Annotated in this window: 42 protein-coding genes, 4 tRNA genes and 1 rRNA gene (1 of these 47 only partly in view); 14 read left to right on the top strand and 33 right to left on the bottom strand. The window is 65.3% G+C overall.

The window, feature by feature from the left end; translation table 11 throughout:
* The 3 genes from IWX78_RS09375 to IWX78_RS09365 form a co-directional block, all read right to left on the bottom strand.
* A 16S ribosomal RNA gene (locus IWX78_RS09375) occupies positions 1-75 on the bottom strand; the annotation flags it as partial.
* A 590-nt stretch (positions 76-665) separates the two neighbouring features.
* Positions 666-1,565 (bottom strand): hypothetical protein, encoded by a 900-nt coding sequence (locus IWX78_RS09370; RefSeq protein WP_196833284.1) that lies wholly within the window; start codon positions 1,563-1,565, stop codon positions 666-668.
* Positions 1,566-1,685: 120 nt separating this feature from the next.
* Positions 1,686-1,775: transfer RNA gene (locus tag IWX78_RS09365), tRNA-Ser, on the bottom strand.
* A gap of 101 nt (positions 1,776-1,876) precedes the next feature.
* Between IWX78_RS09365 and radA the strand changes: the two genes are divergently transcribed.
* Complete coding sequence (gene radA, locus IWX78_RS09360; protein WP_196833237.1) at positions 1,877-3,235, top strand: DNA repair protein RadA; 1,359 nt, start codon at positions 1,877-1,879, stop codon at positions 3,233-3,235.
* An 8-nt stretch (positions 3,236-3,243) separates the two neighbouring features.
* Here radA and IWX78_RS09355 read toward each other — a convergent pair whose 3' ends face one another.
* From IWX78_RS09355 to IWX78_RS09340, 4 genes are all read right to left on the bottom strand, one after another.
* The gene (locus tag IWX78_RS09355) at positions 3,244-3,642 is read right to left on the bottom strand and encodes an SseB family protein (RefSeq protein ID WP_196833236.1); all 399 of its coding nucleotides are present in this window, start codon (positions 3,640-3,642) and stop codon (positions 3,244-3,246) included.
* Between the two features lie 29 nt (positions 3,643-3,671).
* The gene (locus IWX78_RS09350; protein WP_196833235.1) at positions 3,672-4,292 is read right to left on the bottom strand and encodes a hypothetical protein; all 621 of its coding nucleotides are present in this window, start codon (positions 4,290-4,292) and stop codon (positions 3,672-3,674) included.
* Between the two features lie 87 nt (positions 4,293-4,379).
* Complete coding sequence (locus IWX78_RS09345) at positions 4,380-9,233, bottom strand: ExeM/NucH family extracellular endonuclease (RefSeq protein ID WP_196833234.1); 4,854 nt, start codon at positions 9,231-9,233, stop codon at positions 4,380-4,382.
* A 363-nt stretch (positions 9,234-9,596) separates the two neighbouring features.
* Positions 9,597-10,112, bottom strand: a complete 516-nt coding sequence (locus tag IWX78_RS09340; RefSeq protein WP_196833283.1) for an amino-acid N-acetyltransferase — start codon at positions 10,110-10,112, stop codon at positions 9,597-9,599.
* A 36-nt stretch (positions 10,113-10,148) separates the two neighbouring features.
* On the opposite strand from IWX78_RS09340, the gene IWX78_RS09335 reads away from it, so the two are divergent.
* On the top strand, positions 10,149-11,078 hold the full coding sequence (locus IWX78_RS09335; protein WP_196833233.1) for a Ppx/GppA phosphatase family protein: 930 nt from the start codon (positions 10,149-10,151) through the stop codon (positions 11,076-11,078).
* 72 nt (positions 11,079-11,150) lie between these two features.
* On the opposite strand, the gene IWX78_RS09330 is transcribed toward IWX78_RS09335, so the two are convergent.
* Together IWX78_RS09330 and IWX78_RS09325 are read right to left on the bottom strand one after the other, a co-directional pair.
* Complete coding sequence (locus IWX78_RS09330; RefSeq protein ID WP_196833232.1) at positions 11,151-13,679, bottom strand: ATP-dependent Clp protease ATP-binding subunit; 2,529 nt, start codon at positions 13,677-13,679, stop codon at positions 11,151-11,153.
* Positions 13,680-13,835: 156 nt separating this feature from the next.
* A complete protein-coding gene (locus IWX78_RS09325) occupies positions 13,836-14,564 on the bottom strand; it encodes a ZIP family metal transporter (protein ID WP_196833231.1) in 729 nt (242 codons plus the stop codon).
* Positions 14,565-14,675: 111 nt separating this feature from the next.
* Between IWX78_RS09325 and IWX78_RS09320 the strand changes: the two genes are divergently transcribed.
* Together IWX78_RS09320 and IWX78_RS09315 are read left to right on the top strand one after the other, a co-directional pair.
* Entirely contained in the window at positions 14,676-15,293 is a 618-nt protein-coding gene (locus IWX78_RS09320) for a hypothetical protein (RefSeq protein ID WP_196833230.1), read from the top strand.
* Positions 15,293-15,517, top strand: coding sequence for a helix-turn-helix domain-containing protein (locus tag IWX78_RS09315; RefSeq protein WP_196833229.1), 225 nt, complete (start codon positions 15,293-15,295; stop codon positions 15,515-15,517). The genes IWX78_RS09320 and IWX78_RS09315 overlap by 1 nt, the downstream gene beginning before the upstream one ends.
* A gap of 3 nt (positions 15,518-15,520) precedes the next feature.
* Here the strand turns inward: IWX78_RS09315 and cls are convergent, their stop codons facing one another.
* The 17 genes from cls to tilS all read right to left on the bottom strand — a co-directional run bounded on the left by cls (position 15,521) and on the right by tilS (position 30,330).
* Complete coding sequence (gene cls, locus IWX78_RS09310; RefSeq protein WP_196833282.1) at positions 15,521-16,981, bottom strand: cardiolipin synthase; 1,461 nt, start codon at positions 16,979-16,981, stop codon at positions 15,521-15,523.
* A 73-nt stretch (positions 16,982-17,054) separates the two neighbouring features.
* Positions 17,055-17,258, bottom strand: coding sequence for a hypothetical protein (locus tag IWX78_RS09305; protein WP_196833228.1), 204 nt, complete (start codon positions 17,256-17,258; stop codon positions 17,055-17,057).
* 33 nt (positions 17,259-17,291) lie between these two features.
* The gene (locus IWX78_RS09300) at positions 17,292-17,438 is read right to left on the bottom strand and encodes a hypothetical protein (protein WP_196833227.1); all 147 of its coding nucleotides are present in this window, start codon (positions 17,436-17,438) and stop codon (positions 17,292-17,294) included.
* Between the two features lie 13 nt (positions 17,439-17,451).
* Positions 17,452-18,975: a lysine--tRNA ligase gene (gene lysS, locus IWX78_RS09295; protein ID WP_196833226.1), complete on the bottom strand. Its 1,524-nt coding sequence runs from the start codon at positions 18,973-18,975 to the stop codon at positions 17,452-17,454.
* A gap of 67 nt (positions 18,976-19,042) precedes the next feature.
* Positions 19,043-19,903 (bottom strand): pantoate--beta-alanine ligase, encoded by an 861-nt coding sequence (gene panC, locus IWX78_RS09290; protein ID WP_196833225.1) that lies wholly within the window; start codon positions 19,901-19,903, stop codon positions 19,043-19,045.
* Positions 19,900-20,655 carry a Rossmann-like and DUF2520 domain-containing protein gene (locus tag IWX78_RS09285; protein ID WP_196833224.1) on the bottom strand — a complete coding sequence of 252 codons (756 nt, stop codon included), beginning with the start codon at positions 20,653-20,655 and terminating at the stop codon, positions 19,900-19,902. Before IWX78_RS09285 ends, panC begins: the two co-directional genes overlap by 4 nt.
* On the bottom strand, positions 20,652-22,370 hold the full coding sequence (locus tag IWX78_RS09280; protein ID WP_196833223.1) for a PH domain-containing protein: 1,719 nt from the start codon (positions 22,368-22,370) through the stop codon (positions 20,652-20,654). The genes IWX78_RS09285 and IWX78_RS09280 overlap by 4 nt, the downstream gene beginning before the upstream one ends.
* Complete coding sequence (locus IWX78_RS09275; protein WP_334684656.1) at positions 22,367-22,954, bottom strand: PH domain-containing protein; 588 nt, start codon at positions 22,952-22,954, stop codon at positions 22,367-22,369. The genes IWX78_RS09280 and IWX78_RS09275 overlap by 4 nt, the downstream gene beginning before the upstream one ends.
* Complete coding sequence (locus IWX78_RS09270; RefSeq protein WP_196833222.1) at positions 22,917-23,390, bottom strand: DUF3180 domain-containing protein; 474 nt, start codon at positions 23,388-23,390, stop codon at positions 22,917-22,919. The genes IWX78_RS09275 and IWX78_RS09270 overlap by 38 nt, the downstream gene beginning before the upstream one ends.
* On the bottom strand, positions 23,387-23,923 hold the full coding sequence (gene folK, locus IWX78_RS09265) for a 2-amino-4-hydroxy-6-hydroxymethyldihydropteridine diphosphokinase (protein ID WP_334684655.1): 537 nt from the start codon (positions 23,921-23,923) through the stop codon (positions 23,387-23,389). Before folK ends, IWX78_RS09270 begins: the two co-directional genes overlap by 4 nt.
* Entirely contained in the window at positions 23,920-24,327 is a 408-nt protein-coding gene (folB, locus tag IWX78_RS09260; protein ID WP_334684654.1) for a dihydroneopterin aldolase, read from the bottom strand. Before folB ends, folK begins: the two co-directional genes overlap by 4 nt.
* A gap of 51 nt (positions 24,328-24,378) precedes the next feature.
* Positions 24,379-25,005: a biotin transporter BioY gene (locus tag IWX78_RS09255; protein ID WP_196833220.1), complete on the bottom strand. Its 627-nt coding sequence runs from the start codon at positions 25,003-25,005 to the stop codon at positions 24,379-24,381.
* Between the two features lie 128 nt (positions 25,006-25,133).
* Positions 25,134-25,961, bottom strand: coding sequence for a dihydropteroate synthase (folP, locus tag IWX78_RS09250; RefSeq protein ID WP_334684653.1), 828 nt, complete (start codon positions 25,959-25,961; stop codon positions 25,134-25,136).
* On the bottom strand, positions 25,954-26,535 hold the full coding sequence (folE, locus tag IWX78_RS09245; protein WP_196833219.1) for a GTP cyclohydrolase I: 582 nt from the start codon (positions 26,533-26,535) through the stop codon (positions 25,954-25,956). The genes folP and folE overlap by 8 nt, the downstream gene beginning before the upstream one ends.
* A 29-nt stretch (positions 26,536-26,564) precedes the next feature.
* A complete protein-coding gene (ftsH, locus tag IWX78_RS09240) occupies positions 26,565-28,565 on the bottom strand; it encodes an ATP-dependent zinc metalloprotease FtsH (RefSeq protein ID WP_196833218.1) in 2,001 nt (666 codons plus the stop codon).
* Between the two features lie 130 nt (positions 28,566-28,695).
* A complete protein-coding gene (gene hpt / locus IWX78_RS09235) occupies positions 28,696-29,247 on the bottom strand; it encodes a hypoxanthine phosphoribosyltransferase (RefSeq protein ID WP_196833217.1) in 552 nt (183 codons plus the stop codon).
* A gap of 9 nt (positions 29,248-29,256) precedes the next feature.
* A complete protein-coding gene (tilS, locus tag IWX78_RS09230; protein ID WP_196833216.1) occupies positions 29,257-30,330 on the bottom strand; it encodes a tRNA lysidine(34) synthetase TilS in 1,074 nt (357 codons plus the stop codon).
* 43 nt (positions 30,331-30,373) lie between these two features.
* On the opposite strand from tilS, the gene IWX78_RS09225 reads away from it, so the two are divergent.
* From IWX78_RS09225 to IWX78_RS09195, 7 genes are all read left to right on the top strand, one after another.
* On the top strand, positions 30,374-30,868 hold the full coding sequence (locus IWX78_RS09225) for an inorganic diphosphatase (protein WP_196833215.1): 495 nt from the start codon (positions 30,374-30,376) through the stop codon (positions 30,866-30,868).
* A 163-nt stretch (positions 30,869-31,031) separates the two neighbouring features.
* Positions 31,032-31,104: transfer RNA gene (locus IWX78_RS09220), tRNA-Glu, on the top strand.
* Between the two features lie 35 nt (positions 31,105-31,139).
* Positions 31,140-31,213, top strand: a tRNA-Asp gene (locus tag IWX78_RS09215).
* 61 nt (positions 31,214-31,274) lie between these two features.
* Positions 31,275-31,347 (top strand) — tRNA-Phe (locus IWX78_RS09210).
* A 166-nt stretch (positions 31,348-31,513) separates the two neighbouring features.
* Positions 31,514-33,901, top strand: a complete 2,388-nt coding sequence (locus tag IWX78_RS09205; RefSeq protein WP_196833278.1) for an ATP-binding cassette domain-containing protein — start codon at positions 31,514-31,516, stop codon at positions 33,899-33,901.
* Between the two features lie 132 nt (positions 33,902-34,033).
* A complete protein-coding gene (locus IWX78_RS09200; RefSeq protein WP_196833214.1) occupies positions 34,034-34,990 on the top strand; it encodes a hypothetical protein in 957 nt (318 codons plus the stop codon).
* 41 nt (positions 34,991-35,031) lie between these two features.
* Positions 35,032-36,378, top strand: coding sequence for a phenylacetate--CoA ligase family protein (locus tag IWX78_RS09195; RefSeq protein WP_196833213.1), 1,347 nt, complete (start codon positions 35,032-35,034; stop codon positions 36,376-36,378).
* A 74-nt stretch (positions 36,379-36,452) separates the two neighbouring features.
* On the opposite strand, the gene IWX78_RS09190 is transcribed toward IWX78_RS09195, so the two are convergent.
* Complete coding sequence (locus tag IWX78_RS09190) at positions 36,453-37,352, bottom strand: hypothetical protein (protein WP_334684652.1); 900 nt, start codon at positions 37,350-37,352, stop codon at positions 36,453-36,455.
* Positions 37,353-37,384: 32 nt separating this feature from the next.
* Entirely contained in the window at positions 37,385-38,506 is a 1,122-nt protein-coding gene (locus IWX78_RS09185) for a Gfo/Idh/MocA family protein (protein ID WP_334684651.1), read from the bottom strand.
* Between the two features lie 181 nt (positions 38,507-38,687).
* Between IWX78_RS09185 and IWX78_RS09180 the strand changes: the two genes are divergently transcribed.
* From IWX78_RS09180 to IWX78_RS09170, 3 genes are read left to right on the top strand one after another with little or no spacing between them, the layout of a single operon-like run.
* Positions 38,688-39,602 carry a glycosyltransferase family 2 protein gene (locus IWX78_RS09180; RefSeq protein WP_196833211.1) on the top strand — a complete coding sequence of 305 codons (915 nt, stop codon included), beginning with the start codon at positions 38,688-38,690 and terminating at the stop codon, positions 39,600-39,602.
* Position 39,603: 1 nt separating this feature from the next.
* Positions 39,604-40,053 carry a UDP-N-acetylglucosamine--LPS N-acetylglucosamine transferase gene (locus IWX78_RS09175; RefSeq protein ID WP_196833210.1) on the top strand — a complete coding sequence of 150 codons (450 nt, stop codon included), beginning with the start codon at positions 39,604-39,606 and terminating at the stop codon, positions 40,051-40,053.
* Entirely contained in the window at positions 39,996-40,625 is a 630-nt protein-coding gene (locus IWX78_RS09170) for a glycosyltransferase (RefSeq protein WP_196833209.1), read from the top strand. The genes IWX78_RS09175 and IWX78_RS09170 overlap by 58 nt, the downstream gene beginning before the upstream one ends.
* A 9-nt stretch (positions 40,626-40,634) precedes the next feature.
* On the opposite strand, the gene IWX78_RS09165 is transcribed toward IWX78_RS09170, so the two are convergent.
* The 5 genes in view from IWX78_RS09165 to IWX78_RS09145 are tightly spaced (at most 3 nt apart) and all read right to left on the bottom strand, a layout consistent with a single transcriptional unit that may run on beyond the window.
* Complete coding sequence (locus IWX78_RS09165; protein WP_196833208.1) at positions 40,635-42,143, bottom strand: lipopolysaccharide biosynthesis protein; 1,509 nt, start codon at positions 42,141-42,143, stop codon at positions 40,635-40,637.
* Positions 42,133-43,461 (bottom strand): O-antigen ligase family protein, encoded by a 1,329-nt coding sequence (locus tag IWX78_RS09160; protein WP_196833207.1) that lies wholly within the window; start codon positions 43,459-43,461, stop codon positions 42,133-42,135. Before IWX78_RS09160 ends, IWX78_RS09165 begins: the two co-directional genes overlap by 11 nt.
* Before the next feature lie 3 nt (positions 43,462-43,464).
* Entirely contained in the window at positions 43,465-44,193 is a 729-nt protein-coding gene (locus IWX78_RS09155) for a CDP-alcohol phosphatidyltransferase family protein (protein ID WP_196833206.1), read from the bottom strand.
* A complete protein-coding gene (locus tag IWX78_RS09150; RefSeq protein ID WP_196833205.1) occupies positions 44,193-47,903 on the bottom strand; it encodes a fibrinogen-like YCDxxxxGGGW domain-containing protein in 3,711 nt (1,236 codons plus the stop codon). Before IWX78_RS09150 ends, IWX78_RS09155 begins: the two co-directional genes overlap by 1 nt.
* Positions 47,900-48,013, bottom strand: partial view of a hypothetical protein gene (locus tag IWX78_RS09145; protein WP_196833204.1) — the end only. The gene runs 549 nt beyond the window's last position; the window shows 114 of its 663 coding nt (coding positions 550-663); its start codon lies off the right edge, out of view; its stop codon occupies positions 47,900-47,902. The genes IWX78_RS09150 and IWX78_RS09145 overlap by 4 nt, the downstream gene beginning before the upstream one ends.

Raw genomic sequence — 48,013 nt, 5'->3', positions numbered from 1 at the left:
GGATCATCGTTCGACTTGCATGTGTTAAGCACGCCGCCAGCGTTCGTCCTGAGCCAGGATCAAACTCTCCGTAAATGTTTAATTGCACGACCACCAAAGCGGCCGGCACATTGTTTGCGATAACGAACCGGAATAGGTCCAGAAACCGCGAGTTTGAAACTGACAGAACAAATCATTACTGACTTGCTTTGTTGTTTAAATGTTTTCCAAAGGAATCCGCGACCTGACCAAAAAGATCAAGCCGACGGGTATTTGGCATTTGACATTGTGCACGCTGTTGAGTTCTCAAGGATCGGATGCTCCTGCTTTTCACCCTCCCGGGCTGCTCCGCAGGGCAACTTCTCTAACTTACCACTCTCGAAGTTCTTGTCAAATCGAGCGATTTTCGGCTCCGACGCGAAGTCGGCGCACCAAAACGAGCGACTGAATTTCTTCAGCTTCTTCGAGTGGAGGTTTTATATCCTAAGGCAGTGAACGCCGACACTCAAGAGCGCCTGTTCTTTTACCTGGGATTGGTCCCGCATGAGGCCGGCGAGCTGTTCCGCTCTGCCGCACCTTTGGGGTGACGAGTGATTACTTTACGCACATCCCGGATGCCCCGCAAATTGCGGTCGCACGCCGGGCGTGTCGGGCCGGGAGTCCGCGGAATTCCGCGAGAAACCGGCTCAGGCGACGTCGTTGTCGTCTGCCGACTCGCCACGCAGCATCCGCACCCACGCGGCCAGGTAGAGCGCGCCCGCATCGTCGTGGATGAGTTCGGCGTGGTGGCGCACCGGGTACGCCGTTTCGGGCACACCGTCCGCCGGACGAACGTCGACGTGGACGACGTCGTAGCCGTGCTCGTGCAGCCAGTCGGCCATGGCGTAATCGGTTCGCGAATCACCGAGCGTGCGCCAGGCGCGTGGCAGCGGTCGCCCGTCGGCAGCGAGTAGCGCAAGCAGCTTGCTCGCTCCGAGGTCTTTACCGAGTCGGACCGACTCGATGTCGGTGGAGATGATCGTCGGATCGATGCGGTACGGGGCGTTGCCGGCCGCATCCGTCTTCACGGTCATTCCCCACTCGTACCCCAGGCCCTGGACTTCGAGTTCACGGGCCGCGTCGGCATCGAAGGCATCCCGACGGGAGGAGAACTGTTCTGCGGAGACATCGAGCCGCTGCTCCACCGAAACCATCGCCCGCTTCGTCTCGTCGAAGAACACGATGTCGTCATAGGAGCGCGCGACGAGATCGCGGATGGCGTCGCCGTATGCCTGCGGCACCGCCAGATCGGTATCGACCTCGACGTCACCGAGTCCGTCCGGGGTGATCCGCACGACGACGGAACCCTTTTCGCAGATCGCCCAGACCCGGGCATCGGCAGACAGTCCGGCCGTGAGCAGCTGCGGAACCACCTCATCACGGATGAAGGCATCTGAACGCCCGGTGTTGAATGCAATCGGAATGCCGCCGTTGGCGAGTTCGACGAGATCTCGCGGGATGCTCGGAATGGCCACGCTCCTCGAGACCGGGCTCGCGATCGGGCCGTCGACGTCGAGAAGGAGACCGAGTACAGGGGCAGCGTTCATCACGGCGCCAGTATAGGCGGAGGCGACGACGAAATAGGGTGGCTCCCCGTGCGTCCCGCTCCCCCGTGGTGCTGGAGCAGCAGAAAGCCCCCTGTTCGAGACGAAGCAGGGGGCTTTCTATGGCGGTGGCGGTGGGATTTGAACCCACGGAACGTTCTCACGCTCACACGCTTTCGAGGCGTGCTCCTTCGGCCGCTCGGACACGCCACCGCCGTCGAGTGTAGTTGAATCACCGGGTACGCGCGAATCCGTCTTCTCCCCAGCCCTTACGGTGCCGCCGCCCTGTCAGCGGTCGCGGTTAAGCTCAGTTCATGGCAAAGCCGACCTCAACCTTCAAATGCACCGAATGCGGCTGGCAGACCTTGAAATGGGCCGGTCGGTGCGGCGAATGCCAGCAGTGGGGCACCGTCGTCGACGTGGCCACCGAGACCGGCATCGTCCAGAGGCTTACCGCATCTTCGGTCCCCACCGACCGGTCGGCCCGGCCGATCACCGACATCGCTGAATCGGACGTCGCGCACTGGCCCACCGGGATCGACGAATTCGACCGCGTGCTCGGCGGCGGAATCGTGCCGGGCGCCGCCATCCTGCTCTCGGGCGAACCCGGCGTCGGCAAATCCACCCTGCTGCTCGAGGTCGCCGCAAAGGCGGCGCGCGCGAAGTCGAGGGTCCTGTACGTCACCGCCGAAGAATCCGTGAACCAGGTGAAGCTCCGCGCCCGCCGGACGGGCGCACTGAGCGACAACCTCTTCCTCGCAGCCGAGACCGACCTCGGGGTCGTGCTCGGTCAGATCGACGCGGTCAAACCCGAGCTGCTGATCGTCGATTCTGTGCAGACGGTGTCGAGCGCGATGTCCGACGGAATCGCCGGCCAGCCGAGCCAGGTCCGCGAGGTGGCGCAGACCCTCATCCGTATCGCGAAGGAACGGGCGCTTCCCGTGCTCCTCGTCGGACACGTGACGAAAGACGGCACCATCGCCGGTCCGCGACTGCTCGAACACCTCGTCGACGTGGTCTGCCAGTTCGAGGGCGACCGTCACACCGCACTGCGCTTCGTCCGGGCGCTCAAGAATCGGTTCGGTCCGACCGATGAGGTCGGCTGCTTCGAGATGACCGGTGATGGGATCGCCGAAGTCTCCGACCCCAGCTCCCTCTTCCTCAGCCGCGGCGCCGCGGTGTCCGGAACATGCGTGACGGTGTCGATGGAAGGAAAACGCGCCCTTCCTGTCGAGGTCCAGGCGCTCGTCCTCGACACCTCGGTGCCCAACCCACGCCGGGTCACGAACGGCGTCGACTCGTCGCGGGTCGCGATGCTTCTCGCGGTTCTGGCCCAGCGCGCGGGGATCAAGCTCCACGACAAGGACGTCTACGTCTCGACTGTTGGCGGGGTGCGCCTCACCGAACCGGGAGCAGACCTTGCCATCGCCATCGCCATCGCGTCGGCCGCAGCGGACTATCCCGTGCCGCACGATTTTGCGGCGTTCGGTGAGATCTCCCTCGCCGGTGAGGTCCGCCCGGTGACCGCAGCGCGTCAGCGCCGCGCCGAGGCGACTCGTCTCGGGTACCGCACGATCGTCGATGCGTCTGCCGGCGGCATCCGCGAGGCGCTCGACACCGCGAAGAAGGCGGCCGGGTCGTCGTTCGACAAGGAGCTCGACGCGGTCTTCTGACCCGATGGTCAAAGCGCGAGGACGCGGAGGAGTTCGTCGGGGGTCGACTGCATCGGGTGCGGACCGGCGATGTCGAAGAAGACGGTCTCGATCTCGGACCCGTGGGTCCGAAGGAACGTGTGCAGCCAGACGCCGTCCTGCAAACCGACAACCGGCGGCAGCGCCTCCGGCTTGTTCGCGGCGTCGGAGAACAGGAGCAGAGCAAGCCGCCCCGTTTCGGGCTGCTTGTAGGTCCAGATCTCACCGGCATCGGTCGGTTTGTCCGTCGCACCGGCCGAGAGCAACGGCACGACCACGCGGTCGTTGCGAAGCGCGAAGGCGACGGCGGCCATGTCCTGGTGCTCGAGCGCCTCAGCCAGAAGCGGGGAGCGGAACGACGGTTGCTTCTTTTTCGACATGGCTACCATATTCGCAGAACGCGACGGTTGCCCGGGACTCAGCCGACGAGGATGAACTGTTTCGACACCTCACTGGCGATCCCGTCGACGGATGTCGCGAGGTGGTACGACGCACCGGCCGCGGGTACGGCGGGGCGCTCGCCTTCGCACGTCGACGGCGTGGACCGCGTGCGGTCCCAGGAGATCGGGGCCGTGGATTCGACCGATTGTCCTGCCTCGAGTTCCACGATTGCATCGGCCGGTTCGAGCTGGCAGTCGGTCGACGTCCAGTACGTGTCGCTGCCGCTCGTGATCGTGAAGACCTGGGCGGCAGTGCCGACGTTGATGCTGCAGGCGGCGTCGCCGGTGTTGGTGATGCGGAGCGAGAGCAGCGGTGTCTCACCGGCGGCATAGTTGCTCTTGTCGGTGAGCGCTTCGACCGAGACACCATCCGCGCTGCAGTCCCCGACCTCTCCGGCATCGGCTGACGGGCCCGGGGTGGCTGATGCCGATTGCTTTGCCGTCGGTGTCGGTTCGGGTTCGGCTCCGGATGTCGACCCCGGCTTCCAGATCACCAGGGCGACGATCGCGACGACCGCGAGAAAACCGGCAAGCACCCACAGGCGGCGGCGGACGTAGACGCTGCTCGGTTCGCGACCGTGGTGCTCGTTCGTCGACATGGCTTCAGGATAACCAGCGCTCGGCCGCCGACAGACGAAGACGCGCGGAGGGTCGCGATTGCTTCCCTCCGCGCGTCTTCGCTGTTCTCAGGCCCGGCGTCGGCGACTCGCGACAACCGTTCCTGCTCCGGCGAGGAGCAGGGCGAGGGCGAGCAGCAGGGACGGGGTGATTTCGCTTCCGGTGGCGCTCAGTGAGCCGGAGCGACCGGGGCCGGCGGCAGCATCCGGGTCGCCGCCGTCGGCATCTCCGGGTGCCGCCGCGACGACGCTGACCTCGGACCACGAGATCACGTTGCCGTCGGCGTCGAGCACGACGAGACGGTGATCACCGATTGGCGCGTCTGCTGGCACCGTGACGGTCACCTGACCGTCGGCATCCACCTGGACGAGACCGTCGCTGATCATCACCGGCTCGGAGTGCAGCCAGACGGTGACCCACTTGCCGATCCACTCCAGCGCGAGCTGGATGGCGATCGGCTTGCCCTGCACCAGAGCGTCGAGAACCTTGATCAGGTCCCTGATCGCCTCGGTGATCTCATCGTCTGGTGCCGGCGTCGGCGCCGCAGCCACGGTCAGCGGAACCGTGACGGTCGTCGCTGATTCCGCCGCAACCACCGTCAGGGTTTTCGCACCGCTGCCGGCCGGAACCGTGAACGACACCGTGGCGGCACCGGCCGAGACCGGCGCTGTTGCGACGGTCGTTCCGTTGATCGCCGCAGTCACCGAGGTGTTCACCGGGCTTCCTGTCGACGTGAGGTCGAGTTTCGCAAGGTTCAGTGTCACAGTGCTTCCCTCGACCACCGGAGCCGTCGGGATCCCGGTCACCTGAACGGACCGACGGTCGAAGCTCGGTGAGACCGGGCTGTTGGCCGTCAGATAATCGATCCAGGCGTCCCGGTCGACGAGACCCGAGTCGCGAAGGTCCGTGCCTTCGGTCAGGACGCGGAAGTTGTCGCCACCGGCAAGAAGGAAGCTGAACGTTCCGATCCGGTAGCTGTCTGCCGGATCGATGGCTGCGCCGTTCACCGTGATGCTCGTCACGCGGTCCCCCTGCGCCCTCGTCGGGTCGAAGGTGTACGACACGTTGTCGGACAGGCCGAGCTGCAGGTACGGACGGGACGGGATGCTGCCATCAGCGTTCGTCTGCCACTGCTGTTCGAGCAGCTCTTTGAACTGCTCACCGGTGAGAGATGTCGTTCCCAGGTTGTTGAGGAACGGCAGCACTGCGTTTGCCTGGGCGTAGGTGATGTCGCCAGCGGCCAGGTCGGCCCGCAGCCCGCCCGGGTTGACGACACCGATCTCGGCTCCTCCCCGGTCTTCGGACTTCAGCGATTCGACGAGCGCGTCGGCCACGAAGTTCCCGAGGGTGGACTCCGACGCCCGGTCATCGCGCACTCCGTTGGCGAATGCGGTCGTGATCGGTGCCGTGGCGTTTCCGATGACCTGGTTGCCGATGACGTTCGACTCGGCGATGGCGGCCTTCACGATGCGGTCGACCTCGGCGACGGCCGGGTATGCCGCAATGAGGTCGGCGTCAGCTGTCGCCAGACGAGCCACGTTTCGTGCGTCGTAGTCAGTGACGTCGCCGGTCGCGTTGTCGACGGTCAGGGTGATCTGACCGACGTTCTCACCGTAGCTCCCGGTCTGGAGGATCGGGCGGGTCTCGCCGTCGGTTCCGGGAATCGGGACATCCCACGCGTACTGCTTGTGCGTGTGACCGGTGAAGATCGCGTCGACCTCAGCGCTGGTCTTGGTGGCGATGTCCGCGAAGGCACCTCCGGCCAGGATCTCCTCTTCGACAGTCGAGCCGTCCGGGATTCCCGCGCCGGCTCCTTCGTGGTATTCGGCAACGATCACATCGGCTTCGCCGTTCGACTCGTTCCCGTCTGTGAGCTGCGCTGTCACGCGGTTCACCGCTTCGACGGGGTCACCGAACGCCAGGTCCGCGATGCCGTCCGGCGAGACGAGGGTGGGTGTCTCCTCGGTCACTGCGCCGATCACTGCGACGTCGACACCGTCGACATCGAAGATCGCGTACTCCTCGAGTGCCGGTGTCGTCGTCCCCTCCAGGTACACGTTCGCACCGAGGTAGGGGAACCGCGCGTTGGCGCCGTCGTTCATGACCCGGTCGACGAGGTCGTCGTAACCCTGATCGAACTCGTGGTTGCCGACGGCGGCAGCCGCCAGTCCGAGGGCGTTGAGAACGTCGATCGTCGGCTGGTCGAACAGCGATGACGATGCGAAGAGCGACGCGCCGATGTTGTCGCCTGCGGAGAGGAACAGCGACTGGTTTTCACCGAACTGGGCTTTCAGCGACTCGATCGTGCCGGCGAACTTGACCGTGTTGGCGTCGATCCTGCCGTGGAAGTCGTTGATGTTCAGCAGGTTGACGATCGACGTGGTGGCGCTGGCGTCGATACCGATGATCATCGGATCGTGGTCGCTCGACCGGTACTGGTCTGCCTCGTAGAAGTTCGTGGCGTTGTAGTTGTACCGCGAGTACTCCAGTGCGATCGATTCGACCGAGTTGATGTTCCAGATGTCGGCCCCGACGACCTGCTCGTTGGCCTCCTCGGAGGCGAAGACGTAGTCGAGTGAACCGATGGCCTTGCCGAACGCGTAGGTCTCCTCGCCGGTCTTGGCGCCCTGGTTGACGTACCCTGCTGCCTCGATCACTCCGATCGGGGCCTCCTTGGCGTAGGAGTTGAAGTCACCGACGAGGAACACCCGTCCGGTGTCGAATTCGGTCTTGAGTTCGTCAGCGAAGTCGACCAGAGCAGCAGCCTGGCGGGTGCGGTCGCCGGTGTATGCGCCTTCACCGCTGTCGACGTTGTCTCCGGTTGCTCCTGAGCCGCTCTTCGACTTGAAGTGGTTGGCGATGACGAGGAAGGTGTCGGATGCCGCGCCGTCGACCGCGCGGAATGCCTGTGCGTCAGGCTCCCTGGCGTTGCCGAATGCCGGCGAGTCGATCAGGATCCGGCTCTCACCGACGGTCTCGACAGACGCCGCCTTGTAGATGAAGGCGGTGCGGATGACGTCTTCGTTCGAGGGGACGGCATCCGGTGACGGAACGAACGACCAGACGTCGCTGCCTGCATCTGCGTTGAGGGCGTCGGTGAGAATTCCGAGAGCGTAGTCTCTGTCCTTGCCGACAGCAGCCGAGTTCTCGATCTCCTCGAGCGAGACGATATCGGCGTCGAGAGCGTTGATCGCCGTGACGATCTTGGCCTGCTGACGGGCGAGGTTTTCCGTATCTGCTGCTCCGCGCACACCGCAACCGGCAGCATCCGAGTTGTTCACCGTGATGTTGTTGCCTGCGCGGTCGGTGTAGAACGTGCAGCCGGAGCGGTCGGCTCCTGTGGTCGCGAAGTAGTTGAGCACGTTGAAGGTCGCGAGCGTGATGTCGCCACCAACGTCCTCAGGCGCAGCAGTCCTGGTGTTCTCGAACGTGGCCGGCTGGACCTCGTCGGCGTTGTCAGCCGTGAGGTGCTCGGTCGGCTGGAACTTCCAACTGCTGTTGCGGTAGTCGAGGATGACCGGCGTCGTGAACGTGGTCGCGGCTCCGACACGCACGGGCGCGTCGGTCGACAGGTACGGCAGGGGGATGTTCTTGTTCGCTCCCTGGTTCGCCGTGCTGAGGAAGTTGACGCTGGAACCGTCGTCGAGGGTGACGAGTTCTGACGCGAACCGGGCGGTGGCGGCCGTATGGGCCGGAGAGCCGGGGGCTCCGAGCACGGTCGGGTTGACCAGCGGGGTGCCTGCTGCCGCCAGGCCGATTTCGCCGTACTGGTTGGTGGAGTACACGTCGGTGACGGTGAAGTCCCCGGTCGGAGCGATGAGCATGCCCTCGAACTTCTCGCGCGCGGCGTCGTCTCCCGGGTACCCGATGACGGCAGGAACCGGTGCGCCGACGGTTGACGCGTCGAGCTGGGTCAGTCCGGACGTGTCGGCGACGGTGACCTGGGTCAGGCCGAAGTACTCGGACACCACACCGGTGATCTCGATGTACTGGCCGATGGCGACGGATGCCGCTGTGGCCGGTGAGTAGACGAAGAGCGCGTCGGATGCCGTCTGTCCTGAGACGGAGTCTCCGGTCCCGGCGGTCTGGAGGTAGTAGCCCTGAAAACCACCGGTCGCATAGGCGGCGGTGATGACGCCTGTGGTGGTGACGGTATCGCCGACCTTGCCGCTCGTGTCTGAGGTTCCCTGGATCTCAGCGATGCTGAAGGTTCCGGGTTCGGCCGGGGGATCCGTCGGCTCCTCGGGGTCGGTTGGCGGGTCGGTGGGTTCGGTCGCGGTGCCCGCCGCGTTCTGAGGCGTGATCGTCGCCGAGAGCGTGATGTCTGCCGCGTTGCTGTCGGTGTCGGCGAATGCCGTGCGGTTCAAACTCTTGACGTCGGTGTTGCTTGTCGGAGCAGTTGCTGCCGCGCCTTCGAAGGTGTTCGTCGTGCCATAGCCGATCAGATCGATGACATCGGTGTTTCCGACGGTCGAGCCTGCGGCCGGGGCGATCGCCGTGGTCGACGACACCAGGGCGATGGAGCCCTTCGTACCGCTCGGATTGATCCCGGCCGTCACGTCAGGGGCCGGCAGGTCGGCGCCGTTGTCAGCGTTTCCTGCAATCCCGATGAGGAAGTACCCTTCAGCGGGGATCGAGCCGGCGAGTGCTGCAACACCGTTGAACGCCTCGGTGCCCGTGGCCGACCGATACTGGAGCGACCACCCGGAAAGTTCGATCGCTGCATTCGTCGGGTTGTACAGCTCGACGAACTTGTCGTTATATGCCGCCCCAGCGCTGCCTCCGGAGAGGTACGCCTCGTTGATCACCACCCCTGTCCCGTCTGTGTTGGCGGACGCGGGAAGCACCGCGAGGGGTGCGGCCGCGAGTCCGAGCAGGGATGCGATGGCGGTGGTGCGCCAGAGGCGCTTGGACAGCAACATTGGTCTCCCGAAGTTTGACAAGGGATGAATGCGGCGCACCGGCAGTGCGCCTCATCGCGGCACTGACCGGGGAAAGTAACGACGACCCAGCAAGGCTAGGGACACCGTGTGACACTCACTCACCCGAAGAGTAAACAGTGGGTAAAAAGCTATCCGCAGCCTGTGACCCTCACAAGAGGGCCAACAAATGAGCACGACAATGCACGTGGTCAGGCGGTCACTTCGGGTCGCGCACCCGCTTCTCGCTCCCGGTGAACAGTTCGTCCGTCCTGAAGAGTCGTTATGGGGCGGGTTACCCGGCAGATGAGACGGATGAACGCGGCTCGCGACGCGCACGATCCGTACAGCCCGTCGCTGACGGCGTCAGAGGCTCTTGAGCATGCGTGAGTTGCCGAGCGTGTTGGGTTTCACCCGCGCCAGGTCGAGGAACTCGGCGACACCTTCGTCGGGGGAACGCACCATCTCGGAGTAGATCTCGGGATCGATGACGCCGTCTCCGATCTCGGCATACCCGTTCCTCGTGAAGAACGAGACCTCGAAGGTGAGGCAGAAGAGGCGCGACAGTCCCAGCTCTCTGGCATCCGTTTCCAGACGCTCGAGGAGAGCACGTCCGACGCCGGCGCCGAGCCAGCCCCGATCGACGGCGAGCGTCCGCACCTCGCCGAGGTCCTCCCACATCACGTGGAGGGCCCCGCAACCGATGATCGTGCCATCCGGGGTCTCTGCGACCCGGAACTCCTGGACCGACTCGTAGAAGACGACCCGTTCCTTGCCCAGCAGGATGCGCTCCTGCACGAGGGGCTCGATCAGGGCACGGATGGCGGCGACATCCGAGGTGCGCGCACGGCGGATGACAAAGCCGGGCTTCGCAGAAGACATCATGACCGCCAGCCTACCGAGCGGTACCCTGTTCGAATGCGACTCGGAGTGCTCGATGTAGGATCCAACACCGTCCATCTGCTCATCGTCGATGCACACCGTGGCGCCCGCCCGGTCGCCCAGTCGTCGCACAAATCCGTGCTCAGGCTGATGCGGTACATCGACGAGGACGGGGCGATCACGGACGAGGGCATCTCACTGCTCGTCGCCGGTGTCGGCGACGCCGCGAGGATCGCCAGGGAAAGTGACCTCGACGAGCTCCTCCCCATGGCGACCTCCGCGATCCGTGAAGCGGCGAACGGGCCGGAGGTCCTCGCGCTCATCGAGAAGGAGACCGGCCTGCACCTGCAGGTCCTCAGCGGCGAGGAGGAAGCCAGGCTCACCTTTCTCGCGGTGCGGCGCTGGTACGGCTGGTCGGCCGGCAACGTTCTGCTGTTCGATATCGGTGGCGGGTCGCTCGAGATCGCGATGGGCGAGGACGAGGAACCGGATGTCGCCCTCTCGCTTCCACTCGGCGCCGGCCGGTCGACGATCGGGTTCCTCCACGAGGACCCGCCCACCGAGAAACAGCAGGACGCGCTGCGCGACCATGCCCGCGGTGTCCTCGACGAAGCGAAACGTGCCTTTTCTCACCTCGCAAAACCGGGCCAGATCGTCGGATCGTCGAAGACCATCCGGTCCCTGGCCCGTCTCGCCGGTTCCGTCGCTGACGGTGTCGGCGACGACGACCGGCTCACCCTGCGCCGCGGCAGACTGGACGACTGGGTGCCGCGTCTTGCACGTATCCCCGCCGACTCCCGCCCCGCCCTTCCGGGGATCACGACCGACAGGACCTTCCAGATCGTCGCAGGAGGCATCGTCCTCAGTGAGGCGATGGCCGCGTTCGGCGTTCGCGAACTCGACGTCTGCCCGTGGGCCACACGCGAGGGCATCCTGCTGCGGTATCTCGATCGCCTCGTCGACTGACGGCAACGACGTCATCAGGGCAGAGAAAAAGGGCCGGGGAATCATTTCCCCGGCCCTGTCTTCGAGTGTGAGCTACTCGCTGGTGATCGCCAGGTCAGGCGTCGCCGTTCCTGTGCCGAGCGAACGACCGGCGTTCAGTCCGGCTCCGACGGTTTCGCCGCGCGGCTTCGTGTCGAACACGAACTCGTTGTTGGCGAAGTCCACGTGGATGTGGTCACCTGAGTTGAGCTCGCCGTGCAGGATCCGCTCGCTCAGTCGGTCTTCGACCTCGTTCTGCATGGCGCGACGCAGCGGACGCGCTCCGAGTGCGGGGTCGAAGCCGACCTCGATGAGACGTTCCTTCGCCGCGAGCGTCAGGTCGATCGTCATGTCGCGGTCGAGAAGTCGGTCGCTCAGCCGCTTGGCGAAGAGGTCGACGATCTGAAGCAGTTCGGGCTTCGACAGCTGCGGGAACACGATGGTGTCGTCCACGCGGTTGAGGAACTCGGGCTTGAAGTGCTTCTTCAGCTCCTCGTTGACCTTGGCTTTCATGATCTGGTACGTCGCCGTGGTGTCACCCTCGACCTGGAACCCGACAGGTCCGCCGGCGATGCCCTTGGATCCGAGGTTCGTGGTCATGATGATCACGGTGTTCTTGAAGTCGACGAGTCGACCCTGACCGTCCGTCATCCGGCCCTCTTCCAGAATCTGGAGCAGGGAGTTGAAGATGTCGGGGTGAGCCTTCTCGATCTCATCGAAGAGAACGACGCTGAACGGCTTGCGGCGGACCTTTTCGGTCAGCTGCCCGCCCTCTTCGAAGCCGACGAATCCGGGAGGAGCACCGAACAGTCGCGAAACCGTGTGCTTCTCGCCGTACTCGCTCATGTCGAGCGAGATGATCGCGTCTTCGTCGTCGAACAGGAACTCGGCGAGCGCTTTGGCCAGTTCCGTCTTTCCGACACCGGTCGGGCCGGCGAAGATGAACGAGCCGGAAGGACGTTTCGGGTCCTTGAGTCCCGCGCGGGTGCGCCGAATGGTCTTCGACAGCGCCGAGATGGCTTCTTCCTGGCCGATGACACGCTGGTGCAGCGCCTTCTCCATGAAGACGAGCCTCGAGGACTCCTCTTCGGTCAGCTTGAAGACCGGGATGCCGGTGGCCTGGGCGAGTACCTCGGCGATGAGACCTTCGTCGACGGTAGCCGTGGTCTTGACATCTCCTGAACGCCACTGCTTCTCGAGGCGCAGGCGCTCTCCGAGGAGATTCTTCTCCTCGTCTCGCAGCGATGCCGCCTTCTCGAAGTCCTGGTCCTCGATCGCCGTCTCCTTGGCTCCACGGACGACCGAGATCTTCTCGTCGAACTCGCGGAGCTCGGGCGGGCTCGAGAGAATCGACAGACGCAGGCGTGCGCCGGCCTCGTCGATCAGGTCGATCGCCTTGTCGGGCAGGAACCGGTCGGCCACGTATCGGTCGGCAAGGTTCGCCGCTGCGACGAGCGCACCGTCGGTGATGGACACCTTGTGGTGCGCCTCGTACCGGTCGCGGAGCCCCTTGAGGATGTTGATCGTGTGCGGAAGAGACGGCTCAGCGACCTGGATCGGCTGGAACCGGCGCTCGAGCGCGGCATCCTTCTCGAAGTGCTTGCGGTACTCGTCGATCGTCGTCGCGCCGACGGTCTGCAGTTCACCACGGGCGAGGAGGGGCTTGAGGATGCTGGCGGCGTCGATCGCGCCTTCAGCTGCTCCCGCTCCCACCAGCGTGTGGATCTCGTCGATGAAGACGATGATGTCGCCGCGGGTGCGGATCTCCTTGGTGACCTTCTTCAGTCGCTCTTCGAAGTCACCGCGGTAGCGGCTTCCGGCGATGAGCGAACCGAGGTCGAGGGAGTAGAGCTGCTTGTCCTTGAGGGTCTCGGGGACTTCGCCCTTGACGATAGCCTGGGCGAGACCCTCGACGACGGCGGTCTTGCCGACGCCGGGCTCACCGATCAGGACCGGGTTGTTCTTCGACCGGCGGGAGAGGATCTGCATGACCCGCTCGATCTCCTTCTCGCGACCGATCACGGGGTCGAGCTTGTTGTCACGCGCGGCCTGGGTGAGGTTGCGCCCGAACTGGTCGAGGATCTGGGATCCGCCCTGCGCGGTCGTCTCGGTCGTGTTGCCGCCGACGGCCGCGGTCTCCTTGCCCTGATATCCGCTCAGGAGCTGGATGACCTGCTGACGCACCCGGTTGAGGTCCGCACCGAGCTTGACGAGGACCTGTGCGGCGACGCCTTCACCCTCGCGGATGAGGCCGAGCAGGATGTGCTCGGTGCCGATGTAGTTGTGGCCGAGCTGCAGTGCCTCGCGCAGCGACAGCTCGAGCACCTTCTTGGCGCGGGGCGTGAACGGGATGTGACCGGTCGGCTGCTGCTGGCCCTGGCCGATGATGTCCTGGACCTGCTCGCGGACGGCGTCCAGCGAAATTCCGAGCGATTCGAGGGCCTTCGCTGCGACGCCTTCACCCTCGTGGATGAGGCCGAGCAAAATGTGCTCTGTGCCGATGTAGTTGTGGTTGAGCATCTTGGCCTCTTCCTGGGCCAGGACGACGACGCGACGGGCGCGGTCGGTAAATCTCTCAAACATGTTCGCTCCTTGGGCAACCGGGCAGGGATGGGGGTGCCGTACAAAAAGAGTAACCACCGCAGCTCCTGAATAGGCCGGTGTTCGCTCACGGCGCGAAGCCACGCAGCCACCGCTCTGCTCGGACGGCAGCCGCATTCACCCTGTGAGCAACCGCGCTCAGCTCAACTGATGCACCCCGAAGCTGACGAAGAAACCCAGCGTTGCGATGAGTCCGGTGAACGCTTTGGCATCGCGGAACGCTTCAGGGATCATCGTGTCGCAGATCATGGCGAGGATCGCGCCGGCGGCGATCGCCGTGACAAATGCCGTCACACCCACCGACACATCCTCGAGCAGCACGAATCCGCCGAACGACGACAGGGCGCATGCGGCGGCAATGCCCGTCCACAGCAGGAAGACATAGCGGGCACCACGCCCGGATGCTTTCAGTTCCGCTGTCGATGCGAGCCCCTCCGGCAGGTTCGAGATCACGATGGCGACCAGCACCGGGATCGAGACCTGGCCACCTGCGACCATGCTCAGGCCGAGGACGGCCGTCTCAGGGATGCCGTCGAGCAGGGCGCCGACGGCGATCCCCGTTCCGGTGCCAGGCGACTCCCCCGCACCGCGACGGTTGCGGGCGTCCGCCCGGTCGAGGAGCAGGTTCGCGCCGACGTAGACGACGGCACCCGCGATGAATCCCATCATCGCCGGCCAGAATCCCCCCAGTTCAGCGGCCTCCGCGACGAGGTCGAATGCGAGCGCAGAGATAAGGACGCCGGAGCCGAAGGCCATTACCGTTGCCACCACCCGCCTGGGGACGTCGACGAACCACGCGATGAACGCGCCAACGAGCAGCGCGCCACCCGCGAGCGCACCGGCACCGAGAGCCAACCATCCAGCCATGCGGCCAGACTAGGCCCGCTGGCCCGATTCGATCTCCACACTTGACGGTGGGGCGGGCGAGCGCCTAACGTATCGATATTCGTTATTATCGATAATCGGTTGGGTGATCGAATGAAGAATCAGACACGGTCCACCATGCTGGACACCATCTCGCTGAGAGTGCTCTCCGTCCTCGGCGTTCTCTTCGCCAGTTGGGGTCTCGTCTGGGGGTTCTTCGGGTTCGTGCAGACCCTCACCAACGACACGGTCGCGGTCACGCAGCCGGTGAGTCTGCCTGTGGCCGATGTCGCCACCGACGGACCGGCATCCGTCACGAGTGGTGAGACGACCTTCGCCGAGTTGACGGTCGACGGCCTGAGCATGGCCGCCCGCCTGCTCCTCGGAAGCGGGATGCTCCTCCTCACCCTCGTGCAGGTGATGATCGCGATTGCTGTCGTCGTCCTCTGCCGTCAGTTGCTCGCCGGGCGCCCGTTCGTGCGTGCGCTCGGCCGGCTCGTCGCCGCGCTCTCCGTCGTCGTCCTTGCCGGCGGCATGATCGGCCAGGCCCTCTACGGCTTCGGGAACTTCCAGGTCGCAACCGAGCTCAACCGCGATCCCATCGGCACCGCGTTCCCGATGATGATGCACATCGATTCCACACCGTTCGTCATCGGCTTCGTCCTCGCCCTCGTCGCTATGGCATTCGCTGTCGGGGAGCGCCTGCAGCGTGAGACGGACGGACTGGTCTAGTGGGCGGGGCGGATGACGAGCCGACGGGCATCCACTGCCGACTCGACGAGCTGCTTTCTGCGCGGTCGATGACCCTGACGCAGTTGAGTGAGCGAGTCGGCGTGAGCGTCGTGAACCTGTCGGTCCTCAAAAACGACCGGGCACGTGCGATCCGGTTTTCGACGCTACGGGCGATCTGCCGCGCACTCGACTGCGAGGTGGGCGACCTTCTCGTCCTGGACTGACGCCTACTGAAGTGCAGAGCTGAGACGGGCGAGGTTGTCGAGCACCGTGGACCGCAGCGGTTGTTTCAGCCACTCGTCCAGTGTGAGCTCCCGGCTCTTGAGCCGGTACTCGTCCTCGACGGCGCGCATGTCATCGACGAACGAGGCACCGCGCACAAGCAATGACACCTCCATGTTGAGGCCGAACGACCGCATGTCCATATTGCTCGATCCGATCACGGCGACCTCGTCGTCGATCGTGAAGTGCTTCGCGTGCAGGATGTACGGGGCGGGGTACAGATAGATTCGTACGCCGGCACGGAGCAGCGCCTCGTAGTACGACCGCTGTGCGTGGTAGACGAGCGCCTGGTCCCCGATCTCAGAAACGAAGAGGTCGACAGGGATGCCGCGCTGCACGGCGGTCGTCACGGCGTAGAGCATCGACTCATCTGGCACGAAGTACGGGCTCGTGATCGCGATGCGTTTCTGCGCTGCATACAACAGCCCGAGGAAGAGGCGCAGGTTGTTCTCGCCGGAGAAGCCAGGACCGCTCGGCACGACCTGACAGTCGAGGTCTCCGTTCTCGAGGTCGGGATCGGTGACATCGACGTCACGGTAGAGCAGCTCGCCTGTCTCGCTGTACCAGTCACTGACGAAGATCGCATCGATTCCACCGACGACGGGGCCCTCGACCCGGGCGACGAGCTCCTGCCATTGCAATCCCCGCCGCAGGTTCCCGCGCTTGTTGTAGCTGCGGTCGATGACGTTCTGCGATCCCATGAAACCGACGACGCCATCGACCACGAGGATCTTGCGGTGGTTTCGGAGGTCGGGGCGCTGATATTTGCCCCGCCAGGGCTGGAGCGGAAGCATGAGGTGCCAGTCGGCGCCCATGTCGGCGAGGCGCCGCTTTGTCTTCCTGTAACCCTTCGATCGAAGGTTGGCGACGTGGTCGAGCAAGACCCGAACAGTGACGCCGCGCTGGATGGCGCGCTCCATCGCGTCGAAGAACGCGGCGGTGGTGTCGTCAAGGCTGAGGATGTAGAACTCGACGTGCACGACCCGCTTCGCCCCGTCGATGGCGTCGGTCATCGACGCCAGTGTCCGGTTGTAGTCGCCGAGGAGGGTGGCTTCGTTGCCGCCGAGCACCGGAAGCGCTCCGAGATTCCGGTTGAGGGTGACCAGCGATTTGAGCCAGTCAGGCGCACCCGGCTGGAGATCTTGCGCCGGCAGGGAGTCCGCGGCGATCTTCATGAAGCCGTTGATCTCGTCCTGGATCTTGCGTCGCTTGCGTGGGAGCTTCGGGTTGCCGATGAGCACGAAAGCGAGGACGCCGACATAGGGAATCAGGAAGATCGCGAGCAACCAGGCCATCCCTGCGGTCGGACGGCGGTTACGCGGCACGACGATCACGGCGATCACCCGAATGACGAAGTCGATCGCGAAGAAGGGAACGACCCACCAGTCCGTGAAGACAGCGGCCAGGACGGCACCAAGATCCACGCACCGGCTCCTGTCGTCTGGGAGGATGCTGCCAGCCTAACGGGTGCCGCGCGGACTAGCCCTCGACCGAACCGCCCGGGCCCGTGACCGGTGCCGGGGGAAGCCCGAGCCTCGCGCGCTCTTCGGCCTCGAGCGCCGCGTATGCAGCACGCTCATCACGATCCGCGCGGATGATCCCACGCATGACGACCCAGAAGACGAGACCGACCAGAATGGTCGGGACGACCGACCAGAGCGCGTTCAACCAGAAATTGTCCATGACGAGTTAAGAGTACCCCGGCGAGGCTGGGGGTCAGCCTGCAGTGACGATGCCGACGATGCCGGAGATCACGAGGTACAACCCGACGCCTGAGACGACGATCCACACCATGATCCGGTTGGTCGAAGGCTTCTTCGGGTCCTGGGGGTCGAGCTCGCTCTTGGGAAGGTAGTCGTTCATCTGGGCACCTGGTTCACTTGACGAGCGGGAAGAGGATGGTTTCGCGGATTCCGAGCCCGGTGAGCGCCATCATGAGCCGGTCGATGCCCATTCCCATCCCACCGGTCGGCGGCATGCCGTGCTCGAGGGCGCGGAGGAACTCATCGTCGAGACGCATCGCCTCGACGTCGCCTCCGGCTGCGAGCCTCGCCTGCTCGACGAAGCGTTCACGCTGGACGACAGGGTCGACGAGCTCCGAGTAGCCGGTGGCGAGTTCGAAGCCGCGGATGTACAGGTCCCACTTCTCGACGACACCGGGGACGGACCGGTGGGCGCGCACGAGTGGGGAGGTGTCGACGGGGAAGTCGAGCACGAAGGTGGGGCGGACGAGGCCGCCCTTGACGAAGTGCTCCCAGAGTTCCTCGACGTACTTGCCGTGGATCGGGTGCGGCACGACGATACCCTCGCGGTCGGCGAGTTTCTTCAACTCCTCGAGAGGGGTCGACGGCGTGATCGGGCGACCGACGGCCTCCGACAGGCTGTCGAACATGGAGATCCGGTCCCACTCACCGCCGAGGTCGTATTCGGTGCCGTCTGCCCAGGTGACGGTGTGCGACCCGGCGACTGCGAGCGCGGCATCCTGTATGAGAGTCTGCGTGAGCTCGGCGATCGAGTTGTAGTCGCCGTAGCCCTCGTACGCCTCGAGCATGGCGAACTCGGGGCTGTGGGTCGAGTCGGCACCCTCGTTGCGGAAGTTGCGATTGATCTCGAAAACGTGGTCGATACCTCCGACGATCGCTCGCTTGAGGTAGAGCTCGGGAGCGATGCGGAGGAAGAGGTCGGTGTCGAACGCGTTCGAGTGGGTGACGAACGGGCGGGCGGATGCTCCGCCGTGCATCACCTGCAGCATCGGGGTCTCGATCTCGAGGTATCCGCGATCGGTGAAGGTACGGCGGAGGCTGGCAACCGTCTTCGACCGGTTGATCACGTTCTGCCTGGCCTGGTCACGCGCGATGAGGTCGAGGTATCGGCTGCGGACCCGGCTCTCCTCGCTGAGTTCGTTGTGCAGGTTTGGCAGGGGGAGGATCGCTTTCGACGCGACCGTCCACTCCGCCACCATGATGCTCAGCTCGCCCCGACGACTCGAGATGACCTCGCCGGAGACGAAGAGGTGGTCGCCGAGGTCGACGAGGTCTTTCCACTGGGCGAGGGACTCCTCACCCACTTCAGCGAGCGAGACCATGGCCTGGATACGGCTGCCGTCGCCGGACTGGAGACTGGCGAAGCAGAGCTTGCCGGTGTTCCGGAGGAAGACGATCCGGCCGGCGACGCCGACGACGACACCGGAGGTTTCGTCTGCCGTGAGAGATCCGTATTCCTCACGCACCGCGGGGATCGTCGTGGTGATCGGCACGGCGACCGGGTAGGCACCTCCGGCCGCGTCGGTCGCGAGCTCGTTCAACCGCTCCCGCTTGGCCAGTCGAACGGCCTTCTGCTCGAAGATCTCGTCTGCGGTCGGCTCGGCCGGCGTGGCCTGCTCTGCGGTGGGGGCTGTCATGATCGAAAAAACGTCTCCTTGTGGGGTCGTCCCAGTTTACGGGGCAGAGGCGGTGGCCCTCACCGCGTCAGTTGACGAAGATCCTGCGGTTGTCGATGAGCCGCGTGGTGCCGACCCGCGCGGCGATGAGCACGACGGCCTTGCCATGGTGGTCACCGTCGACGGGCAGGAACGTCGCCGGGTCCACGACGGCCAGATAATCGAGTTCGACCCTCGGTTCTCCGACGATCACCGACTGCGCGGCGGCGACGACGGCGTCGATGCCGCGGTCGCCAGCGGCAGCGGCAGCGTCGAGAGCGGCGGGGAGAACGCGCGCCGAGCGCCGTTCGGCGTCATCGAGGTAGACGTTACGACTCGAGAGCGCGAGTCCGTCGTCGGCCCGGACGGTCTCGACGCCATGGACCTCGACATCGAAACTGAGGTCGCGCGCCATCCGCTGGACGAGAAAGAGCTGCTGGCCGTCCTTCTCACCGAAGACGGCTGCGTCCGGTCTGAGAATGTGGAACAGCTTCGCCACGACGGTGAGCACCCCGTCGAAATGCCCGGGGCGCGTCCGCCCCTCGTACCTCGTTCCGATGTCACCGGCCCTGACCCGGACGGAGACATCCCCGTCCGGGTACATGTCGTCACCCGACGGGGAGAACACCAGCGTGACCCCGCGGTCGGCCAGCCGGGCCACGTCGGATTCGAGGGTGCGCGGATAGCTGCTGAGGTCTTCCTTCGGCCCGAACTGGAGCGGGTTGACGAAGATCGACACCACGACGATGTCGCCGAGTTCGGCCGCGCGGTCGACGAGGGCGAGGTGTCCGTCGTGCAGCGCTCCCATGGTCGGCACGAGCACGACTCGAGGTTCTGCGATTCCGTTCGCGATCGCCTCCCTGCGGGCTTCGGCGATGCCTGAACGGATGTCAGCGATACTGTTCGTCACTCACCGATGGTACCGGTCGGCGTCGCTCCGTCGTCGTCGAGACCGAAGGCTCCTGGCTCGACCAGCGGACGACCGGCATCCTGCAGGGCGTTGTCGACGGACGACCGCACGAGCGAGGAGAGGAATCCACCGGGATGCTCGACACCGATTCCCGAGAGCAGGCCGGCGGCCTGCGCGACGATCGACCGGGAGAACGCCGTCGCGATGTCGATCGCCTCGGCGTACGCGGCGCGGTCGGTCTCTGCGACGATCACCGGTTCACCACCCATCTCGACGACGAGGGCCTGCCCGATCGGCTGCACGGGGGCAGGTGCGGTGACGGCGAACCAGCTCTCGGCGAGACGGGAGATGTCGATACTCGTTCCGGTGAAGTCCATGGCGGGGTGAATGGCCAGCGGAATCGCGCCGAGCGCCTGGGCAGGTGCGAGCACGGCCACACCGAATGCCGCAGCGGTGTGCACGACGAGCTGACCTGGCTGCCAGGTGGATGTCGCGGCCAGCCCGGCGACAAGCGACTCGAGTTCGGAGTCAGGTACGGCGATGAGAACGAGTTCGCTGCGCTCGACGATGCTCGGGATGTCGAGAACGGGCACCTGCGGGAGCATCGCTTCCGCACGGTCACGACTCTCATCCGATACGGCACTGATACCGGTGATGGCGTGCCCGGCTCCGGCAAGCGCTGCACCGAGAACCGGCCCGACCTTTCCTGCCCCGATGATGCCGATGCCGAGGCGTCCGGCCCGACCGCTCATCGCAACCCTGTTTCGGGGTCGGCGTGTGCCGCCGGAGGTGGGATTGGGAGGACCGTTCCCGTGCTTTCCGCGCGGTTCTCCGCCCAGCGGTGGCTGTGATCGGCGCGCGAGGCCGCAACGATGCCGGCTGAGACGTCGCCGAACAGCTGGACGGCCTCAGCCGTTCCGATCACCGGGAGCGTCGCAGTGATCGGGCCGATGACGGTGTGGGCGCGGGCGGACGCAAGACGGAGCATCCGTTCGACGGGGCCCTGGGACACCGCGAAACTCACCATGCGCGCGAGCGGGAGCAGGTCGATCTTGCGCCAGACGACACCGCGCCGGAACAGGAGCAGCCCATCGTGGAGGGCGTAGCCCGTGCGTCGCCAGGCGAACGGGTCCAGCCAGCGGGCCCGTCGCGGCGCGAGCACGAAGCCCGAGTGGCCGGGGTCGCGGATGGCGCGGTCGAGCTCGTCATGCAGATCGATGGTGGAGACGGAACCGAGGAGCAGTTCGACCACGCGGGCCACATCGGTGAGGGTGCCGACCGGGAGCACCGTCGTGTTGCCTTTTCCTCCTGCTGCGGCCTCGGCAGACAGGCCGGCCTTGTTGATCTTGACCTGCCACCAGCCGAACGGGCGCCAGAGGATCGATTGCGAGATCTCCACGGCGTGCACACGGCCGGGTGGGAGGGTGTCGTTACTGGTCGAGAACAGTCCGAATCCGATCCGGACTCCCGACGGCGTTCCGGCGATCGAATACCGCAGGGATTTCGTCACGGTCGTCCAGAAGTAGCTGACGATGCCGATGACGCTCGGCACGAACCAGAACAACGCCCAGACGGCGCCGTTCACCAGCGAGACGATCATGACGACGGCGAGTACGACGATGAACACCGTGCCCCAGCCCAGGATCGTGGAACCGATGAGGCGGGGAATGGGGATGCGCACGACGGATTCGGGCGGTGCCGCCGATGGATCGAGTTCCGGCGCCAGAAATTCGTTGACCCGTTCGTTGACGACCCGGCTGATCGCCGGATCGTTCGCTCCGACGACGCCGTCAGGACCGACGGTCGGCGCCGGAGCGAGTCCCTGCTCGGCGAGACGGACTCCTGACGCGAGAGTCAGCACGTCGCGGCGCAGGTCGTCGGCGTCGCGCGAGAAGAGGTACTCGAGCTTGACGCTGGCATCCTGACCGGCGACGCTGACCTCCATCTTGGCGGCACCGAACAGCCGAGGCAGGAACGGCCGGGAGATACTGACGCCCTGGATCCTGTCGAGTTTTGCCTTGCGGTGGGTGCGGAACAGGATCCCGCTGCGCACCTCAACGGCCTCGTCCGTCACTCGGAAGGTGTGCATGCGCCATGACACGAAGAACGCGGCCATCACGATCAACAACACAACGAGCACGGCGAGGAGCGCGAAACCGATGAATCCGTGCTCCCAGACGTAGGTCAGAGGGTCGTAGTCATCGGGGTCGTACTCCCCCGCCCCCGGCACGAAGAACTCGAGGAGCCTCTCACGCAGGTTGGCGATCACGAAACCGGTGATGGCCAGGAAGGCGATGCCTCCGCGGAGCAGCGGAGTGGCCGGGTGCAGCCGGTGCCACTCCCCGTCCGTCAGGCTGCGACGAGGATCGGAAGGCCGGCCGGCCGGCTGCTGGCCGGCAGACTGCTGGCCGGGGTGGGGAACGAGCTCGTCGGCCGGCAGGGCCGCGGCATCCGGTTCGCCGGTCATAGGCCGGTCCGCCTGCTCTCGGCGACGGTGACGAGATGGTCGCGCAGTTCCTCGGCTTCCGTCTCAGGAAGCCCGGGGAGCACGATGGCGCTCGACGCAGACGCTGTCACGAACTTCAGTTCGGCGAGTCCGAACGCACGGGCGACCGGGCCGCGGTTGATGTCGATGAGCTGCATGCGCCCGTAGGGAACCGCGACGATTCTCGTCCACATGATCCCGCGACGGAACAGCAGGTCGTCCTGCCGGAGCTGGTACCCGATCGACCGGATGCGACGCGGGGTGAATGCTGCCCCGATCAGGATCGCCAGCAACAGCGCGGACATCACCCACCATTGCCAGGCCTGCTCGAAGACGACAGCGAACACGATCGCCGCTGCGACGATCACGGCCGCGAAGATGGCGGCGCCGATGAGGTCGACGACGACGTATTTCGGAGAGACGCGACGCCAGTCCCCCGCGCTGAAGTCCGGACGGCGTGGCGCTTCCGCGGCCGGATTCTCCTGCGGCGGAGGTGTCGGCAGCGGTGACGCTGGTGAACTGATCGACTCAGGAGTCGTTGGGTCGTCCGGGTGCGTCGTCATCATCGTCCTTCGGCAGGGTGCAGAGGTGTTCGGCCACGAGCCCAGCGGCTGTCAGCACGGCAGCGCCGATGCAGGTGGCGATCGCGAGCCACATCGAGCCTAGCGCGGGCAGCACGGGGCGGGTCGAGAAGTAGATCACGGCGCCGAGACCGACTCCGGTGAGGAGAGCGCCCACGTGGCTGGATGCCTTGGCGAGCACAACGACCCGCATGGCCTGGAACGGATCGATCCGGGCGACGCGCTTTCCTGTCACCGTCCGCCGGATCGGAATGGCGAAGCCCAGCACGATCGCTGCCGCGGCGAGCAGGGTGAGCGGGAGGGTGATCGGCGGAATGATCAGGGCGCGCCCGAACGCCTCCACACCGTATTCGAGCAGGAACCCGGCAACGAATCCCAGCACCGCGAGTCCGATCAGCGGGGTGGCACGCGTTCGGTTCACGCGTCGGTCCCCGAACGCTTTGCCAGCTCTGCACTCAGGTCGGCGACACGTCCCACCCCGGGAAGAACGGCCTCAGGGTCGAGTTCCAGCCAGGGCGTCAGCACGAAGGCGCGCTCGGCGGCGCGGGGGTGCGGGAGCACGAGGTCGGGTTCGTCGACCTGCAGGCTGCCGAAGGTGATGATGTCGATGTCGAGCGTCCGGTCTCCCCAGCGTTCGGCCCTCACCCGGCCGAAATCCACCTCGATGGCGTTGACGACCCTGAGGAGGGCATGGGGATCGAGCGCTGTACGCACCAGCGCGACGCCGTTGAGGTAGCCGGGCGCTGTGGCATCCTCCCCGCCCGGTTTGACGGCGACCGAGTCGACCAACGTCGACAGGGCGGCCACCCGGATGCCGTGCCTGGGCAGTGCGGCGACGGCGGCGCGGATCGTCGTCTCTCGATCGCCCAGGTTGCTCCCAAACGCCAGCACCGCCCGTTCGCCGCGCAACCCTCGAACCGGCGGGTGGATGTGGGGTTTCGGAACCGGAGTCACGATGGTCCGGCCCGCAGGCTGCCAGCGTCGACGTCGACGTCAGCGAATCGCAGGATGCTCACCGCGACATCGTCGAATGGCACTGAAATCGGGGCATCCGGCTTGTGGACGGTGACGCGCACGCTCAGCGCCGCCGGGTAGGCGAGAACGAGAGCTGCGACGCGTTCAGCGACCGTCTCGATGAGATCGACGGGGTCGGATGCGACGGCCGCGGCCACACTCTCGGCGAGTTCGCCGTAGTGGATCGTCGTGGTGACGTCGTCGCTCGTCGACGCAGGCTGCAGGTCGATGCCGACGACGAGGTCGACAACGAATTCCTGGCCGCTCTCGCGCTCGAAGTCATAGACGCCGTGGTGCGCGCGCACCCGGAGCCCGGTCAGGGTGATGGTGTCGCCGGTAGTCACAGAGCCCACTCTACGGTGCGGGTTGACGCCGGGTCGGGCTGACCGCGCCGCTTATGCCGCTGACGCGTCTTTGCGGTCGTCGACCGACTTCACGATGCGCCACGCCAGCGGGAGAACGGACGCGGCGATGAGCCACTTCACGATTCCGCCGAGGATGAACGGGTAGAAGCCGAAGGCGAGCAGTGAGCCGATGTCGGTCGGGAGCCCCATCGTGCCGAGAATCATGCCCATGTATGGGATGCCGAAGAGGAACGGCACGAGGCTCGCACCGAGGAAGGCGAAGAGGGAGAGGCCCGGTCGTTTGTCCCAGTTGCGCTCGGCGAGCCAGCCGATGAAGGCTGCAGCGGCAATGAATCCGATGATGAAGCCGAACGACGGCTTGGCGAGGGCGATGAGCCCACCGGTCCCGCCGGCGAAGATCGGGAGCCCGGCAAGTCCGAGGAGCATGTAGCTGAGGAGCGAGGCCGCTCCGCGCCACGCGCCGAGCGTTGCGCCGACGATCATGACACCGAGCGTCTGCCCGGATACCGGCACCGGCCACATCGGGATCTCGATGAGCGCTGTCGCACTGACCACCGCGACACCGGTCGCGATGAGAGCGACGTTGTTCACGACGCTGCGCGGGACGACGCGGTCGGCGAGGGTCAGTTTCGGTGAGGCAAGCGTTGCAGTCGTCATTCGTTCTCCTGTGTGCGCTGGGGCCGGGAATGTGGCACCGCTGAACACACTATCCGCATTCGCGCGCCTGCCGGGTTGTCAGGTCGACGCAGAGCAAGCCGGAGATCTGTGAAGGATTCCTCCAACAATCACCGACCACGCGTGCTTCCCAGCCGCCGGTGGATGTCGAGAGCGACGACCGTCGCCCGAGCATCGTGCACACGGACACCCCAGAGGCCGGCGTCGGCGAGCAACGCACTGACGACGGCGGTGGGAAGGTCGCGGTCGAGAATCGACGCCGACTCGGGCAGAAGGGCGCCGAGGAACCGTTTGCGGGACGCTCCGACGAGGACGGGCGATCCGATGGCCTGAAGTTCAGGCAGCCGCGACAGGATCTCCCAGTTGTGCTCCGCGGTCTTGGCGAAGCCCAGGCCCGGATCGAGAACGACCTGTTTCGCATCGACGCCTGCGGCGACCACGGCGGCGAGTTGTGCGGTGAGTTCGCTCATCACGTCGTACACCACGTCGCCGTAGCTGGCCTGCGACTCCATCTCGGCGCTGTGCCCCCGCCAATGGCTGAGCACGAACAGTGCGCCTGTCCGTGCGGCGACTCCGGCCATCAGCGGGTCGGCGAGCCCGCCGGAGACATCGTTGATGATCGCGGCACCGGCAGCGACGCTTTCTGCGGCCGTGTCCGCGTTCATCGTGTCGACCGAGATGCGGATGCCGTCTGCGGCAAGCGCGCGGATCACCGGCAGGATCCGACGCTGTTCTTCGGCACTGCCGATGCGTGAGGCGCCCGGCCGGGTCGACTCGCCGCCGACATCGATCACATCGGCGCCGTCGGCCGCCAGCTGCCTGCCGTGGTCGATGGCGGCAGCGTGGTCGAGGTAACGACCACCATCGCTGAACGAGTTGGGAGTGACGTTGAGGATGCCCATCACGAGCATCCGGTCTCGCCCGGTGGGCTCAGTCATGGAGCGCGGCGTCGCCCCGGCCCATCAGTGCGACGATCTCTGCCCGCCTGACCGGATCGGTGAGTTCGCCCCTGCTTGCGAGGGTCAGGGTCGACGACCCGGTCTGCCTCGAACCGCGCGCGACGACGCAGCCGTGGCTGGCGTCGAGAACGACGAGGACGCCGCGGGCGGAGAGACCGCTCTCGATCGCGTCAGCGATCTCTTCCGTCAGCCGTTCCTGCAGTTGCGGCCGCGCTGCGAGCGTGCTGACCACTGCGGGCAGCCGGCCGAGGCCGACGATCCGGTCGCTGGGGAGGTAGGCGATGTGTGCCACACCGAGGAACGGCAACAGGTGATGTTCACAGACCGAGCGGAAGGCGATGTCTCGTACCACGACCGCTTCGCCCGGTCCGCCGTCGCCGAGCGCGACGGCATCCGCCAGGTGTACGAGCGGGTCGGTGTTCAGCCCGCCGAAGAACTCCGTGTATGCCTCGGCGACCCTCGCCGGGGTGCGCACCAGGCCCGGCCGGTGAGGGTCTTCACCGATCGCCAGCAGGAGTTCGGTGACGGCCCGTTCGATCCTGCCGGTGTCCATCCCGTTCTCCTCGGCCGCACTCATCGAGGTCAGGCCGTCGCCGGGCGGGGGTTCACCTGCGGGGCACGGGCTGGCGTCGAATCGCTCTGAACGCCACCGTCTGTGACTCCGGGATCGATGGGTGCCTTGGAGACCGGGACCGCGATCGGCGGCTGCTCGGAGACGGGCCGGCTGGTGCTCGACAGCCACTGCGGTCGCGGCGGGAGCTTGCGGATGTCGGAGAAGATCTCGGCGAGCTGGTTGTGGTCGAGGGTTTCCTTCTCAAGCAACTCGGCGGCGAGACGGTCGAGGATGACGCGGTTGTCATTGAGCACCTGCCACGCTTCGTCGTGCGCCTGCTCGATCAGCACGCGCACCTCGGAGTCGACGGTTTCGGCGATCTGCTCTGAGTAGTCGCGCTGGTGTCCCATGTCGCGGCCGAGGAAGACCTCACCGCTCGACTGGCCCAGCTTGATCGCTCCGACGTTGGCGCTCATGCCGTACTCGGTGACCATCTTGCGGGCGATCCCCGTGGCCTTCTCGATGTCGTTCGAGGCCCCGGTCGTCGGATCGTGGAACACCATTTCTTCGGCGACGCGGCCGCCCATGGCGTAGGTGAGCTGGTCGAGAAGTTCGTTGCGGGTGACGGAGTATTTGTCTTCGAGTGGCAGCACCATGGTGTAGCCCAGCGCACGGCCACGCGGCAGAATGGTCACCTTGGTGACCGGATCGGTGTTGTTCATCGCCGCTGCAGCGAGAGCGTGCCCGCCTTCGTGGTAGGCGGTGATGAGTTTCTCCTGGTCCCTCATCACCCGACTGCGACGCTGAGGGCCGGCCATCACGCGGTCGACGGCTTCGTCAAGGGCGCGGTTGTCGATGATCTGCGCGTTGGATCGCGCGGTCAGCAGCGCCGCTTCGTTGAGGACGTTGGCCAGGTCTGCACCGGTGAAGCCTGGCGTCTTGCGCGCCATGACGTCGAGGTCGACGCTCTCGGCCATGGGCTTGCCTTTGGCGTGCACCTCGAGGATCTTTGTGCGCCCCTTGAGGTCGGGCGCGTCCACGCCGATCTGACGGTCGAAGCGGCCGGGGCGAAGCAGGGCAGGGTCGAGGATGTCCGGGCGGTTCGTCGCGGCGATCATGATGACGTTCGCCTTGGGGTCGAAGCCGTCCATCTCGACGAGGAGCTGGTTGAGGGTCTGCTCGCGTTCGTCGTGCCCGCCGCCCATGCCGGCGCCGCGGTGACGACCGACAGCGTCGATCTCGTCGACGAAGATGATCGCCGGTGAGTTTTCCTTCGCCTGCTGGAACAGGTCGCGCACCCGGCTGGCGCCGACACCGACGAACATCTCAACGAAGTCGGAACCGGAGATCGAATAGAAGGGAACTCCGGCCTCACCGGCGACGGCGCGGGCGAGAAGGGTCTTACCGGTTCCGGGAGGGCCGTACAGCAGGACGCCCTTCGGGATCCGCGCTCCGACGGCCTGGAACCGGTCGGGCTCCTTGAGGAAGTCCTTGATCTCTTCGAGTTCCTCGATCGCCTCGTCGCTCCCGGCGACGTCCGCGAAGGTGACCTTCGGTGATTCCTTCGAGACAAGCTTGGCTTTCGATTTGCCGAACTGCATGACCTTCGATCCGCCGCCCTGCATGCTCGACAGCATGATCCAGAAGAAGACACCGATCAGCAGGAGCGGCAAAAGCAGCCCGAGCGCGGAGAGCCACCAGCTCGGCTGGGGCACCTTGTCGGTGAAGCCCTCGCTCGGGGCGGCAGCGTCGACGGCGGCGACGACATCGTCTGCTCGCGCGGTCAGGTAGTAGAACTGCACCATGGTGCCGTTGTCACCGTCGGCCTTCGCCAGAGTGAGGTCGGCACGGTTGTCGCCCTCGGTCAGGATCACCTCGTCGACTTTGCCGTCCTGCAGAAGTTCCAGCCCGTGGTCGGTCGACACCTCACGGAAACCGTTCACGTTGAGCAGGCTCGAGCCGACCCAGAATACGATGATGGCGATCAGGATGTAAGGCAGCGGGCCTTTGAAGATGCGCTTGAAATTCATAGTGCGGATGAGCGGATGCCCAAGACCTTTCTGAAGGGACGGCGAAGCGTCTGACGCCCCGTGACGACAAGGCTATCGCCAGAATGCTGGGCGACGCCTCTATGTTCGCCGCAGGGGGAACGCCCCGGGCTCAGGCGTAGACGTGCGGAGCGAGAACGGCGACGTCGCGCAGGTTTCGGTAGCGCTCGTTGAAGTCCAGGCCGTACCCGACGACGAAGTCGGTGGGAATGTCGAAACCGACATACTTGCAGTCGATCTCGACCTTCGCGGCATCCGGTTTTCGGAGCAACGCACACACCTCGATGGATGCTGCCCCACGTGAAGCGAAGTTGTCGAGCAACCACGACAGGGTGAGACCCGAGTCGATGATGTCTTCGACGATGAGTACGTGGCGGTCGGTGAGGTCGGAGTCGAGGTCCTTGCGGATCTGGACGACGCCGCTCGACTTCGTGCCTGCACCATACGACGAGACGGCCATCCAGTCGATCGACACGTGGCTGGTCAGCGCGCGGGAGAGGTCGGCCATGACCATGACGGCACCCTTGAGAACACCGACGAGCAACAGGTCTTTGCCTGCATAGTCCGCATCGATCCTGGCGGCCAGTTCGGCCAGCTTTTCCTGGATCTGCTCCTCGGTGACGAGGATGGTCGTGAGGTCGCGTGAGATGTCGCTCGATTCCATGATTTGAGTCTACGGATGCTTCGCGCCGCCCGATGCACCCTCGTCCGCCGCCCCCTGCTCCAGCGACGGATCCGCCTGCTCACCCCTCGCCGTGAAGACAAGGCGTCCGTCCTGGCGGGAGACGCGGATGCCCGGCACGTCGATCGGTCCCTGGCCATGCCAGTCCGTGACGAGGCCGGCGATCGTCACGGTGTGGACGCGGGAGAGGGACTGGCCGAATTCGCTGCGGGCCACCAGACGGATGATGCGGTTGCGGATCGCCGCGGGGTTCGCAGCGAGCGACGCCACGGATACCGCGATACCGGCCTCTGCCGGCTCGCAGATCTCCTCGATGAATTCATCGATCATCGCGTCGAACGCTTCGGCGTCCTCACGGAGCTGCTCCGCCGTCCGGGCAAGCGCCTCAGCGATCCCAGGTCCGATCTCGCGCTCGAGGACAGGGAGCACGGTATCGCGGACGCGCACTCGGGTGAAAGCGGGATCGGAGTTGTGCGGGTCCGTCCACGGCAGCATCCCGTCAGCGGCGCAGGCAGCGGTGGTGACCGACCGACGGATGCCGAGCAGCGGCCGCAGGTAGCGCCCTGAGACGGCCGCCATCGCTTTGAGACTTCCGGCGCCTGCGCCACGGGCCAGTCCGAGGAGCACGGTTTCGGCCTGGTCGTCGAGGGTGTGGCCGAGCAGGACCCGGTCTGCCCCAGCCTCGTCCGCGACGGCGGCGATCGCACGGTAACGCGCGTCCCGTGCTGCTGCTTCGGGACCGTTCGTCGACGAGACTTCGACGCGACTCACGATCACCGGAGACAATCCAAGAGCCCGAGCGGTCTCAGCGGCGTGCTCAGCGACCTCCGCCGACCCGTCCTGCAGGGCGTGGTCGACAATGACGGCTCCGGCGCGGACACCGAGCTTCGGCGCCTCGAAGGCCGTGGCCGCGGCCAGCGCGAGCGAGTCGGGCCCACCGCTCAGAGCGACGAGCACGGAGTCGCCCTCGCTCACCGCCGCCTGCACCGCCTCGCGCACCGCGAGGCGCACGGCGGCTACCGCCGGGCTGAGCGGTGGGCGGTGTGGCAGGTCCTGTGGAGGCATCAAGTAACGTTATTGCAGACTTTCAGATTAGGGAGAACCACTCATGGCCGATTACGACGTCGTCGTAGAAATTCCCAAGGGCAGCCGCAACAAGTACGAGGTCGACCACGAAACCGGTCGCGTCTACCTGGACCGCGTTCTGTTCACCGCTTTCAGCTACCCGGTCGACTACGGCTACTTCGAGAACACGCTGGGACTCGACGGTGATCCCGTCGACGCGCTCGTCCTTCTCGAGTACCCGGTGTTCCCGGGTGTCGGTATCAAGGTGCGCCCGGTCGGTGTGCTCAACATGACCGATGAGGCCGGCTCAGACGCGAAGGTCGTCTGTGTCCAGTACAAGGACCCTCGCTGGTCACACATCCAGGACATCACCGACGTCCCCGAGCAGACCCGCAAGGAACTCGAGCACTTCTTCGCCAGGTACAAGGACCTCGAACCCAACAAATGGGTGACGATCGAGGGCTGGGGCGACGCCGCCGAAGCCGAGGCGATCGTCGAAGCCGGCATCGTGAAGCTCCGTGAAGAAGGAAGCCACTAGGCATCCGCTTTTCTCGCGAACACCGAAGCCCCACTGCCTCTCCGGCCGTGGGGTTTCGGTGCGTCAGGAGCTGGCTTTTCCGACCGACCGAGCTCGTTTTGGCAAATCGCGAATCGACCCGTATGCTTACTTCTCGGTAGTTACGGAGCCCTCACAGGCTCACGGCCCCATCGTTTAGTGGCCTAGGACGCCGCCCTTTCACGGCGGTAGCACGGGTTCGAATCCCGTTGGGGTCACGTTAGCTACTAGAGTGTAAACAAGTAAAAAGTAAGGCCCTGTAGCGCAGTTGGTTAGCGCGCCGCCCTGTCACGGCGGAGGTCGCCGGTTCAAGTCCGGTCAGGGTCGCTGAGGCAAGAGCCCTTCCGAAAGGGAGGGCTTTTTCCCTTCCAGCGGCCAATAGCCGTTGGGCTCTGTAGCTCAGTTGGTAGAGCGCACGACTGAAAATCGTGAGGTCACGGGATCGACGCCCGTCGGAGCCACGGAAACCCCTGTCTAGCTTCTACATGATGGGGGTTTCTTCAGTTAACTGCCCCCGTATGCTCGACCTGATGAGTTCGAGCGGGCATCGCCGTCACAGTCGACGTCGTTCCTCCCGCACACACAGATGGAGGCACGATGAGCGAGGATGCGACGAGCACGGATGCGATGACCGACGAGGAGTCCTCTCCCCGGTCGGCCGGGCGTCGCGCCGCCGACAGCCACGACCTCATCCGGGTGCATGGCGCCCGGGTGAACAACCTCAAAGACATCAGTGTCGTCATTCCGAAACGACGACTGACCGTCTTCACCGGTGTCTCCGGCTCCGGCAAGAGTTCTCTCGTCTTCGGGACCATCGCCGCCGAATCCCAGCGCATGATCAACGAGACGTACAGCGCTTTCCTGCAGGGTTTCATGCCGAGCCTGGCCCGACCGGATGTCGATGTGCTTGAAGGTCTGACCACAGCGATCATCGTCGACCAGGAACGCATGGGAGCAAACTCCCGCTCGACGGTCGGCACGGCGACAGACGTGAACGCGATGCTGCGGATCGTCTTCAGCAGGCTCGGTCAGCCGCATGTCGGCTCGCCACAGGCATTCTCGTTCAACGTCGCATCGATCAGCGGGGCCGGAGCCGTCACGCTCGAACGCGGCGGACGGACGACGAAGGAACGCCGAAGCTTCGAGATTACCGGCGGGATGTGCCCGCGCTGCGAAGGCATGGGCACGGTGAATGACATCGATCTGAGCCAGCTCTATGACGATTCGAAGTCCCTCAACGACGGCGCGTTGACCATCCCCGGCTACACGGCAGACGGCTGGGGCGTGAAGATCTATTCCGGATCGGGATTCGTCGACCCGGACAAGCCGATTCGGAACTACACGAGGAAGGAGCTCGATGACTTCCTCTACCACGAGCCGACGAAGGTGAAGATCGGCGATATCAATATGACCTACGAGGGGCTGGTTCCCCGGGTGCAGAAGTCGATGCTCTCAAAGGATCGTGAGGCTATGCAGCCGCACATCCGCGCCTTCGTCGACCGCGCCGTCACCTTCACGACCTGCCCGGAGTGCGGCGGGACCAGGCTCAACGAAGGTGCGCGATCCTCGAAAATCGCGGGGATCAACATCGCGGAAGCCTGCGCAATGCAGATCAGCGACCTCGCCTCGTGGGTTCGCGACCTCGACGAGCCATCGGTCGCTCCGTTACTCGTCGCATTGCAGGACACGCTCGACTCCTTTGTCGAGATCGGGCTGGGCTATCTGTCCCTCGACCGCCCGGCTGGAACGTTGTCCGGCGGCGAGGCCCAGCGCACCAAGATGATCCGGCACCTGGGCTCATCGCTCACTGATGTGACGTATGTGTTCGATGAACCGACCATCGGCCTCCACCCACATGACATCGAGAGCATGAACCGCCTGCTCCTGCAGTTGCGCGACAAGGGCAACACGGTGCTCGTCGTCGAGCACAAACCGGAGATGATCGCAATCGCCGACCATGTCATCGACCTCGGCCCCGGTGCAGGGACCGCCGGCGGCACCATCACTTTCGAGGGGTCCCTCGACGCCCTCCAGGGCAGCGATACGCTCACTGGGCACCATCTCCACGACCGGGTCGCCCTGAAATCGTCCACCCGAACGCCGAACGGCGCACTCGGGATCCGAGGTGCGACCGCGCACAACCTGCGGAATGTCGACGTCGACATCCCGCTCGGCGTCCTTGTTGTCATCACCGGTGTGGCCGGATCGGGCAAGAGTTCACTGGTTCATCATTCGATCCCGGCGGGCGAAAACGTGATCTCGATCGATCAGGGAGCCATCCGCGGGTCGCGCCGGAGCAACCCGGCGACCTACACCGGGATGCTCGAGCCGATCCGCAAGGCGTTCGCGAAGGCGAACGGAGTGAAGCCCGCCCTGTTCAGCTCCAACTCCGAGGGCGCCTGCCCCAACTGCAACGGTGCAGGAGTCATCTATACCGACCTCGGCGTGATGGCCACGGTCGAGTCCCCGTGTGAGGTGTGCGAAGGCAAACGGTTCCAGGCCGAGGTCCTCGAGTACCGCCTCGGCGGACGCGATATCAGCGAGGTCCTCGCGATGTCGGTCACCGAAGCCGAAGAGTTCTTCGGCGCCGGTGACGCGCGGACACCGGCTGCCCATGCGATCCTCGCCAGGCTGGCCGACGTCGGGCTCGGTTACATCAGCCTCGGCCAGCCCCTCACGACGCTCTCCGGCGGTGAGCGGCAGCGGCTCAAGCTGGCCACCCAGATGGCGGAGAAGGGTGGGATCTACGTGCTCGATGAGCCGACGACGGGCCTCCACCTGGCCGACGTCGAGAATCTGCTCGGCCTGCTCGACCGCCTCGTCGACTCAGGCAAGTCCGTCATCGTGGTCGAGCACCATCAGGCCGTCATGGCCCACGCCGACTGGATCATCGATCTTGGCCCAGGAGCAGGCCATGACGGCGGACTGGTCGTCTTCGAGGGCTCCCCTGGCGATCTCGTCGCCGCGAGATCGACTCTCACGGGTACCCACCTGGCGAGCTACATCGGCGCCTGACCCGCGACGCACGATCCCGACCCCCGAACGGGTGGCGCGTCAGGCATTTTCCGGATTTTGCACCGCAATCTGGGGGCACGGCCGCCTCAAAACGTGACGTATAGTCATGTTTATCGATCGAGGGGACGTCCCATGAAAAATGCATGGACGCTGGAAGACCTGTACCGCAGTATCGCGCGCGGGTGGCTTCTGCTTGTCGCCTGCGCTCTCGCATTCGCCGTCATCGCGCTCGGTGCGTTCCAGATGTGGCCGCAGAAGTTCGAGGCGACGGCCATGATGACCGTCGAACCCCTGACCGTCAGTTCAACGACCCAGGGAACAGGCAGCGGCGTGAATATGGAAACAGAACGCGTCGTCGCCACGTCGAGCGAGGTGCTCGCCCTGGCAGCGAAAGAGCTTGGCGCCACGACGATCAGCGAACTGTCCGATGGCGTCGTCGTCTCCGTCCCCAAAGGATCACAGGTTCTGGCGTTCACCGTCACAGCCGAGGACCCGATGACTGCCGCCCAGCAGGCCAATGCGATCGCCAACGCATACAGCGAGCGACGCGTCGCCAACGCTGAGGCCGTCGTAGCGGATGCCATCACGTTCCTGTCCGGTCGCATCGCCGAGCTCGAGACGCAACTGGCAACGACCGATCCGACGAGCGAAAACACCCAGACGCTGCAAACGCAGATCGCGTCTCTCCAAAACAATCAGGCGTCGCTGACCTCGACGACCTTCTACTCCGGCGCGCTGATCAGCCCCGCCGTCGAGCCGTCATCATCGACCCGGCCGTCGCTGCCCGTCTTCGTCGCCGGCGGTCTCTTCATCGGCCTGTTCCTCGGATCGTTCTGCGCCCTGCTGTACGGTCGGCGTCGGCTCCGTGCCAGCGCCGAAGAACCCGAGGTATCGGAACCAGAACCGGTGACCGCGAAGCGGCCGATGCCGGGCATCCGCCCCACCAGGACCACGCCCGACCGCACGACGGGTGACGCGAAAAAGACGAACTGGGTACCGCCACGGACCCTGATCCTCGGCGATGATCGGCTGGAGACCGGGGCCGACCGCTCCGAGCTGATCCTTCCGCGCTCAGGGTCCACGCGCTGACACCTGGCACCGCTCCACACTCATCGCACCCGGAGGCCCCCGTGACCGCACGTTTCGCATCGACCGCTTTCGGCCTCAAGACCCGAGTCGCTCAGCGGGGCATCCGAGCGGTCGACCGCTCCCTGCGCACCGGCGAGCGGCTCGACCCCGAGATGGCCGCGCGACGGCAACACACAGCGACGATGGACCTGGTCCGATACGCCTTCGACACCACCCCGTTTTATCGCGATCGCTATCGAGAGGCGGGGATCAACCGTCGGGATCTCTTCGACCCCGACATCTTCGAGAGCCTCCCGGTCGTTCGAAAGGCAGATCTGCGCGAGCGACAGGGCGATTTCCTCGCCGAGGGTGTCCCGCCGTCACGCCGGCTGACGAGCGCGACAGGCGGGAGCACCGGCGTCCCTGTCGCGTTGCTGCACGACCGACGGGCCCCAGTGGCCGCCATGTGGTGGCGGGTCTACCGCTGGTGGGGGATCGAACCGTGGGAGGACATGGCCTTCATCCACCGGGAGCGCCGGACAGCTGCAACGCAGAGACGGGAAGCCCTGGAGTGGTGGCCGAGCCGTCATCTCGTGCTCGACTCCCGTGCAATGTCCCCGGCCTCAATGGAACAGTTCCACGAGACCTGGACGGAGGTCATGCCGAGGCTTCTCAACGGGTACATCGGCGGCGTGCACGAGTTCGCTTCCTACGTTTTCGAACACTCGCTGTCTATCCATGCGCCACACGCGATCGGCGTCACCTCTGCCCCTATCACGCCGTCGCAGCGGACGTTCATCGAATCAGTCCTCGGCGCCCCGGTGTACGACCAGTACCGGACGGCAGAGGTGCCGTGGATTGCCGCGCAGTGCTCGGAGCGATCCGCGCTCCACGTCTTGTCGGACCTCAGGACGCTCGAGATCACCGACGACGACTGGAAACCGGTCCCGCCAGGCACTCTGGGCAACGTCGTGATCACCGACCTCTGCAATCGTGTCTTCCCCCTCATCCGTTACGAGATCGGCGACCTGACATCCATCATCGACGAACCGTGCGCCTGCGGTATGTCCCTGACCCGCATCGCGCCGATCTCGGGGCGCATCTCCGACGTGCTGCGCCTGCCCAGCGGGCTGAGCGTCGCCGGCGGGCTGAATGCTCTGTTCAACGCCCGCCCGGATGCCGTCCGCCAGTTCCAGATCCACCAGCGCGCCGACTACACGATCGCCCTCCGCTATGTGAAGGGGGACAGTGCCGACGCCGAGTCGGCCGTGGCTGATGCCGCCGAGCGGCTCGCCGTGATCGTGGAGCACGCTGTCCCGGTGATCCTCGAGCCTGTCGAGTTCATCGCCCATGACCGGGGCAAAGCCAGGACCGTCGTTTGCGATGTCGCCGCTCCTGTGGCGTCCTGACAGCGCGGACAGACACCGATACAAGCGGCGCCGCGTCCACCGGACGCGGCGCCTCGTCTGCGTGCAGGGGCGGGTCAGGCCCGGGCAAACCCGGCCGCGGATACGGCGTGGTCTTCCGGCCACAGCTCTCGGACGATGTCGACGGTGCTCTTGATGTGGGTAGCCGATGACGCTCCGAAGACGATGGACTCGATGCCCGGCTGCTCGTGGATCCACTCGAGCGCCTCACGCGGCGGGATGGCCCCCGAGGCAAAAACGGACATCGCGATCGGACGGAACCGCCCGCTCGCCAGCGCGGTGTCGTATGCCTCGGCCCCACCAGACACCCGGAAGCCGATCTTGTTGATGTTCGAGCTGACGATGGGCTGCTCGATTCCGGCTCGGTCGAGGATCTGGAGGAGCCGCGGCAGGTTCATGGTGATGAAGCCGGGCTCAGCACCGTAGCGTGACCGCACGTGATCGGCGAACATCCGGAAGGCATCGACGAAACCGAGGCCGAGGAGAAGGTCGACCACGACGTTCTGAAGGAAGATCACCGGCGTGGAGAGCCCGCGGAACATCTTCATCTCGGCGTCAACCAGAAGGGTGATGATCCCCTCGATGTCTTTCGTGGCGATGGACTTGCCGCCCCTCATGGCGGCGTTCAGCAAACCCTCGTCCGGGAGGAAGGCCTTGAGCGCCCCGAGCATGCCGTACTCGGACACCGCGTTCGCGTACTTGTGGGCGTACGGCATGCACGGATAGAACTGGTAGTCGGGGTAACGCTCCGGGTGGGCACGCACGTGGTCGGCGACCTCAGCGATGCGCTCGTGCGTCGTACACATGAAGGTACGGATGCCCTCGGCGTACGCCGCATCGATCACGTCGATGATGGCACTGGTCTCCTGAAAGCGCACGGCCTGCGCCCGCGCCTTCTCCTCGGACATGTGGTTGACTCCGAAGAATTGGTTGTCTCCGAGCAATAAACGATCCACGGATCCTCCTTGGTTGAAGCTACGGCGCGTCGTCAGGCGACGGACGCGCGGGTCCTGCGGTGCCAGATGGATGAGCGTGCCAGTGGCGCCGGTGCCGGCACCGCCTGCTCACGCAGGGTCGACGGGCCAACAGCGGCGTCCGCAACCAGCATCTCGATCACGCGATCAGTGTTCGCCGCGACGGCGAAGTTGTTCTCCCGGTGCGCCCGTTCGACGACGGGCACCTCACTGGCCGACTGGACGAAGTAGTCGAGTTCGGCGCTGTACTCCTCGCCGCGCAGGTAGAACCACACCGGATCGGTGAGCTCCGTCGTATAGCGGACGTTCCAGCCGTGGCGGAAACCGTCCGGGACATCGGCCGATTCGTTGAGGTAGATGCGGCACTCCTGACGGTCGGCCGAGATCTTGCCCTTCTTGCCGTAGATCGTCAGCTGCGTGGTCATCTTGCGGAAGGACTCGTCCGACCAGTTCACCGAGAGCTGACCGGTCATCCCTGTCCCGAAGAAGAGAGTGGTGAAGACCTCGTCATCCGTCTCGGCAGAGAACACACTGCCGAGGACAGTCCCACCGACGCCGGTCGGAGCTCCGAAGTACCAGTTGAGCAGATCAAGCGGATGGGCGGCGTAGTCGTAGACGCAGCCTCCTCCGCTGGCTCGCTTGCTTCGCCAGGTGCTCCCTTTCTCTTTGAGGACGACCGGGCCGTACGCTTCGGCGGTGACATGGGTGACGTCGCCGATCGCACCGAGGTCGAGCAGCCGCTTCACCTCACGGAACGCTCCCACGAAACGATTGTGGTAGCCGACCTGCGTCACGAGACCCTCCGCCTGCGCCCGGGCGGCGAGCTCCTCCGATTCGCGCGAGGAGAGCGTCAGGGGCTTCTCACAGAACACATGGATGCCACGGTCGAGCGCCTCTGACACCAGCGAATAGTGCGAGGACGTCGGCGTCGCAATGATGACGGCATCCGCATCGACTCGGTCAAGCATCCTCCGATAGTCGGTGAAGGTGGGCACCCCTGTGTACTTCGAGAGCACATCCAGGATGTAGGTCATCGAGTCGCAGACCCCCACAACCTGGACGCCAGGGTGGGAGTTCACCATGGCCAAATGAGACAGTCCCATTTTGCCGACTCCTACGATCGCGATTCTGAGCATTGACGTACCCCCAAGACGGGTCAGGTTCTAGAAAGTGTGGATTCCTCACATTATGCTAGCCATCAGAAGACACGGACAGCATGCCCCATTCGGGGCGCACTTTGGAGGTCGTGTGATGACCAGACGCACCACCGACATAGACCACTCAGTGGGCGTTCGCCCTCACCTATCGGAGCCGGCGATGACAGCCCCAGCGGTAACAGCGGTGGTGCCGACACACAACCGCCCTGAGCTCATGAAACGTGCGGTCGAGAGCATCGCTGGGCAGGATTACGACGGCCCCCTTGAAATCGTTGTGGTCTTCGATGCCTGCGACGTCGAGCTGCCAGACATCGAACTTCGACACGGTCGGACCATCCGCGGGATCAACAATTCCCGATCCCGAGGTCTTGCCGGTGCGCGGAACACTGGAATCTTGGCGGCCGGCACGGACTACGTCGCCTTCCTCGATGACGACGACTTCTGGCTCCAGGGCAAACTTGAGGCGCAGATGGAGCTCCTCCGCGGCCAGCCAGAGGCTGTCCTGGTCGGAACAGCGATGGTCGTGGACGCCGGTGAGCGCACCCACGAGCGCCTGATGTCCAGTGACGTCATCAGTCACGCGGAACTCATTCAGAACGGGCTCGCAGGGTTGCACTCGTCAAGCCTCCTCTTTCGTCGGCAGCGACTCCTCGGCGACCTCGGGCTCGTGGATGAACAGCTGCCGCGCAGCTACGGCGAAGACTACGACCTGCTTCTTCGGGCATCTGCTCTTCACCCGGTTGCCGTCGTCAACCGGCCTCTCGTCAGTGTGACGTGGAAGGGGCAGTCCTTCTTCTTCGGTCAGTGGGCGGTGTACGCGGAGGCGCTCCAATACCTCCTGACGAAGCACCCGGATTTCGCATCGAACAGGAAGGCCATCGGACGGATCCAGTCTCAGGTGGCGTTCGCCCTTGCGGCCAGCGACCAGAAGACGGATGCCAGGGCGTGGGCCGTCAAGGCGCTTCGGAACAACCCGCGCCAGGTCAAGGCAGCTCTCGCGCTCGCCATCACCACGGGGCTTGTGACCGCCCCCCAGGTGATCCGGGTCGTCAGGCGCTTCGGAAAAGGGATCTGAGATGCGTATTCTCATCGTTTGTTCGTCTGGAGGGCATCTCACCCAGGCGCTGGCACTGCGGTCGTGGTGGGGCAATCACGAGCGCTCGTGGGTGACTCTCCCGACTGAGGACGCCAGGTCTCGGCTCGCGGACGAGCGAATGGTTGAGGCGCACTACCCCACCGTCAGGAACATCCCCAACCTCCTCCGCAATTTCGGCCTGGCCAGGCACGTCCTCGCCGCCGAGAAGCCTGACCTCGTCTTCAGCACCGGTGCTGCCATCGCCCTGCCGTTCTTCCTCCAGGCCGGTCACTTCGGTGCACGTACCGCATTTCTCGAGCCGGTCGATCGCATCGCCACCCCGTCTCTGAGTGGGCTGCTCGTCTATCCCTTCGCCGACGAGATCCTGGTGCAGTGGCCCCAGTTGACCAAGATCTACCCGGATGCCGCCAGGACCGGAGTGGTGTTGTGAACGCCGGCGGCACCGTCGTGGTGAGTGCAGGCACCTACCACCTTCCGTTCCACCGTCTGAGTGAGTGGATGCAGCCATGGGCCGACGCCCACCCGGAGGTCAGGATCGTCATGCAGCACGGTCCAGGCAGCCCTGTGCGGGGAGCCGAGAATCACGGCATCCTTCCGTACGACGAGCTTCTCGAGCTGTATGGCACCGCCGAGGCGATCGTCCTGCAGGGTGGCGCAGGAGGAATCATGGACATGCGCGCCCTGGGCCGCGTGCCCATCGTCGTCCCTCGCATCCCGGTCGACGACGAGGTCGTCGACGACCACCAGTTGCTCTTCACCGAAGAGATGGCCGAGCTTGGCCTCATTCATCGGGTGACGACGCGGGATGATCTGTGGTCGCGACTGGACGGGGCCGTGGCCGGGTCGCTTGTCACCCATGTCGATCACGCCGAGGCGACACCCGGTGTCGAAGGCGTCGCCGGCCTGTTGACGCGGCCACCCCGCAAACTCGACGCCCGGGTCCGGTTCCGCCGACAGATCGCCGCGGCAAACCTCATCCTGCACCGTCACCAGTCGGCCTGAGCCGGTCGTTCAGGCGAATCGACTGAGCACGGGCAATTGCGCCCAGAGCGTCCGGATATCGAGGCGGACCCTCAGAGCCCAGAGCGTGACGGCGTAGACCGCCGTGAGCGCAGTGCCGGCGACCACCAGGACGAGCAGCGAGTCGCCGAAGGCGACACGCGCCGCCAGACCACCGATTCCGTAGATCACAGCGGCGAGCGCCATGGCAAACAGCAGGCGGCGAGGCGCGAGGCTCACCCCCATCCGCCGGTGGACCTGCCACGCGGCAACAAGCGTTTCGGCGATGATGCCCACCGCCCACGTGATGGCGGCACCGACGATTCCGAGCACGGGAACGAGAAGAAGATTGAGCCCGATGTTGAGGCCGAGTGCGAGGGACTTGTTGTACATCTGCCACGAGCTTTTGCCGCCCTGCAGAATGATGCTCTGAAGCATTCCGGCGGCCGACTGCACCATCATGGCACCGGCGAGGATCGCAAGCACGATGGCACCTTCGCGGAACTCGGGTCCGAAGATGCCGAGGACAGCCGGGCCCAGTGTCGCGAGGAGCAGGTAGAAAGGCCAGGTAGCAAGAATCATGGCCCTCGTCACCCGCGTGTGCAGGGTGCTCGCTTCGGCGTGCCTTCCCTGGGCGAGCAACGCCGAGATCGTTGGGCTGACGGCCACGCGCATCGATCGGTCGACCACCTGCCCGGCCTGGATGGTCCGAGTCGCGACCGCGTAGATGCCGGCGGCCTCCGGCGATGCCAGGGCAGCGACGATGAGCACGTCGGCCCATTCGAGCGCGGTCTCGAGTCCTGCACCGACAGCGCGCGCACTGCTGAACGACCAGAACGAGGCCGCCTCGTCACGGAATCGCGTGGTCGTCTCGTGCCGGCGTCTCCAGTCGCGCACGAGCGGCACGGCGAGCACGACGCAGGTCACGACGAGCCAGAGCGGCAGGGGTATCATCCACGCCAGGACGTACTGTGAGACCGTTCCGGTCAGCCAGATGACGACGGCGACGGCGGCGAGTCGTGAGGCCGGCAGCAGGATGCTCTGGAGCATGGTGAACACCGTCACCCCGCGAATCATCCGCACCGCCATCTGGAGCACTCCGAGGACGGCAGCGATCGCGATGAACGGTGCCATCGTGCGCAGGAGAGCCGTGAGCGATTCCTCCTCCCCCGGCGACGCCAGCCAGTTCGCGACAGGCACGGCGTTGAGGCTGAGGAGGGCTGAGACGCTTGCCGCGATGACCGTTACCGGCACGACGGCGATCACGACGGTACGCCAGGCTTCACCGCGGCGTTCGAATGCATCCTGTCCGGCCAGCTGCCTGACGATCCCTGTGCTCGTTCCGAGCCGGAGGATCTGACTGACGATGGTGAAGACAGCGATCGCCTGGAAGAACAGACCGGTGCCGTACGCACCTGCCCCGTTGCCGACCAGCGCGGTGAGGACGAACGCACCCACAGCGGCGAAGACCGATCCGAACAGACTGATCGATCCGCTCCTGGCGAGGCGTTCAGCGAGCATGAGGAATACCGAACGGTCTGGGGTGCGCCGTCCAGTAGTCCGAGGACGCCGCGTATCTCTCCCTGAGCATCAGCGCCAGCACGATCCCGATCGCCAGGAGGTGACGGTCCAGGCCATAGAAAACGCTCATTACGACGGCGCCGACGAGAGACCCGTGCAGCCAGAGAGCGGACACGTTGGGCGCGGCCCAGGTGCGGGCGACTCCTCCGATGAGGAACCAGGCAAAGAGCGCCAGCCCGATGAAACCGAAGCAGAACATCAGGTTCCACAGGGTGCCCTGCGTGCCGACGGTGATCTCACTGGTGAATGACGGCCGCGGCGCCCCGTAGCCGAACAGAGGGGAGACGAGCGTGCGCTCGAAGGTCTCGGTATACAGGTCGCCGCGTCCGGCCGTCGTGTCGACCGTGTCCTGGCGTTCGGTGATGCGATCGAGCATCCCGGACAGCAAAAGGATGACGGAGAGCGCCGCCCCGAGGAATGACAGCCAGAGGAACGGAACCCATTTGCCCCGGAACAGCAGTCGGAGGAGAACGTAGCCGACGACGGCCGCGATCCCGATGAACAGGCCGCGGTTGCTCGTGGCGATCGCCGGGGGGATGGAGAGTGCGATTCCGATGATGAGCAGGATCGTTGCCTTCGCCGTGCGGATTGCGATGGCGTTCGCCACGGCGATCGGGGTGAGGATCGTGATGGCAGCGCCCCAGCCGTTCGTGTACGCGAACGGCGCAGACGGGCGCAGGAAGGGTTCGACCGCTCCCCACGGATTCTGGATCTCCGCGAACTGGGGGAAGACGAGGTCGCTGACGTACTCATTCTGAAGCACCGAATCCGGCAGAAGCAGCCCGATAGTGTTCCGAAGCTCACCCTCGGGCCAGAGCAGGCCGAGATAGCCTCCGACGATCACGAACGCCCACATCGCCGTGAGTCCGGCGAGCAGACGGGATGCCGTCAGCGACGTTCGCGCGTTGACGACGTAGACGATGATCACCGCGACCGCCGCGAACTGGGCGAACCGCACACCGAACCCGAGAAGGCGGCCCGCGGAGTCGAGCATCAGCGCGCACGGCAACATCCATGCGACGAAGACCGAGAACGACAGTGAACCCGGCACGATCTCCACCCGGCCACGCTGAAAGAGGAACGCCACCATCGGTACGGCCATGATCGCCGTATAGAAGGGGAGCAGTCCGAGCGCCCACCACGCTCCCATTCCCCACAACAGGACGAGTACAGGCCAGGCCGGGAGTTCGGGAAGCGGCGCAGAGCCGCCGGCCACCACGGGAGCCGGCTGACGTTTGGTCAGTCTGGCGAGTGTCATCGCTCAGTTCTCCGGTGCGTAATCGCGTTGTTCCGCCAGTAGCGCCCGATACTTGCGGCGGAGTGACGCAGCGGCGACGGCAGCAGTGACCACGAAGAGCCCCGTGTAGAGCACGAGGAACAGCGGCGGGTATGCCAGGGCGGCGACGACGACGTAGAGGGTGCCGACGTCGTACGGGATCTTGGCGAATGACACCCAGTCCGGTGTCCCCTCGGCCGCCGATCCGTCGTCCGCTGCCTTCGCCGACAACTTGCCGGCGAGCGTCTGAGCGAAGAACCAGGAAGACGAGAGCACGAGGAAGAGGAGGGCGACGACGACAGACCAGTCGGGAAGACCCGCCCGCCACAGGCACAGCGCGATCGCCAGGTGCACGAGAGGAAGCCGGAGTGAATCGACGACATGGTCGAGCCACTCCCCCGCGATGCTGCCCCGATTGGTGAGCCTGGCGAGCTGCCCGTCTGCGGAGTCGAGCGCGTACCCGGCGAGGAAGAGCACCATCGCGGCCACAGCGGAGAGGGCTGACATCGGCAGGAAGACCAGGACGACCATCCCTCCGACCGACAACATTCCGCTGATCAGGGTCACGGCGTTGGGTGAGAGCCCGGCGACGTAAGCGACGGCTGCCGCTCGACGCCCGAGCCCCCGGTTGACCCAGCGCAGGTAGGCGGGCACGCCGGCGCCCGACTTCTGCGACGAGGCCAGTTCCGCCGTGGCGACCTGATATCTGTTCATCAGCCGCGGGTACCGACCAGGCCGACGGCGAACGTGATGTCCGGTGTCGAGCGGTAGTTGGCGTTGCTCTGGGCCGCGATCGTGTTGGTGCCGTCATTCAGCAGCGCAATCGGAACCGTGAACGTCACGGGGTTCGCCGCTGCCGCGGTGGATCGCGGTGCCGCGGTGGCGTACGTGTTTTGTCCGATCGTTCCCGCCGGCAGGTTGGCGCGCCCCACTTCCGTTCCGTTCACATAGACGATCACGCCGTCGTTGGCGAGCACGGTGAGAGCGACGCTCTCGAACTCGCCGGGGTCTGGCGTCTCGAATGTCGTGCGGAATTGCGCACTCAACGGCCGGGGTGACGGAGCTCCGACGCTGATGTCGGTGCCGAGCCCTGGTGTATTGAAACCGAGCACTCCTGCACCGGATGCCCACGAGGAATCATCGAATCCCGGCGTCTGCCAGCCGGCCGGGAGGGCATCAGACAGGAAGCGCCACCTCCAGTCGTCGTTTGTCGCCACGAGCGTGACCTGCGGGTCCGGGGGGCCGGCAGGCGTTGCGACCGTTACCGTGCCTGGTGTGCCGGTCTGTCCGATCGAATCGACACCGACCACGCTGTAGTCGTAGCTCGTCGACGGGGTCAGACCCGAGTCGGCGTATGAGGTCTGGGATGCCGGAACCGTTCCGATCTGGCTCCCGTTGCGTGACACCCGGTACTCGACGGCCGTCGAGCCGGACGGGTGCGACCAGTCCAGATCGACGCTCGTGCTGTCAGGGGCTGTTCCGGTGACAGTCACCGGAGCGGGGACTGCTGGCGGCGTTCCCCGCTCCGCGCTGAACGAGAGGTTGAACGTGACATCCGGCGTCGAACGATAGTTCACGTGGCTGGATGCAGCGATCACATTCGTCCCGGAGACGAGCAATGAGCTCGGCACCGTGAAGGTGACGGGGCTCGACGCCGCTGCGGCTGAGCGTGGTGCTGCCGTCGCGTAGGTGTTCTGAGTGATGGAACCGGTTGGCAGGTTCGCCCGGCCGATCTCGGTGCCGTTCAGGTACACGATGACCCCGTCGTTTGCGATCACACTGATCGTGCCGTTCGTCACCGTCGACGGGCTGCTGACGGTGAACGCAGTGCGGAACTGTGCACTGAGCGGACGCGGTGTCGGAGCTCCGACGCTGATGTCGGTTCCGAGGCCTGCCGTGTTGAAGCCGAGCACGCTCGCACCGGTCGCCCAGCCTGAGTCATCGAACGTCCGTGAGGCCCACGCTGCGGGGAGTGCCGCGCTGTCGAAGCGCCACTTCCACGACGACGACGCGTTCACGAAGCTCAACTGCGTGGCAGACGGCGGCGAGACCACCGCAACGGCTGTCGTCGCTGAGCGGTTCCCCGCCGCATCGACTGCCCGGACGAAATAGCGCACGGCGGCTGATTCCACCGGAACAATCGCCGTCCGAGCGGTGGTGACCGCGACGACCTTGTTGTTCCGGAGAACCTCGTAACCGGTGACCGAACGATTATCGGTGGAGACTCCCCAGTCGAGTCGAGCGGACTCGGCGTCGACTGCGGTTGCTGTCAGCGTGCCTGGTCGCGTCGGAGCGGCGATATCCCGCGGCGCGAATCGCGCGAACCCTCCCGACCATTGGCTGACCTCCCCGGCCCTGAGAGTGCGGGAGAAGTCACCGCCGGTCCAGAGAACCCCGGTGGAGTCGGTGAAGAGACCCCACGCGCCGTAACCGGCACGCGCCTGAATGAACGGGCTCCAGTCCTCGTGGACCTGACCGGTCGCGACGTCCCAGGCGCCCACCAGGCTGATCTTGTCTGCCTGCGTCCAGTTGGTTCCGACACCGTCCCAGATGAAGGCGTTCTCGTACACCCAGTCTCCGCAGTGACACCCGGCATAGATCACGTTGCCGCTCGAGGTCACCGTCTGGAAATCACCACCCGCCTTGGTGATCGAACCGCTCTTGCGGGTGAAGTCGGTCCGGTCGTAGCTGAACAGGCTGTGCTCAGACCCGCCGGTCCATACCTTGCCGCCTGCTTCCCTGATGCCGAGCTGCCAGATGTTTCCGGTGTTGTTGACGCCGGGCTTGGAGAAGATCGGTGCCCACAGCGGGGTGACCGGGTCGGCCCCTGCAGCTGTCGACAACGCGTTTGCGCTGAGCGTCTGGGTCTCCTCGGTCTGGCGGAAGTAACCCGAGAAGTAGGTCCGATCTCCGGTCGGCGATGCATCGACGCCGACGCTCGTGCCATTCATGATCGGATTCCAGTCCACGTCGGGAACACCGGTGGTCAGGTTGATCCGCCCACCGTTCCAACTGGAGGCGGTGATCCCGCCCTGACGCGTCAGATGTGTGTACGACCCGGAGACGTAGAGCCAGTTGCCCTGGATAGAGAAGCCTCTGATCTGAGCGACACCGCCAGTGGTCCGGTTCTCAGCGTCGACCTGCCAGCCGGTCGTGGCCCCTGTCGTCGGGTCGACGATGACGATGCCGGTGTGGCTCGCGCCGTTCGCTGTGCTGAACATGCCGCCGAGCGCGACGCGACCGTCGGGAAGAGCCGCGATGGCCTTCACCTGGTCGTTGAGCACCGGAGCGAATGCCGGACGGAACTGACTGTCGGCGACGTTGAAGGCGGCGATATACGGTCGTTCGACCTTGTCCGCTCCCGTGGCTGCCTCGGACCGCTGAACGTAGCGGAAGTTGCCACCGACGTACACGCTCGTACCTGACTGGCCGAACGCGCTGACCTCGGTGTTGAGTTCACCGGTGCGTCCGTTGGCGAGCCCTGAGACTCCCCACACGGTGCGCTGTGCGTCGCTCTCGGCGAGGGCGACCTGGGCGGTCGCTGGAGCGCCGGCATCCGGGATGGTACCGAAATCCATCTGCGAGATCCTGAGTTGGGGCCGCAGGTACATCTGAGCGAACGGGCGGGCTCCGCCGTTGCCGTTCGTGCTCGTGTAGAGGTACGTCGTCGCGCTGTTGGTGCCGGTGATCTGCGATCCGTACGCCATGCCGGCCGTCCACCCCTGTGCGGCGGTGTATGTCGTGTCGACACGGTTCAGACCGCTGTTGTTGCCGAAGTTCCTGGTCTGTCCACCGGTTCCGGTCACGCCGTTGAAGCTGTAGGTCGACACCCGGTGCTCAGCCGCGAATGTCCACACCCAGCGGTCCCGAACCTGGTACTTGAAGCGCACCTCCTGCCAGACGGTGCCTGTAGCGTTCGCTGCCCGACGAACCCGCACACCGTCTGCGAGGGCGTCGACTCTGCCGTTGTTGAGCAGCTTGTCGACCTTCGACGCTTGCAGCTGCGCGGTCTTGAACGCGCCAGTGCCGTCGACTGTGGTGCGGACCTCGCCGGGGCGCAATCCGTTGTAGAGCTCTTTCCAGCCCTCACGTCCACGAGCGACGAGCACCCACCCACCGCCGTCGGTCGTCATGTCGCAGTAGAACTGCTCAGGGGCCTTGAGCGCGGGCGTCAGCAGCCAGTACGTGCCGTTCGCCGACGAAGGGACGTTCTGTTTGACCTCCCAGCACGAGCCGGCAGCAGTCGACATCGACTGGCCGGTCGGCAGTGGGTCTGCTGCCGTCGCGGGAGTCGCAGTGAGGAGGGATGCTCCGAGCGCAAGCACCGTCGCGAGGATCGCGGCCGCCCTGGCCCGCCCCGCTCGCTTTCGCGCGCCGGGTGCGTCGATCGGGCGGATGGTCGCTGGAGCTCCATAGGGGTTCATGAGCACGTTCCTTTTTCGGGTATTTCATGGGTGACGATCTTCCAGAGCCCGTTCAGGAACTGGGCGCCGTAAGTGTGCTGGACGGGGTGGCCCGGCGTGTACATCCGGTC

The organism is Mycetocola sp. CAN_C7, from assembly GCF_015752285.1.
GTDB lineage: Bacteria > Actinomycetota > Actinomycetes > Actinomycetales > Microbacteriaceae > Mycetocola_A.
This window is presented reverse-complemented; position numbering and strand designations above follow the sequence as displayed.

Bases quoted from the DNA above. Each gene is read 5' to 3' on its own strand.
- folP (WP_334684653.1), bottom strand. From the start codon at position 25,961: ATGACTGAGCCCACCGGGCGAGACCGGATGCTCGTGATGGGCATCCTC.
- IWX78_RS09300 (WP_196833227.1), bottom strand. From the start codon at position 17,438: ATGAACGACTACCTTCCCAAGAGCGAGCTCGACCCCCAGGACCCGAAG.
- IWX78_RS09280 (WP_196833223.1), bottom strand. From the start codon at position 22,370: ATGACCGGCGAACCGGATGCCGCGGCCCTGCCGGCCGACGAGCTCGTT.
- radA (WP_196833237.1), top strand. From the start codon at position 1,877: ATGGCAAAGCCGACCTCAACCTTCAAATGCACCGAATGCGGCTGGCAG.
- IWX78_RS09335 (WP_196833233.1), top strand. From the start codon at position 10,149: ATGCGACTCGGAGTGCTCGATGTAGGATCCAACACCGTCCATCTGCTC.
- IWX78_RS09340 (WP_196833283.1), bottom strand. From the start codon at position 10,112: ATGTCTTCTGCGAAGCCCGGCTTTGTCATCCGCCGTGCGCGCACCTCG.
- IWX78_RS09285 (WP_196833224.1), bottom strand. From the start codon at position 20,655: ATGAGCGGTCGGGCCGGACGCCTCGGCATCGGCATCATCGGGGCAGGA.
- IWX78_RS09165 (WP_196833208.1), bottom strand. From the start codon at position 42,143: ATGCTCGCTGAACGCCTCGCCAGGAGCGGATCGATCAGTCTGTTCGGA.
- IWX78_RS09155 (WP_196833206.1), bottom strand. From the start codon at position 44,193: ATGAACAGATATCAGGTCGCCACGGCGGAACTGGCCTCGTCGCAGAAG.
- IWX78_RS09160 (WP_196833207.1), bottom strand. From the start codon at position 43,461: ATGACACTCGCCAGACTGACCAAACGTCAGCCGGCTCCCGTGGTGGCC.
- IWX78_RS09255 (WP_196833220.1), bottom strand. From the start codon at position 25,005: ATGACGACTGCAACGCTTGCCTCACCGAAACTGACCCTCGCCGACCGC.
- IWX78_RS09185 (WP_334684651.1), bottom strand. From the start codon at position 38,506: ATGCTCAGAATCGCGATCGTAGGAGTCGGCAAAATGGGACTGTCTCAT.
- folE (WP_196833219.1), bottom strand. From the start codon at position 26,535: ATGGACACCGGCAGGATCGAACGGGCCGTCACCGAACTCCTGCTGGCG.
- ftsH (WP_196833218.1), bottom strand. From the start codon at position 28,565: ATGAATTTCAAGCGCATCTTCAAAGGCCCGCTGCCTTACATCCTGATC.
- hpt (WP_196833217.1), bottom strand. From the start codon at position 29,247: ATGGAATCGAGCGACATCTCACGCGACCTCACGACCATCCTCGTCACC.
- IWX78_RS09205 (WP_196833278.1), top strand. From the start codon at position 31,514: ATGACCGACGAGGAGTCCTCTCCCCGGTCGGCCGGGCGTCGCGCCGCC.
- IWX78_RS09180 (WP_196833211.1), top strand. From the start codon at position 38,688: ATGACAGCCCCAGCGGTAACAGCGGTGGTGCCGACACACAACCGCCCT.
- IWX78_RS09225 (WP_196833215.1), top strand. From the start codon at position 30,374: ATGGCCGATTACGACGTCGTCGTAGAAATTCCCAAGGGCAGCCGCAAC.
- lysS (WP_196833226.1), bottom strand. From the start codon at position 18,975: ATGACAGCCCCCACCGCAGAGCAGGCCACGCCGGCCGAGCCGACCGCA.
- IWX78_RS09320 (WP_196833230.1), top strand. From the start codon at position 14,676: ATGAAGAATCAGACACGGTCCACCATGCTGGACACCATCTCGCTGAGA.
- IWX78_RS09345 (WP_196833234.1), bottom strand. From the start codon at position 9,233: ATGTTGCTGTCCAAGCGCCTCTGGCGCACCACCGCCATCGCATCCCTG.
- IWX78_RS09330 (WP_196833232.1), bottom strand. From the start codon at position 13,679: ATGTTTGAGAGATTTACCGACCGCGCCCGTCGCGTCGTCGTCCTGGCC.
- tilS (WP_196833216.1), bottom strand. From the start codon at position 30,330: ATGCCTCCACAGGACCTGCCACACCGCCCACCGCTCAGCCCGGCGGTA.
- IWX78_RS09370 (WP_196833284.1), bottom strand. From the start codon at position 1,565: ATGAACGCTGCCCCTGTACTCGGTCTCCTTCTCGACGTCGACGGCCCG.
- IWX78_RS09355 (WP_196833236.1), bottom strand. From the start codon at position 3,642: ATGGTAGCCATGTCGAAAAAGAAGCAACCGTCGTTCCGCTCCCCGCTT.
- IWX78_RS09325 (WP_196833231.1), bottom strand. From the start codon at position 14,564: ATGGCTGGATGGTTGGCTCTCGGTGCCGGTGCGCTCGCGGGTGGCGCG.
- IWX78_RS09350 (WP_196833235.1), bottom strand. From the start codon at position 4,292: ATGTCGACGAACGAGCACCACGGTCGCGAACCGAGCAGCGTCTACGTC.
- IWX78_RS09150 (WP_196833205.1), bottom strand. From the start codon at position 47,903: ATGAACCCCTATGGAGCTCCAGCGACCATCCGCCCGATCGACGCACCC.
- IWX78_RS09305 (WP_196833228.1), bottom strand. From the start codon at position 17,258: ATGGACAATTTCTGGTTGAACGCGCTCTGGTCGGTCGTCCCGACCATT.
- IWX78_RS09200 (WP_196833214.1), top strand. From the start codon at position 34,034: ATGAAAAATGCATGGACGCTGGAAGACCTGTACCGCAGTATCGCGCGC.
- IWX78_RS09275 (WP_334684656.1), bottom strand. From the start codon at position 22,954: ATGATGACGACGCACCCGGACGACCCAACGACTCCTGAGTCGATCAGT.
- IWX78_RS09175 (WP_196833210.1), top strand. From the start codon at position 39,604: ATGCGTATTCTCATCGTTTGTTCGTCTGGAGGGCATCTCACCCAGGCG.